The 56,301-nt window shown below is 51.9% G+C and carries 56 protein-coding genes, 4 tRNA genes, 1 pseudogene and 1 riboswitch (2 of these 62 only partly in view); of the genes and pseudogenes, 49 read left to right on the forward strand and 12 right to left on the reverse strand.

Annotation, left to right across the window (positions count from 1 at the left end):
• Both PUR_RS09680 and PUR_RS09685 read right to left on the reverse strand, forming a co-directional pair.
• A protein-coding gene (locus PUR_RS09680; protein ID WP_179035062.1) for a sporulation membrane protein YtrI crosses the window boundary here: on the reverse strand, positions 1–63 show its beginning. Its footprint begins 441 nt before the window's first position; the window shows 63 of its 504 coding nt (coding positions 1–63); its start codon is at positions 61–63; its stop codon lies off the left edge, out of view.
• Positions 64–67: 4 nt separating this feature from the next.
• Positions 68–391: a YtrH family sporulation protein gene (locus PUR_RS09685; RefSeq protein ID WP_124694640.1), complete on the reverse strand. Its 324-nt coding sequence runs from the start codon at positions 389–391 to the stop codon at positions 68–70.
• Positions 392–527: 136 nt separating this feature from the next.
• On the opposite strand from PUR_RS09685, the gene PUR_RS09690 reads away from it, so the two are divergent.
• The 9 genes from PUR_RS09690 (at position 528) to PUR_RS09730 (ending at position 11,102) form a co-directional block, all read left to right on the forward strand.
• On the forward strand, positions 528–4,181 hold the full coding sequence (locus PUR_RS09690) for a DNA polymerase III subunit alpha (RefSeq protein ID WP_179035063.1): 3,654 nt from the start codon (positions 528–530) through the stop codon (positions 4,179–4,181).
• Positions 4,182–4,249: 68 nt separating this feature from the next.
• Positions 4,250–4,738: a phosphatidylglycerophosphatase A family protein gene (locus PUR_RS09695; RefSeq protein ID WP_179035064.1), complete on the forward strand. Its 489-nt coding sequence runs from the start codon at positions 4,250–4,252 to the stop codon at positions 4,736–4,738.
• A 147-nt stretch (positions 4,739–4,885) separates the two neighbouring features.
• Positions 4,886–5,074 carry a hypothetical protein gene (locus PUR_RS09700; protein WP_025693333.1) on the forward strand — a complete coding sequence of 63 codons (189 nt, stop codon included), beginning with the start codon at positions 4,886–4,888 and terminating at the stop codon, positions 5,072–5,074.
• A gap of 75 nt (positions 5,075–5,149) precedes the next feature.
• Positions 5,150–6,043 carry an acetyl-CoA carboxylase, carboxyltransferase subunit beta gene (gene accD, locus PUR_RS09705; RefSeq protein WP_179035065.1) on the forward strand — a complete coding sequence of 298 codons (894 nt, stop codon included), beginning with the start codon at positions 5,150–5,152 and terminating at the stop codon, positions 6,041–6,043.
• A gap of 1 nt (position 6,044) precedes the next feature.
• Positions 6,045–7,049, forward strand: coding sequence for an acetyl-CoA carboxylase carboxyltransferase subunit alpha (locus PUR_RS09710; protein WP_179035066.1), 1,005 nt, complete (start codon positions 6,045–6,047; stop codon positions 7,047–7,049).
• A gap of 276 nt (positions 7,050–7,325) precedes the next feature.
• Positions 7,326–8,747 (forward strand): pyruvate kinase, encoded by a 1,422-nt coding sequence (gene pyk, locus PUR_RS09715; RefSeq protein WP_179035067.1) that lies wholly within the window; start codon positions 7,326–7,328, stop codon positions 8,745–8,747.
• Between the two features lie 200 nt (positions 8,748–8,947).
• Positions 8,948–10,135 carry an MFS transporter gene (locus PUR_RS09720; protein ID WP_179035068.1) on the forward strand — a complete coding sequence of 396 codons (1,188 nt, stop codon included), beginning with the start codon at positions 8,948–8,950 and terminating at the stop codon, positions 10,133–10,135.
• A gap of 38 nt (positions 10,136–10,173) precedes the next feature.
• Positions 10,174–10,707: an acyl-CoA thioesterase gene (locus PUR_RS09725; protein WP_179035069.1), complete on the forward strand. Its 534-nt coding sequence runs from the start codon at positions 10,174–10,176 to the stop codon at positions 10,705–10,707.
• A complete protein-coding gene (locus PUR_RS09730) occupies positions 10,704–11,102 on the forward strand; it encodes an FxsA family protein (protein ID WP_179035070.1) in 399 nt (132 codons plus the stop codon). Before PUR_RS09725 ends, PUR_RS09730 begins: the two co-directional genes overlap by 4 nt.
• Positions 11,103–11,196: 94 nt before the next feature.
• Here the strand turns inward: PUR_RS09730 and ytvI are convergent, their stop codons facing one another.
• Positions 11,197–12,312, reverse strand: coding sequence for a sporulation integral membrane protein YtvI (gene ytvI, locus PUR_RS09735; protein ID WP_179035071.1), 1,116 nt, complete (start codon positions 12,310–12,312; stop codon positions 11,197–11,199).
• A 461-nt stretch (positions 12,313–12,773) separates the two neighbouring features.
• Here ytvI and citZ point away from each other — a divergent pair, with 461 nt between their 5' ends.
• The 10 genes from citZ to thiH all read left to right on the forward strand — a co-directional run bounded on the left by citZ (position 12,774) and on the right by thiH (position 22,304).
• Positions 12,774–13,886, forward strand: a complete 1,113-nt coding sequence (citZ, locus tag PUR_RS09740) for a citrate synthase (RefSeq protein WP_179035072.1) — start codon at positions 12,774–12,776, stop codon at positions 13,884–13,886.
• Positions 13,887–14,039: 153 nt separating this feature from the next.
• Entirely contained in the window at positions 14,040–15,335 is a 1,296-nt protein-coding gene (gene icd, locus PUR_RS09745) for an NADP-dependent isocitrate dehydrogenase (RefSeq protein WP_179035073.1), read from the forward strand.
• A gap of 14 nt (positions 15,336–15,349) precedes the next feature.
• Positions 15,350–16,291 carry a malate dehydrogenase gene (mdh, locus tag PUR_RS09750; protein ID WP_124694628.1) on the forward strand — a complete coding sequence of 314 codons (942 nt, stop codon included), beginning with the start codon at positions 15,350–15,352 and terminating at the stop codon, positions 16,289–16,291.
• Between the two features lie 136 nt (positions 16,292–16,427).
• A complete protein-coding gene (locus tag PUR_RS09755) occupies positions 16,428–16,856 on the forward strand; it encodes a hypothetical protein (protein ID WP_179035074.1) in 429 nt (142 codons plus the stop codon).
• A gap of 354 nt (positions 16,857–17,210) precedes the next feature.
• Positions 17,211–18,083, forward strand: coding sequence for an SDR family oxidoreductase (locus PUR_RS09760; protein WP_179035075.1), 873 nt, complete (start codon positions 17,211–17,213; stop codon positions 18,081–18,083).
• A gap of 144 nt (positions 18,084–18,227) precedes the next feature.
• Positions 18,228–18,330: riboswitch (TPP riboswitch) on the forward strand.
• Positions 18,331–18,434: 104 nt separating this feature from the next.
• Positions 18,435–19,118 carry a thiamine phosphate synthase gene (locus PUR_RS09765; protein WP_179035076.1) on the forward strand — a complete coding sequence of 228 codons (684 nt, stop codon included), beginning with the start codon at positions 18,435–18,437 and terminating at the stop codon, positions 19,116–19,118.
• 5 nt (positions 19,119–19,123) lie between these two features.
• Positions 19,124–19,327 carry a sulfur carrier protein ThiS gene (gene thiS / locus PUR_RS09770; protein WP_179035077.1) on the forward strand — a complete coding sequence of 68 codons (204 nt, stop codon included), beginning with the start codon at positions 19,124–19,126 and terminating at the stop codon, positions 19,325–19,327.
• An 8-nt stretch (positions 19,328–19,335) separates the two neighbouring features.
• Positions 19,336–20,364, forward strand: a complete 1,029-nt coding sequence (locus PUR_RS09775) for a ThiF family adenylyltransferase (RefSeq protein WP_179035078.1) — start codon at positions 19,336–19,338, stop codon at positions 20,362–20,364.
• Positions 20,365–20,399: 35 nt separating this feature from the next.
• Positions 20,400–21,170 (forward strand): thiazole synthase, encoded by a 771-nt coding sequence (locus PUR_RS09780; protein ID WP_179035079.1) that lies wholly within the window; start codon positions 20,400–20,402, stop codon positions 21,168–21,170.
• 15 nt (positions 21,171–21,185) lie between these two features.
• Complete coding sequence (gene thiH, locus PUR_RS09785; RefSeq protein ID WP_179035080.1) at positions 21,186–22,304, forward strand: 2-iminoacetate synthase ThiH; 1,119 nt, start codon at positions 21,186–21,188, stop codon at positions 22,302–22,304.
• Positions 22,305–22,458: 154 nt separating this feature from the next.
• On the opposite strand, the gene PUR_RS09790 is transcribed toward thiH, so the two are convergent.
• A complete protein-coding gene (locus PUR_RS09790; RefSeq protein WP_179035081.1) occupies positions 22,459–23,448 on the reverse strand; it encodes a MerR family transcriptional regulator in 990 nt (329 codons plus the stop codon).
• Positions 23,449–23,578: 130 nt separating this feature from the next.
• Here PUR_RS09790 and PUR_RS09795 point away from each other — a divergent pair, with 130 nt between their 5' ends.
• From PUR_RS09795 to PUR_RS09850, 12 genes are all read left to right on the forward strand, one after another.
• A complete protein-coding gene (locus PUR_RS09795) occupies positions 23,579–24,865 on the forward strand; it encodes an amidohydrolase (RefSeq protein WP_179035082.1) in 1,287 nt (428 codons plus the stop codon).
• A 115-nt stretch (positions 24,866–24,980) separates the two neighbouring features.
• Complete coding sequence (locus PUR_RS09800) at positions 24,981–26,582, forward strand: fumarate hydratase (RefSeq protein WP_179037837.1); 1,602 nt, start codon at positions 24,981–24,983, stop codon at positions 26,580–26,582.
• 192 nt (positions 26,583–26,774) lie between these two features.
• Positions 26,775–28,571: a two-component system histidine kinase PnpS gene (pnpS, locus tag PUR_RS09805; RefSeq protein ID WP_179035083.1), complete on the forward strand. Its 1,797-nt coding sequence runs from the start codon at positions 26,775–26,777 to the stop codon at positions 28,569–28,571.
• A 145-nt stretch (positions 28,572–28,716) separates the two neighbouring features.
• Positions 28,717–29,445: a response regulator transcription factor gene (locus PUR_RS09810; RefSeq protein ID WP_179035084.1), complete on the forward strand. Its 729-nt coding sequence runs from the start codon at positions 28,717–28,719 to the stop codon at positions 29,443–29,445.
• A gap of 139 nt (positions 29,446–29,584) precedes the next feature.
• The gene (locus PUR_RS09815) at positions 29,585–30,865 is read left to right on the forward strand and encodes a methyl-accepting chemotaxis protein (protein ID WP_179035085.1); all 1,281 of its coding nucleotides are present in this window, start codon (positions 29,585–29,587) and stop codon (positions 30,863–30,865) included.
• 77 nt (positions 30,866–30,942) lie between these two features.
• Positions 30,943–31,722: a phosphate ABC transporter ATP-binding protein PstB gene (pstB, locus tag PUR_RS09820; protein ID WP_232101793.1), complete on the forward strand. Its 780-nt coding sequence runs from the start codon at positions 30,943–30,945 to the stop codon at positions 31,720–31,722.
• A gap of 76 nt (positions 31,723–31,798) precedes the next feature.
• The gene (gene phoU, locus PUR_RS09825; RefSeq protein WP_179035087.1) at positions 31,799–32,458 is read left to right on the forward strand and encodes a phosphate signaling complex protein PhoU; all 660 of its coding nucleotides are present in this window, start codon (positions 31,799–31,801) and stop codon (positions 32,456–32,458) included.
• 284 nt (positions 32,459–32,742) lie between these two features.
• Positions 32,743–35,400, forward strand: a complete 2,658-nt coding sequence (gene polA, locus PUR_RS09830; RefSeq protein ID WP_179035088.1) for a DNA polymerase I — start codon at positions 32,743–32,745, stop codon at positions 35,398–35,400.
• A gap of 52 nt (positions 35,401–35,452) precedes the next feature.
• Positions 35,453–36,289, forward strand: a complete 837-nt coding sequence (mutM, locus tag PUR_RS09835; RefSeq protein ID WP_179035089.1) for a DNA-formamidopyrimidine glycosylase — start codon at positions 35,453–35,455, stop codon at positions 36,287–36,289.
• A gap of 178 nt (positions 36,290–36,467) precedes the next feature.
• The gene (locus tag PUR_RS09840; protein ID WP_232101794.1) at positions 36,468–37,187 is read left to right on the forward strand and encodes a manganese efflux pump; all 720 of its coding nucleotides are present in this window, start codon (positions 36,468–36,470) and stop codon (positions 37,185–37,187) included.
• A gap of 9 nt (positions 37,188–37,196) precedes the next feature.
• A complete protein-coding gene (coaE, locus tag PUR_RS09845; RefSeq protein ID WP_179035091.1) occupies positions 37,197–37,796 on the forward strand; it encodes a dephospho-CoA kinase in 600 nt (199 codons plus the stop codon).
• On the forward strand, positions 37,793–38,359 hold the full coding sequence (locus PUR_RS09850) for a lytic transglycosylase domain-containing protein (protein ID WP_179037838.1): 567 nt from the start codon (positions 37,793–37,795) through the stop codon (positions 38,357–38,359). Before coaE ends, PUR_RS09850 begins: the two co-directional genes overlap by 4 nt.
• Before the next feature lie 83 nt (positions 38,360–38,442).
• Here PUR_RS09850 and PUR_RS09855 read toward each other — a convergent pair whose 3' ends face one another.
• On the reverse strand, positions 38,443–38,673 hold the full coding sequence (locus PUR_RS09855) for an alpha/beta-type small acid-soluble spore protein (protein WP_179035092.1): 231 nt from the start codon (positions 38,671–38,673) through the stop codon (positions 38,443–38,445).
• A 126-nt stretch (positions 38,674–38,799) separates the two neighbouring features.
• Between PUR_RS09855 and nrdR the strand changes: the two genes are divergently transcribed.
• The 6 genes and pseudogenes from nrdR to tnpA form a co-directional block, all read left to right on the forward strand.
• A complete protein-coding gene (gene nrdR / locus PUR_RS09860; protein ID WP_179035093.1) occupies positions 38,800–39,276 on the forward strand; it encodes a transcriptional regulator NrdR in 477 nt (158 codons plus the stop codon).
• Positions 39,277–39,475: 199 nt separating this feature from the next.
• Positions 39,476–39,551 (forward strand) — tRNA-Ala (locus tag PUR_RS09865).
• A 14-nt stretch (positions 39,552–39,565) separates the two neighbouring features.
• Positions 39,566–39,638, forward strand: a tRNA-Lys gene (locus PUR_RS09870).
• A gap of 186 nt (positions 39,639–39,824) precedes the next feature.
• Entirely contained in the window at positions 39,825–39,980 is a 156-nt protein-coding gene (locus tag PUR_RS09875) for a hypothetical protein (RefSeq protein ID WP_179035094.1), read from the forward strand.
• A complete protein-coding gene (locus tag PUR_RS09880) occupies positions 39,980–40,603 on the forward strand; it encodes a hypothetical protein (protein ID WP_179035095.1) in 624 nt (207 codons plus the stop codon). Before PUR_RS09875 ends, PUR_RS09880 begins: the two co-directional genes overlap by 1 nt.
• A 122-nt stretch (positions 40,604–40,725) precedes the next feature.
• Positions 40,726–40,896 (forward strand): annotated as a pseudogene (tnpA, locus tag PUR_RS09885) (IS200/IS605 family transposase); the annotation flags it as partial.
• Positions 40,897–41,922: 1,026 nt separating this feature from the next.
• Here tnpA and PUR_RS09890 read toward each other — a convergent pair.
• Genes PUR_RS09890 through PUR_RS09900 form a run of 3 tightly spaced genes read right to left on the reverse strand, consistent with a single transcriptional unit; the run spans position 41,923 to position 45,709 of the window.
• The gene (locus PUR_RS09890) at positions 41,923–43,194 is read right to left on the reverse strand and encodes a J domain-containing protein (protein ID WP_179035096.1); all 1,272 of its coding nucleotides are present in this window, start codon (positions 43,192–43,194) and stop codon (positions 41,923–41,925) included.
• Between the two features lie 14 nt (positions 43,195–43,208).
• On the reverse strand, positions 43,209–45,092 hold the full coding sequence (locus tag PUR_RS09895) for an Hsp70 family protein (protein WP_179035097.1): 1,884 nt from the start codon (positions 45,090–45,092) through the stop codon (positions 43,209–43,211).
• The gene (locus tag PUR_RS09900; RefSeq protein WP_179035098.1) at positions 45,089–45,709 is read right to left on the reverse strand and encodes a nucleotide exchange factor GrpE; all 621 of its coding nucleotides are present in this window, start codon (positions 45,707–45,709) and stop codon (positions 45,089–45,091) included. Before PUR_RS09900 ends, PUR_RS09895 begins: the two co-directional genes overlap by 4 nt.
• A gap of 263 nt (positions 45,710–45,972) precedes the next feature.
• Between PUR_RS09900 and PUR_RS09905 the strand changes: the two genes are divergently transcribed.
• From PUR_RS09905 to PUR_RS09940, 8 genes are all read left to right on the forward strand, one after another.
• Positions 45,973–46,314 (forward strand): hypothetical protein, encoded by a 342-nt coding sequence (locus tag PUR_RS09905; protein WP_179035099.1) that lies wholly within the window; start codon positions 45,973–45,975, stop codon positions 46,312–46,314.
• A 48-nt stretch (positions 46,315–46,362) separates the two neighbouring features.
• Positions 46,363–46,551, forward strand: a complete 189-nt coding sequence (locus tag PUR_RS26520; RefSeq protein WP_179037839.1) for a calcium-binding protein — start codon at positions 46,363–46,365, stop codon at positions 46,549–46,551.
• A 148-nt stretch (positions 46,552–46,699) separates the two neighbouring features.
• A tRNA-Lys gene (locus tag PUR_RS09915) sits at positions 46,700–46,772 on the forward strand.
• Between the two features lie 136 nt (positions 46,773–46,908).
• Positions 46,909–47,922: an SbcC/MukB-like Walker B domain-containing protein gene (locus PUR_RS09920; protein ID WP_179035100.1), complete on the forward strand. Its 1,014-nt coding sequence runs from the start codon at positions 46,909–46,911 to the stop codon at positions 47,920–47,922.
• 14 nt (positions 47,923–47,936) lie between these two features.
• Positions 47,937–49,367 (forward strand): TIGR02679 domain-containing protein, encoded by a 1,431-nt coding sequence (locus tag PUR_RS09925; protein ID WP_179035101.1) that lies wholly within the window; start codon positions 47,937–47,939, stop codon positions 49,365–49,367.
• A gap of 18 nt (positions 49,368–49,385) precedes the next feature.
• The gene (locus PUR_RS09930; RefSeq protein ID WP_179035102.1) at positions 49,386–49,922 is read left to right on the forward strand and encodes a hypothetical protein; all 537 of its coding nucleotides are present in this window, start codon (positions 49,386–49,388) and stop codon (positions 49,920–49,922) included.
• Positions 49,923–50,291: 369 nt separating this feature from the next.
• Positions 50,292–50,525 (forward strand): hypothetical protein, encoded by a 234-nt coding sequence (locus PUR_RS09935; protein WP_179035103.1) that lies wholly within the window; start codon positions 50,292–50,294, stop codon positions 50,523–50,525.
• 143 nt (positions 50,526–50,668) lie between these two features.
• Positions 50,669–50,741: transfer RNA gene (locus tag PUR_RS09940), tRNA-Lys, on the forward strand.
• Positions 50,742–50,800: 59 nt separating this feature from the next.
• Here the strand turns inward: PUR_RS09940 and PUR_RS09945 are convergent.
• From PUR_RS09945 to PUR_RS09955, 3 genes are all read right to left on the reverse strand, one after another.
• Positions 50,801–51,478, reverse strand: coding sequence for a DUF998 domain-containing protein (locus tag PUR_RS09945; protein WP_179035104.1), 678 nt, complete (start codon positions 51,476–51,478; stop codon positions 50,801–50,803).
• A 34-nt stretch (positions 51,479–51,512) separates the two neighbouring features.
• On the reverse strand, positions 51,513–51,854 hold the full coding sequence (locus tag PUR_RS09950; RefSeq protein ID WP_179037840.1) for a DUF1801 domain-containing protein: 342 nt from the start codon (positions 51,852–51,854) through the stop codon (positions 51,513–51,515).
• Positions 51,855–51,959: 105 nt separating this feature from the next.
• Positions 51,960–52,622: a DUF998 domain-containing protein gene (locus PUR_RS09955; RefSeq protein ID WP_179035105.1), complete on the reverse strand. Its 663-nt coding sequence runs from the start codon at positions 52,620–52,622 to the stop codon at positions 51,960–51,962.
• Between the two features lie 313 nt (positions 52,623–52,935).
• Here PUR_RS09955 and PUR_RS09960 point away from each other — a divergent pair, with 313 nt between their 5' ends.
• The 3 genes from PUR_RS09960 (at position 52,936) to PUR_RS09970 (ending at position 55,063) form a co-directional block, all read left to right on the forward strand.
• A complete protein-coding gene (locus PUR_RS09960; RefSeq protein ID WP_179035106.1) occupies positions 52,936–53,394 on the forward strand; it encodes a MarR family transcriptional regulator in 459 nt (152 codons plus the stop codon).
• A gap of 338 nt (positions 53,395–53,732) precedes the next feature.
• On the forward strand, positions 53,733–54,314 hold the full coding sequence (locus PUR_RS09965) for a TetR/AcrR family transcriptional regulator (RefSeq protein ID WP_179035107.1): 582 nt from the start codon (positions 53,733–53,735) through the stop codon (positions 54,312–54,314).
• Between the two features lie 155 nt (positions 54,315–54,469).
• Positions 54,470–55,063, forward strand: coding sequence for a hypothetical protein (locus PUR_RS09970; protein ID WP_179035108.1), 594 nt, complete (start codon positions 54,470–54,472; stop codon positions 55,061–55,063).
• 114 nt (positions 55,064–55,177) lie between these two features.
• Here PUR_RS09970 and PUR_RS09975 read toward each other — a convergent pair whose 3' ends face one another.
• On the reverse strand, positions 55,178–55,357 hold the full coding sequence (locus PUR_RS09975) for a small acid-soluble spore protein H (protein ID WP_124694603.1): 180 nt from the start codon (positions 55,355–55,357) through the stop codon (positions 55,178–55,180).
• A gap of 159 nt (positions 55,358–55,516) precedes the next feature.
• On the opposite strand from PUR_RS09975, the gene PUR_RS09980 reads away from it, so the two are divergent.
• Positions 55,517–56,301 carry the 5' portion of an S-layer homology domain-containing protein gene (locus PUR_RS09980; RefSeq protein ID WP_179035109.1) on the forward strand. 271 nt of this gene lie beyond the right edge of the window, so 785 of the gene's 1,056 nt are visible here — the first part of the coding sequence; its start codon is at positions 55,517–55,519; its stop codon lies beyond the right edge, outside the window.

The following is a 56,301-nucleotide window of genomic DNA, read 5'->3' on the forward strand; positions in this document are numbered from 1 at the left end:
CAGCACAAAAATGGCCGACACCTTGGAGAACCGGCGAAACTGCTGAAAGGGCGGAACCCTCATGGCGTTACCCCCTGCTGCATACCCATTTGACGAGCTCGCTGCCCATATGCGCCCCCAGAAAAGCAAAGACCAGATATAGTATCTGCTTGATGGCCGGGGACAGATTGCCGCCCAGCATATTGCTTTCAATGACCCGCATCGGGTCGATCGTCCCGCCTACGGCGGCGGCCAGCGCCCAGATTTTGATCCGGCCTGCGACATCCAGCATCGTCTGTGTCGGCTGCTGGAGCGACAGGACGGCTCCGATGCCCCCGAGCATGGCGCCCCCCAGCACGATGCCGAAGGCAATAAAGAAATCGAGGACGGCTTTGCCTAAAAAAACGTTCATAAAGTCCCCCTTGTCCGGACGCGGCTTCTGTCAAGCGCTTTGCCTGTCCTTGTGCTCTCCCTTCATTCTATGGGCCAATCCCCCTGCAATATGATAAAATAAGCGGTATACCGAAAAACCGGAAGGAAGTGGGATCATGAGCCCTTTCGTGCATCTGCATGTGCACAGCGAATACAGTTTATTGGACGGGGCGGCGCGCATTGCCGATCTGGTGCGCCGGGCCGGCGAACACGGCATGAAGTCGCTGGCGCTGACCGATCACGGAGTGATGTACGGGGCGATCCCTTTTTATAAAGCGTGCAAGGAAAGGGGCATCAAGCCGATCATCGGCTGCGAGACGTACCTGACGGCGGGGTCGCGCCGCGAGCGGGGCAGTCGCAAGGACCAACCGATCTACCACCTTATCCTGCTCGCCAAGAACGAAGAAGGCTACCGCAATCTGATGAGGCTCGTCTCCATTGGCCATCTGGAAGGTCATCACTATAAGCCGAGAATCGACTTGGAAGCCCTTGCCGCGCACGCGGAGGGCCTTATTTGTTTAAGCGCCTGCCTCGGGGGAGAGGTGCCCCAGCATTTGCTCCACGGACGGGACGGGGAGGCGAAGAAGGCGGCGCTGCGGTACAAGGAGATTTTTGGCGGCGACTTCTACCTGGAGCTTCAGGATCACGGAATGTCCGAGCAAAAAAGAGTGAATCCAAAGCTGATCGCTCTGGCCGAAGAGACCGGCATCCCCCTGGTTGCCACCAACGATGTGCATTATCTGTCCCGAGAAGATTCCGAGGTTCAGGATGTGCTGATCTGCATCGGCACGGGCAAAACGGTCGATGACGAGGAGCGGCTCAAAATTGGAACGGACCAGCTTTATTTAAAAAGCGGCGAGGAAATGGCCGCGCTGTTTCCGCATGTTCCCCAGGCGATCATCAACACGGCCGACATCGCCGAGCAATGCAATCTGGAACTGGAATTTGGCAAGCACATCTTACCCGCCTACTCTCCGCTGCCTGAAGGACTGGATTCTGCTGCCTATTTGCGCCGGCTGTGCGAAGCCGGCCTGGAGGAGCGCTATAAAGACACTCCCCGCTGGGAATCGGAGGAGGGCCGGAAGCTTGCCGAAGAGCGGCTGTCCTATGAGCTGGGCGTCATCGAGACGATGGGCTTTTCCGATTATTTTCTGATCGTCTGGGATTTTATCGCTTTCTGCCACAAGCAGGGCATCGCGACAGGACCGGGGAGGGGCTCGTCCGCCGGAAGCCTCACCGCCTACTGCCTGCGCATTACCGATGTCGATCCGCTGAAGTACAATCTGCTGTTTGAACGCTTCCTGAACCCGGAGCGGATTACGATGCCCGATATCGACATCGATTTCAGCGACGAGCGGCGGGACGAGGTCATATCGTATGTCGCCGGCAAGTACGGCGAAGAGCATGTCGCGCAGATCATTACGTTCGGCACCCTGGCGGCACGGGCGGCGGTCCGCGATGTGGGAAGGGCGCTGAACCTTCCCTACGGCGAAGTGGACAAGGCAGCGAAGCTGATCCCGGGGACGCTCGGCATCAGCATCTCGCGGGCGCTGGAGAGCAGCCCGGATCTTAAAGCGCTGTACCAGGACAGCCCGAAGACCCGGGATTTGCTCGACATGGCGATGAAGGTGGAGGGCATGCCGAGGCATGCCTCGACGCATGCCGCCGGGGTCGTCATTTCCCGGGGGCCGCTCACGGACGCGGTACCGCTGCAGGAGGGAAATGAAGGCACCGCTTTAACCCAGTATTCGATGGAGCATTTGGAGAGCGTCGGACTGCTGAAGATGGACTTTCTGGGTCTGCGGACGCTGTCGATCATCGAGCGGTGCATGAACTGGATCGGACAAATGACCGGGAGCCAGCCGGATTTCCGGAAGATACCCGACAGCGACGAATCGACGTACGCGATGCTGGGCCACGGCGAGACGACGGGCGTATTCCAGCTGGAGTCCGCAGGAATGCGCCGAGTGCTCAAGGAACTGAAGCCTACCGTATTTGAGGATATTATCTCGGTCCTGGCGCTGTACCGCCCGGGTCCGATGGAATTCATACCGAAATATATTCAGGGCAAGCACGGGCTTGCCGAAGTGGAATACCCCCATTCCGATCTCATTCCGATTCTGTCCGATACCTATGGCATCATCGTCTATCAGGAACAGATCATGCAGATCGCATCGGCGATGGCAGGCTTCTCGCTTGGCGAAGCGGATCTGCTGCGCAGAGCCGTATCCAAGAAGAAGCGCGAGACGCTGGACCGGGAGCGCGGCCATTTCGTAAAAGGTAGCCTGAAGCAGGGCTATGTGGAAGCCGACGCCAACGCGGTCTACGACATGATCGTGCGCTTTGCCGATTACGGCTTCCCGCGCGCCCATGCCGCGGCTTACGGCGTGCTGGCCTTCCAGACGGCATACCTCAAGGCGCATTTCCCTGTGCCGTTCATGGCCTCCATGCTGACGGCAGTGATGGGCGTCCACCGCAAGGTGGCGGAGTATGTGCTGGAATGCCGGCGCATGGAGATCGGCGTGCTGCCTCCGGATGTGAACGAGAGCGGCGTTCTGTTCACTCCGGTGGACGGATTAAGCGGCGCGGGCGGACATATCCGTTTCGGGCTGGCGGCGATCAAGAACGTCGGCACGCTGGCCGTCGAGAGCATACTGGAAGCTCGTAAGGAGCGGCCCTTCGACAGCCTGCTCGATTTCTGCCGCCGCGTCGATCTGCGGGTCTGCAACAAGCGCGTCGTGGAATCGCTGATCCAGGCAGGGGCCTTTGACAGCCTGCCGGGACACCGGGCGCAGCTGCTGGCCATGCTGGACGAGACGACGGACGCGGCGGCCAAATGGCGCAAGGAACGCGAGGAGCTGCAAATCCAGCTCTTTGACGACCTCGTCGAAATGCCGAACTGGGATATCCGGTATCCCGATATTCCGAAATTTACGGCGGGCCAGCAGCTGGAGCTGGAGCGCGAGCTGCTCGGCCTGTATTTATCGGGCCATCCGCTGGACGACTACGCGGAGCTGCTGGAAGAATCCGGCGTGCAGCGCCTGATGGATCTTGGCGAGGCGCCCGATGAAAGCGCGGCGGTTACGGCAGGGATGGTCGTATCCGTCAAGGAAATTATGACAAAATCCGGCAAAGCGATGGCCTTTGTCGAATGGGAGGACCAGATTGAGCGCTGCGAGGTTGTGCTGTTCCCCGAGGTGTGGAAGCGAAGCCGCGCGCTTGTCGCCAAGGGCGCGCTGCTTGCCCTGCGTGCCAAGGTGCAGCAGCAGGACGAAGGCTTCAAGCTGCTGGCCGACGAGGTCGCGCAGCTGTCGCCGGACACGCTGCGCGGCCTGCTGCAGCGCCGCGCGGCCGCGGCTGCGCGCCCGCAGCGCCGGACCGCGCCGGCAGGCTCCGGCGCGCCGAGAGCGGCCGCTGCGCCTGCTGCGGCCGCAAGACCTGCCGCCGGCGGCAGCGGCCCCACCGGGCCGCCGGGCGGCCTGCAGGCTGCCGCGCGGGCTCCGCGGCAGGCAACGGCTGCACAGCCGGCGAATGGCTCCGCCGGCCAGCGCGCCTACATCAAAATCACGGCCGCCTCGGAGGACGGCGGCCTGCTGCCGCAGCTGAAGGAGCTGCTGCAGAGCCATCCCGGGGCCGTCCCGACGCTGCTGTTCTACGAGCGGGAGCAGAAGCTCATCGCGCTCAGCGACAGTTTTCGGGTCAAACCGTCACCGGAACTGTTCGGGCTTGTCGAAACGCTGCTGGGTCCTGGAACAATAAGAATAAAATAAGAACGTTTCGCCGCCTTTTCGCATACATTAGGGAACCACTGGCTTCACTTGCGGAAAGGGGAAGATTTATGTCCTATCAACTGGCGGTGAATTTATTGGAACGCAGAGGCGTTTCCGTCGATTCGATCGCCGAGATTGTATACACGCTGCAATCGGCTTATTATCCGGATTTAAGCGGGGAGGAGTGCATCGCGAGCGTCAAGGCCGTTTTAGGCAAAAGAGAGGTGCAATACACGCTGATGACGGGCATCGCCCTGGATGAGCTGGCGGAGAAGAAGCTGCTGCCGCAGCCGTTTCAGGCCATCATGGAGGCTGATGAATCGCTTTATGGGGCGGACGAGACTTTGGCTTTGGGGATTACCGGCGTTTATGGAATGATCGGTCTGACCGGCTTCGGCTATCTGGACAAAATCAAGCTGGGCGTCATCGGTGAACTGAACGACAGGAAGGACGCAATTAACGTCTTTCTCGACGACCTGGTCGCCGGCATAGCCGCCGCGGCTTCGGCCAGAATTGCGCACCGCCACGATGGAGCGAGGGTGTATCCCCTAGCGTAAATCCGGCCTGGAACCATGAATCCGGCGCGGTCTCTCCCGCGTTGCCTCCCTCCCTCTTTTGTTGCAGGGAAAAAGAAAACTGTGTTATCATGGTCCCATAATACGGGATACGGCTTAGGAATCGAGATGGGGAGGCCTCGTCAGGACATGTGGACGGTCATTTATATTGCGCCTACCGCCAAAGTGGCGGATATGATTAAGAGCAAGTTGACGGAAGAGGGATTTCTGGTAAAATGCCGTCCCGTCAATATGTCCAAGCAGCAGTTTGAGATTCTGGTTCCTTCCGGCGAACTGGATGAAGTGCAGGAAGTGCTTAACCTGATTCTGCATCCCTAGAACGACATCATTGAAAGCAAACATGACAGCGAGAATGCTGCATAATGCAAATAAACGGCTGAAGAGGTGCGGATCTTGTTTAAAGATTTGTTTCAGAAAAAAAGGAAATACGCGACAGTTCCTTCCCAGCGTCTGGAGCAGACCAAGGAACCGGCGGAAGGGGAGCGGCCCAAACGGGAGATTCCCGAAGGTCTCATGAGCAAGTGTCCGAAATGCGGTTCGATCCAGTACAGCAAGGAACTGGAGAAGAATCTCAAGGTCTGTTCGGAATGCGGCCATCATCTGCGTCTGAACGCTCCGGAGAGGATCGCCGTCACACTGGACCCGGGAAGCTTTATCGAGTTCGACGCCGGAATGAAGTCGGTGGACCCGCTCGGATTTCCGGGCTACAGCACGAAGCTGGAGCAGCAACAATTGAAGTCGGGGCAGCTTGACGCCGTCATTACGGGGCAGGGGAGCATCGGCGGCCATCCGATGATTGCGGCGGTCATGAATTTTGAATTTTTCACGGGCAGCATGGGCTCGGTGGTGGGGGAGAAAATCACCCGCGCCATCGAGGAGGCAACCGAAAGAAAGCTGCCGCTGATCATTTTTTCGACTTCCGGCGGAGCCCGGATGCAGGAAAGCATCCTGAGTTTGATGCAAATGGCGAAGACCAGCGCGGCGCTGGCCCGTTTCGGCGAGTCCGGCGGATTGTACATATCCCTGATAACGGACCCGACGACGGGCGGTGTGTCCGCAAGCTTCGCGACGCTGGGCGATATTAATATCGCCGAGCCCGGAGCCGTATTCGGCTTTGCCGGACGCATCGTCATCGAGCAGACGATCCGGCAGAAGCTGCCGGATGATTTCCAGACGGCGGAGTTCAATTTGCAGCACGGCCAGCTCGACCTGGTGGTGCACCGCAAGGAAATGCGCTCCACACTAAGCAAAATTCTGGAGCTGCATAACGTGAAAGGGGGATTTTAGAATGGCGGGGGACTTGCCTTTTGAAAAACCTCTCGTTGAAATGCGCAAAAAAATTGCGGAACTGAAGCAATTCGGGGTGGAAAAGGATATTGACTTCAGCGACGAAATCGCCCGGCTTGAGGAGCGTTACCGGCTGCTGGAGGAGGAAATCTATTCCAATATTTCCCCATCGCAGAAAATGCATCTGGCGCGCCACCATGGCCGGCCGACCTCGCTCGACCTGATCGGGCTCATCTTCACCGATTTTATCGAACTGCACGGCGACCGGCTGTTCGGCGACGATCTTGCGGTCGTCGGCGGCATCGGCAAGCTGGAGGGAATACCGGTCACCGTGATCGGCCATCAGCGGGGCAAAGATACCAAAGACAACATCGCCAGATTTTTTGGCAGTCCGCATCCCGAAGGCTTCCGCAAGGCGCTTCGGCTTATGCAGCAGGCGGACAAGTTCCGCCGTCCGATCATTACGTTTATCGATACGAAGGGCGCCTATCCGGGCAACACCGCGGAGGAAAGGGGCCAATCGGAGGCGATTGCCCGCAATCTCCGTGAAATGTCCGGACTTGGCGTGCCCGTCGTCTGCGTCGTCATCGGTGAAGGCGGAAGCGGCGGGGCGCTGGCAATGGCCGTGGGGAACCGCGTGCTGATGCTGGAGCACGCCATTTACTCCGTCATTTCACCGAACGGCGCCGCTTCGATCCTGTGGAAGGACGCCTCGAAGGCCGATCAGGCGGCGGAAGCGATGAAGATCACTGCGGACGATTTGCTGGCCATGGAAGTTATCGAGGAAGTAATCCCCGAGCCCAAAGGCGGCGCGCACCGGGATTACGAGAGCGCGGCTTCGGCCATCAAGGACGCCATCGTCCGGCATCTGCATGATCTGGCCGGTCTGGACGCCGATGAGCTTAAGGAAGACCGTTACCGAAAGTTCCGGAAGATCGGGGAGTTCGCGGAATCGCAGGCAGCGGAAGAAGTTTTTTCCGAAGAACCCGCGCTCAGTCCGGAGTAGGCGGAAATGTCCCGTTTTGACATGATAAGACTCTAAATAACTGGCAATCCGTAACCCCGAACCGGCTTCGGGGTTATTTTTATGGAACTCCGGTTATGCTGATTTATATGAAAAAAGCCGTGAAAACATTGATTTTGTAATCCAGTTGAAGTAATATTCATAAGGGCGCAGTTCATACTGCATATGACATAGTTCCTATCCAAATGGACAACTTTGTAGTAGATTTTGTAGTTGGAAAAAGAGTAGACAGAGAAACGAAAAAACGGAGGAAAACTAATGCGGAAAAGTAAAATTGTATGTACGATTGGTCCTGCAAGTGAATCGTTGGAGAACCTCAAGAAATTGATTCTGGCCGGAATGAATGTGGCACGCCTGAACTTCTCCCACGGTGACTTTGAAGAGCATGGAGCACGGATTAAGAACATCCGTGTGGCATCGAAGGAACTGAACAAGACCGTTGCCATCCTGCTCGATACGAAAGGACCTGAGATTCGTACCGGCAAGCTGGAAGTAGAACCGATTGAACTGGTGCAGGACGAGTACCTGACCCTGACTACGGAAGAGATTCTTGGCGACAAAAATCGCATTTCCGTCACTTACTCTGACCTTCCGAAAGACGTTCAAGTAGGCTCCACCATTCTGATTGACGACGGCCTCATCGGACTTACAGTTGTCGACATTCAAGGCACAGAAATCAAGACTCGCATTGTCAACGGCGGCACGATCAAGAGCAAGAAGGGCGTTAACGTCCCTGGAGTTGCCATTTCCCTGCCGGGCATTACCGAAAAGGACACCAACGACATCATTTTCGGGATCGAACAGGACATCGATTTTATCGCCGCTTCCTTCGTCCGCAAAGCCAGCGACGTTCTGGAAATTCGCGATTTGCTCGAGAAACATGGTGCAAGCCATATCCAAATCATCTCCAAAATTGAAAACCAGCAAGGTGTCGACAACCTTGATGAAATTCTGGCGGTATCCGACGGCCTGATGGTTGCCCGCGGCGACCTTGGCGTGGAAATTCCGGCTGAAGATGTGCCGTTGGCGCAAAAACTGATGATTCAAAAATGCAACATTGCAGGCAAGCCGGTTATCACAGCTACTCAAATGCTGGATTCCATGCAGCGCAACCCGCGTCCTACCCGCGCCGAAGCGAGTGACGTGGCCAACGCGATTTTTGACGGAACCGACGCGATCATGCTGTCCGGCGAAACGGCTGCAGGGAAATATCCGGTTGAATCGGTACTGACGATGTCCCGCATTGCAGAAAAAGCGGAATCCGCACTGAATTACCGTGAGATCTTCCTGAAACAGCAAATTGCCCAAGAAACGACAGTAACGGAAGCAATCAGCCAATCCGTGTCCATTTCGGCGCTGGATCTGAATGCCAAAGCGATCATTTCCTCCACGGTCAGCGGTCATACCGCACGCGTGGTTTCGAAGTATCGTCCGAAGTCTCCAATTATCGCAGTAACGACCCAAGAAAGAACGATGCGTCAACTGGCGCTTGTATGGGGCATAACTCCGGTACACGGCTCCCCGGCTTCTTCCACGGATGAGCTTCTGGAAACGGCTGTTAAGAGCGGCAAAGATTCTGGTCTTGTAAAAGCCGGCGATCTCGTTGTAATTACGGCTGGTATTCCGCTTGGACATTCCGGTTCTACGAACCTGGTAAAAGTGGAACAAATCGCAGACTAATTTGCGATAACGGTTTTTTAAGATCACGCTATAAGGTTTGAAATAAAAGCAATGGCATTTTCGCCATTGCTTTTTGCGTGGAAATAATACAGGTGCTGGATTTGTGATCGGCCTCTTTTTTTTTGTAAGATATATAATATGCGGCGGAGGCGGCAGGGAATTGGCATATCGTTAATGGATGGAGAGGACATAAGAACAACATGGAAAAATTGCTGAAGCTGCGTGTCTTTTATTTGTTTTTGGGCCTTGGCGGGGGCTTGTTTACGCCTTATCTCACTTTGCTGCTCGTTGACAACGGTTTGAACAGCGGGCAGGTGGGGGCGCTGATGGCAACAGGAACGCTTGTCGCCATCCTTTTTCAGCCGGTATGGGGCATTGTTTCCGACCGGTATCACCAGACCCGTCTGGTGCTTATCCTGAGCGTCGCCGTTCCGGCGGGGCTCGCCGTTTTTTACCGGTCGGAGTATTTTATCGTCCTGTTTGCGGTCTATATGGTATCCACCGTTTTTTCCTCCACTCAGGCTCCCATAGCCGATTCCTACGCGATCGCCGCGGCGAAAAGAGCGGGCTCCACCTATGGCAGCATCCGGCTGATGCTCAGCTTTGGCGCGGCTGCCGGAGGCTACATCGGCGGGGTGTATGTGTCTTCCTTTTCCGTTTCGACTATTTGGGTGCCCTTCCTATTATTCAACCTGCTTGCTGTACTCGTCGCGGTTACACTGCCGAAGGAAGCGGAAGGGAATGCTATCATGGCCCAGTCTTTCGCTCAAGGGATGAGACAACTGCTTGGGAACCGCATTTTCCTCGCTTTTTTGGGAGGTAGCTTTCTCGTAAACCAGACGATGACGGCGTTTGGCACTTACTTTGTGCTGGCGTTCCAGTCGGTGGGAGGCTCGACACAGTATGCCGGAATCGCGCTGATGCTCGCTTCCATCACCAATGTGCCCTCCATGCTGGTGGCTTCGCGGGTTATTGGCAAAATCGGGAGAGAGAGGACGCTGCTGCTGGCCGCTCTGATTTATGTGTTTCGCTGGGCGATCCAGGTCATCTTTCCGTATCCTGCGGCCATGATCAGCGTTCAGGCGCTGCACGGGTTGTCCTTCGGGTTCTTTTTGGTCGCGGCGGTGGAATACGTCTCTCAGACGACTTCGTCGGATATGCAGGCAACCGGACAAAGTGTGTTTAACATGGTGTTTTCCGGCCTTTCCGGCATTGTCGGAAATTTGCTTAACGGTATTCTGCTAAGCCAGGGGGGCGTACAGCTCATGAACGTCTCCTGTATGCTCAGTTCCGCCGCCGGAGCGGTGCTGCTGATTTATGTGGCCAGAAGCTCCCGCAGGCAGCTGTCTGCGGCGGCTGAAGGCTTAAGTGCTCAAACGGAAATATAAGACTGCATAGGCCATGCTTATTTAAGGGGGGATCACGCATGGAAACTCAAGATTTTCTGTCAGGACACTGGCATGCCGCATCGTTTCGGGTCCGCTATCAGGAGAGCGACCAGATGGGCGTGGTATACCATTCCAATTATTTGATCTGGTTTGAAATCGGACGGACCGAAATGCTGCGCGGACTCGGCTTCACTTATCTTGACCTGGAGAACAGCGGGCTGCTGCTTCCCGTTCTTTCGGCGGAGCTGAAGTTCAAACGATCCGCGAAGTACGACGATACCGTTGCCGTCTATACCCGCATGACGTCGTTTACTCCGCTTCGGTTGGTTTTTGAATACGAGGTGCGCCGTGTGGCAGGGCCGGGGGCAGCCGGAAGCGGCTTAAACGGACCAGAATCGGACTCCTTCCCCCAAGGCTTCAAATCCTCTGCAGACGGTGAATTGCTGGTATCCGGCTTCACCGGACATGCCTGGGTAAACCGGGAGTTTAAACCCGTGCGGCTGGACAGGGCGCTGCCTGAAATTTACGGCGGAATATTGAACGCTCTGAAGGAAGATAGGGGGACGATATGATTAAAAGAAATGGGCTGTGGGCCGCGTTATTTATTATTCCTGCCATAGAACTGTTCGGCTTTATTCTGGTGTCGTCCTGGTTCGGAGTGTCCAAGACGCTGCTGCTGCTGATCTCGACTTCGCTTATTGGCTTTTTGATGATGCGGTTCGAGGGCGGAAAGGTGCTGCAGGACAGCAGGCGGCAGATGCAGGAAGGCCGGATTCCCGGCCGGACGATGCTGGACGGATTATGCATTTTTTTTGGAGGACTGATGCTGATTATTCCGGGCTTTATCACGGACATTATCGGCTTCACCCTTGTTTTTCCCTTAACCCGGCCGCTGTACCGGGGAGTTCTGCTGAAGTGGATCGAGAAAAAGATGAAGAACGGCACGTTTACCTATTACAAGAGGTAATTGTCCGGTTATCAAGCCTCTGGCTAAAAAGAGCGACAGCCGTGTGATTATCACGCGGCCGTCGCTCTTTTTACCGTTGTCTCCGCCCGTTATCTTAATGCAGCCTGCCGCTGAGGATATAAGACTGCAGGCTGCGGAAGACGCCCGCCCGCCAAAAGGCGCTGAACACGACGAGAGCGACCGGGCCGAGAATGAGGCCGGCCGCGCCGAGCAGCTTCAGGCCGGCGAACATGCCGATCAGCATGGCGAGAGGGTCGAGGCCGATGCTGCTGGCCAGCACCTTTGGCTCCAGCACCTGGCGGGTTATGAGAATGACCGCATACAGCACGGACAGGCCGATGCCGAGGGACATATCACCCGTCATGTAGGAATACAGCGCCCAGGGAATCATCACAATGCCGACGCCGAGATAGGGCAGCAGATCGACAAGGCCGATCATCAAACCTAGAACGAACGCCGACTTGACCCCCAGAACAAGCAGGCCGAGGATGACGATAGCCCCCGTAATCGAGATCAGGACAAGCTGCGCAAGCAGATAACCGAAGAGCGCCCTCCGCAAATCGCTCCAGATCTCCGCCGCGGCACTGCGGATTCCGCCCGGCAGCCAATCCGACAGCATACGCCCCCGCTTCTCCCATCCGGTAGCAAGAAAAAAGGCGGCAAGAACGACGACAATCAGCACCGTACCGAGCGAAGGCAGAGAAGCGATCATTTTCAGAATCAGGTTGAAGACGCCGGTAACGAGTTGGGTTACGGCCAGCCCGATCGTTTCTGTCGTTTTGCTGATATGGCTGTCGATTGTGGAATGATAATCCGGATTGCTGTTGTAAAATTGATTGATTTGGTTAATTATATATTGAAGCCTGTCATTGCGGCTCCAGGACAAGAGCAATTCATGCCACTGGGCTGAGTGAAGGTTGAAGGCTTGGGCAAGAACGGCAAGTTCTTTGACCAGCCGGGTAACGAGAGCGGTAAGCACAAGGCCGGCGGAGCCGATATAAAGCACAAGCGAGAGAATTACCGCAAGCCATGACGGCAGCCGAAATCCCTTCAGAAGCTCTACGACCGGACGTATGCTGTAAGCGAGCAGCCAAGCGAGGCACAATGGGTAAAGCAGCGGAACCAGTACATAGAGACAGAACAGAACAAGAAAGACAGCCAGAACGACCCACAGGCCCCGCAGCACTCTTTTTAACATCAGCCGGTCCATGCCGATTCTCCTTTCTACACAAGTTTCCAGCAGAATATACTTTTTTTATTTAGGCATTATGCAAAAGGGGCGTCTCGGCGGAGAGCTCGTCTGATGTTGCAATGCTCGTCTAATCCTGCATTGCTCGTCTAATCCTGCACTAATGTATATTCCTCTAACAGAGAAAACATCCCATTTTTCATCCCCCTAAACGGAAAACGTAATGATGAAACGCCCGGCAAAGAAGTATTTTTCTATATCTCCGATAAAATCATTTGATGCGCTGTAAAGCTTTCACTTAGTTCACGTAACCGACAATTTCCGGTATGATAAATAGAGGTTCACCTTTGCGTTCCTAAAATCTTCACCGGATACAGTAATCGGTGGGATGCATAATTATTCATTTTTTGAATACTTCAAATTGTAAATGTTTTCACGGAACCCACTTCTAAAAACCCTGTTGGCAAAAGGAGAGATTATATATGACAGTTATCAAAGGACTGGAAGGCATCGTTGCGACCACTTCCTCGATCAGTTCGATTGTGGACGGCGTGCTCACCTATCGCGGCTATGATATCGACGATCTTGCGGAACATGCCAGCTTCGAAGAGACTGCCTTTTTGCTCTGGTTCGGCAATTTGCCGACCACGGCTGAACTGGAGAAGCTCAAGCGCGATCTGAGCGATTTCGCCGCGATTCCGGAGCCGCTGATCGCGCAGATGAAGCTGTATCCGAAGGATGCCAATACAATGGCGGCCCTGAGATCCGCCGTATCGGGTCTGGCGCTGTACGACGAGGCTGCCGACGATATGAGCCGCAGCGCCAACGAGATCAAAGCGGTGAAGCTGCAGGCGCAGATTCCGACGATTGTGGCGGCACTGGCGCGCATCCGCCAAGGGCTTGAGCCGATCGCTCCAAAGCCGGGCTTCTCCATCGCCGAGAACTTTTTATACATGCTCCGGGGCGAGCAACCCGATATGGTTTCGGTCAAGGCGCTGGACACGGGGCTCGTGCTGCATGCCGACCATGAGCTTAACGCTTCGACCTTTGCCGGAAGGGTAACGGTTGCAACCCTGTCCGACATTTACTCCGGCGTCACCTCGGCGATTGGCGCGCTTAAAGGCCCGCTGCATGGCGGGGCGAATGAAGCCGTGATGAGAATGCTGGAGGAAATCGGCAGCTTCGAGAATGTTGAGCCTTATATCCGCGGCAAGCTGGCGCGCAGGGAGAAGATTATGGGCTTCGGGCACCGCGTGTACAAGAACGGCGATCCGCGCGCGAAGCATCTGATGAAAATGTCGCGCGAGCTTGGCGCGATGAAGGGCGATACGAAGCTGTACGACATGTCCGTGAAGATCGAAGAACTGATCACCGGACAGAAAGGACTCAAGCCGAATGTCGATTTTTACTCCGCCTCCGTGTATACTCAATTAGGCATAGACCGCGAGCTGTTTACGCCGATCTTCGCCATCAGCCGGGTATCGGGATGGACCGCTCACATTCTTGAGCAGTATGAAGACAACCGCATTATCCGTCCGCGCGCGGAATACACGGGTCTTGTGGAGCAAAAATACGTTCCGGTTACCGAAAGATAAGCAGTCTTTTTGGCGCGCCTGTATGCGGGAAGAAGGGCGTCGTCAGCAAAAGATTAACCACTGAAAGGCGTACGCTTCTTAAAGCCGGTTCGCAGCAGCAGACTGGCGGAAGCGTATGCCGCACACCAACTTTTAAGGAGGAATTACACACTAATGCTGAAACTCGAAAAGTATGATCTGCCGACAGAGGGCGAACAAATTACAATTGACAACGGAAAGCTGCAGGTCCCGGATCATCCGATTATCCCTTTTATCGAAGGTGACGGAACAGGACGCGACATTTGGAAAGCCTCCAAACGGGTGTTGGACGCGGCGGTAGACAAGGCTTACGGCGGTTCCAAGCGCATTGCCTGGTACGAGGTGTTTGCCGGAGAGAAAGCATTCAATACATATGGGGAGTGGCTTCCGAACGATACGCTCGAAGCGATCCGCGAATACATCGTGGCGATCAAAGGACCGCTCACGACTCCGATCGGCGGAGGCATCCGTTCACTTAACGTAGCGCTGCGTCAGGAGCTGGATCTGTACGTATGTTTGCGTCCGGTGCGGTATTTTGACGGCGTGCCTTCCCCGGTAAAGCGGCCGGAGCTGGTCGATATGGTCATTTTCCGGGAGAACACGGAAGATATTTACGCCGGCATTGAATATCAAGAGGGCTCGGAGCAGGTCAAGAAAGTGATTGAGTTCCTGCAAAAAGAGATGGGAGTAAGCAAAATCCGCTTCCCGGAAACGTCGGGCATCGGCATCAAGCCGGTATCGTCCGAAGGCTCGAAGCGTCTTGTTCGCGCTGCTGTGGAATACGCAGTAAAGCATGGCCGCAAGAGCGTTACGCTTGTGCATAAAGGCAACATCATGAAATTCACCGAGGGCGCGTTCAAGAACTGGGGATATGAAGTCGCTGAGCAGGAATTCGGCGATAAAGTGTTCACCTGGAGCCAGTACGACGCCATCAAGGAGGCCGAAGGCGCCGATGCGGCAAACGCGGCCCAGAAGAAGGCTGAGCAGGAAGGCAAGATCATTATAAAGGACGCCATTGCTGACATCGCGCTGCAGCAGGTGCTGACGCGTCCGACAGACTTTGACGTTATTGCCACGCTGAACCTGAACGGCGACTATCTGTCCGACGCCCTGGCTGCGCAAATCGGCGGCATCGGCATCGCTCCGGGAGCGAACATCAACTACGTGACCGGACATGCCATTTTTGAAGCGACGCATGGTACGGCGCCGAAATACGCGGACAAGGATGTTGTGAATCCGGGTTCCGTCGTTCTGTCCGGGGTAATGATGCTCGAGCATTTGGGCTGGCAAGAAGCCGCCGATCTGATCTATAAGGGCATGAGTACCGCAATCAACAACAAAACCGTTACTTACGATTTCGCTCGTCTGATGGAAGGAGCAACCGAACTGAAGTGTTCTGAGTTCGCTGATGAAGTGATCAAACACATGTAGGGAGGACAATCACATTGGCCATCAAACGTTACAAGATTACAGTCGTGGGCGCCGGCATGACCGGCGCCAACACGGCGCTAATGCTTGCTCAGAATGAATTGGGTAATGTGGTTCTGCTTGATATTCCCCAGCTTGAAAATCCGACCAAAGGCAAGGCGCTTGATATGCTGGAAGCGGGTCCGGTCATCAGATTTGACAGTCAGATTCTCGGCACAGCGAATTATGATGACGCCGCAGATTCGGATATCGTCATTATTACGGCCGGTGTGGCCCGCAAGCCGGGCATGAGCCGTGACGATCTAGTCAATACCAATGCCGGCATCATCAAATCGGTATGCGAAAATATCAAACGCGTTGCTCCGGAGTCCATCGTCATCATCCTCAGCAATCCGGTTGACGCCATGACTTATGTGGCCTACCATGCGCTTGGCTTTCCGAAGAACCGCGTAATCGGCCAATCCGGCGTGCTGGATACGGCAAGGTACTGCACCTTCATCGCCCAGGAACTCAATGTCTCGTTTGAAGATGTGCGCGGCGTCGTACTCGGAGGACACGGCGACGACATGGTTCCGCTCGTACGTTATTCCAGCGTCGGCGGGATTCCGATTGAAACGTTGATTCCGGCGGACCGAATCAAAGCGATTGTGGAGCGTACCCGCCACGGCGGCGGAGAGATTGTTGAACTCCTTGGAAACGGCAGCGCTTATTATGCGCCGGCGGCTTCTCTGGTTCAGATGACCGAAGCTATTCTGAAGGACAAGAAACGGATTCTGCCCGTCATTGCCTATTTGGAAGGCGAATACGGCTACAGCAATGTGTTCATGGGTGTTCCGACGCTGCTCGGCGCCGGGGGAATTGAGAAAGTGTTTGAACTGGACCTGACAAGCGAGGAAAAAGCGGCTCTGGATAAATCGGCGGAGTCTGTAAGAAATGTAACGGCGGTAGTGAATGTGTGATTAATTGACAAAAGTATGAACGGTATCCCCATTTTATTTTCGATAAAATGGGGATTTTCTTTTGAGAAGCGGCGGCAATTGGTTATAATATTTACGAATGTAACTTATATCATAGATTTATCGGGAGGAATGCGCTATGGATTGGCATGTTTTGATGTTTTTACATATGATCGGCATGCTGGCATTGGGGTTCTATCTGGTGCTGCCTTTCATTCTCGGTCGGATGGAGAAGCTTTCTCCCGCAGCCAAGGAGGGAACGCTGAGCGCAATCAGCGGATTTAACCGTTTCGCCCAGTATGGACTTGTGATCCAACTGCTCACCGGCGGTTACATGATGACTAAAGACGAATATTCGGTGCCGTGGATGATTATCGTTGCGCTGCTGCTGCTCGCGATGTTTGCCTTGGGCGGCATTATGAGCAAGCCGCTGCGTTTGGCGGCAGCAGGCATGAAGCAGAGCCGCGACGTCTCCAGTGAAATCGGCAAAATCCGCACACTGAGCGCGCTGCTGGCAGTATGCTTGCTGGCTACACTATTCTTTATGGTATTTAATGAGATTATTTAAGCCGTACACACGGCTGTCCCATCTTCAACCGCCTCCGCCGGAGGCGGGTTTTTTGTAAATATAAGCATGTATAAGCCGGGGGCTTAACATTTTGACATATATTTCTACGAGAAACGTACTTGCGTCTTATAAAGACGCCGTCAGGCGTTTCTTCTTGCTTGCGGCATTCAGCATCGGGGTTCTCCGCAGAACATCTGAGCAAAAAGCTGACCGCTCTTTGCTATCCTTGCTCCTGTTTGAGCTTCCGGCAATTGGTTAATTTAAATATCGTAAGAGGGAACGAATAATTGCACATCCCTAAGACATCCTAAGGAAAGTCTGAGCTTTTACAAACTTTCGAGAGGAGAATGAAAGATGAGCGATAGCAGTCAACAAACCCAGAAGACATTGCCACCGCAGCATCAGGATCGTCAACCCGGATTGGAATCGGAAATGACACCGCGGCCTAAATATGAACCGGCGACATACAAAGCGGCAGGCAAGCTGCTTGGCAAAGCGGCCTTGATTACAGGCGGAGACAGCGGTATCGGCCGCGCGGTTGCGGTGGCTTTTGCCAAGGAAGGGGCCGATGTGGTCATTTCCTATCTGAACGAGCACACCGACGCGGAGGAAACGAAGCGCCAGGTCGAGCAGGAAGGACGCAAATGCGTTCTCGTCTCCGGCGATATTGGTGTTGAAGTCTTCTGCCAGGACCTCATCAACAAATCGGTGGAGGGTCTGGGCAAGCTGGACATCCTGATCAACAATGCGGCGGAGCAGCATCCGCAGGAGAAGATCGAGAATATCACTTCCGAGCAGCTTGAGCGGACGTTCCGCACGAATATTTTCTCTATGTTTTATTTGACGAAAGCGGCAATGCCTCATTTGAAAAAAGGCTCTACCATCGTCAATACGACTTCGATTACGGCGTACAGAGGAAACCCTCAGCTGCTGGACTATTCGTCCACCAAAGGGGCTATTCTCGCCTTCACCCGTTCGCTGGCCATGAATCTGGCCGAACAAGGCATTCGCGTCAACGCGGTCGCGCCGGGTCCGATCTGGACGCCACTCATTCCGTCCACCTTTGACGAGAAAAAGGTCAGTGAGTTCGGAGCCACCCAGCCGATGAAGCGACCGGGCCAACCGGAAGAGCTGGCTCCGGCTTATGTCTATCTGGCTTCCGACGATTCGACGTATGTGACCGGCCAGGTTATGCATGTCAATGGCGGCGAAATCGTGAACGGTTAACCGTTTACGCCTTGAAATCAACCGCGTCAGCGGTATAGTACAAAGCCTCCGGTTCGCTAGTGCGACCGGGGGCTTTTTTTCACGCAAGGGGTATGATGAGAAGGAAGAATATGCTATGCTGTAGAAGATTCATAACCGCATAGAGATTGACACTAGGGGTGCCGCAAGGCTGAGACGAACGTGATTGTTCGGACCCTTTGAACCTGATCTGGTTTGTACCAGCGTAGGGAAGTGGAGAGTGAATATCTGCATCCGGACCTCATCAAGGTTCGATCCTATCTGCAGTTTCCGGCCGCCTTCCTTCGAGAGGGCGGCTTTTTTGGTGTGATCAAAGAAACACAGGAGGAGAGCATGGCAATTCACCCAACAAAAGATTCCGTTTCACGGTGGTCCACAGCTGTGGACGTCAGGGAAACCGATCCCGAGATACATCTCATTTCCGGCGGCGGGACGCTGTTAGACAACTTTGTGACCATCGCCGAGGCTGTCCATTCATTGGTGAATTATATCCATTTGCGCGAGAAATCGTGTACCGCGAATGAGCTGTTCGAAACAGTGAAGGAGATGTCCCGCCGTGGTGTACCGCTTGGCAAAATAGTCGTGAACGACCGTCTGGATGTCGCGCTGGCTTCCGGCGCCGGCGGCGTCCAGCTTGCGGGGCACAGCCTTCCTCCCGCCATCGCCCGGCCAATCGCCCCGGAGCTGCGCATTGGCCGCTCCGTCCATTCCGCGGCGGAAGCGGCCGCAGCCGCGGATGAAGGGGCGGACTACTGCCTCTATGGGCATGTGTACGCCTCGGCCAGCAAACCGGGTCTGCCCGGCCGGGGCCTAAGCGGACTCGCTGATACCGTCCGGGCTTGCCCGGTTCCGGTCATCGCGATCGGCGGCATTGAGCCGGGAAACGCGGGGCAGGTCATCCGCAGCGGCGCTGCAGGTATTGCCGTGTTGTCGGGCATCTGCGGCGCAGCCGATCCGGTGGCTGCGGCAATGGCTTACCGCTCCGCGGTCCGAGCGGCCCGGCTTGAAAGGAGGTGAAGGCAATGAATCTGTATATCAACGGAAACGAGACCAGGCTTGATGAAGCTTGCGGTACGCTTGCGGATCTGCTGAGCCGCCCCGAATGGAAGGAACGGCGGATGATCGTTGAACTGAACGGCGTGATCGTGGGCAAGGAAGATTACGGGCATGTCACGCTTGCCGAAGGGGACCGTGTCGAGCTTGTGCATTTTGTGGGAGGAGGCTGAGGCGAAAGATGAATTCCGCCGGGCAGGACAGATACAGCAGGCAGGAGCGATTTTATGGAATCGGATCCGAAGGCCAGAAGAAGCTTGCGGAAGCGAAGGTGCTGATCATAGGCGCAGGCGCGCTTGGCTCCGCATGCGCGGAGACGATGGTGCGGTCGGGCGTCGGCAGGGTGACCCTTATCGACCGGGATTATGTGGAATGGAGCAACCTGCAGCGTCAAAATCTCTACAGTGAGCAGGATGCGGCCGAGAGGATGCCCAAGGCGGTAGCGGCTGCGCGCAGGCTTCGCAGCGTCAACTCTTCTGTAGAGGTGGAAGGGATCGTTGCGGATATTACAGCCGATGAAATCGGCCTCTATACCCGGGACGTAGACCTTATTCTGGATGCGGCGGACAATTTCGAGGTAAGGATGATTGTGAACGATATTGCCGTGAGGAATGGCATTCCCTGGATCTATGGAGCCTGTACCGGTAGCTACGGGATTTCAATGACGATTGTGCCCGGACAGAGCGCCTGCCTTCACTGTCTGCTGGATGGGCTTCCAACTGGAGGGGATACCTGCGATACGACGGGCATTATCGGTCCCGCCGTACAAATGACAGCCGCCTATCAGACAGCCGAGGCGCTGAAATGGCTGTCGGGGAACGTGAGCGCGCTGCGCGGAACGCTGGTCTCCTTCGATCTGTGGACCAACCGCCACTCGTCGATGGATACGTCCAGGCTGAAGCGCGCGGATTGTCCATCCTGCGGCTCCAACCGCACCTATCCGTATTTATCGCCGGGGAGCCATTCCAGAACGACAGTGCTCTGCGGGCGGGATACGGTGCAGATTCGCCCGGCAAGTCCGGCAAGACTGGACTTGGAGGAGTGGGAGCGGCGGCTTTCCGCTCACGGCCGGGCGGAGCGTAATCCCTATATGCTGTCTTTGACGCTGGAGAAGCACCGCCTGGCGGTCTTTCCCGATGGACGGGTGCTCATTCACGGAACGGGAGATCCCGCCGAAGCCCGTTCGCTCTATCACCGTTATTTTGGCTGACCGCTCAATATTATGAATAGGGAGGATTAAAGATTATGAAGGATGCTTTACATATCGGGGGCAAGGCCCTGTCCAGCCGGCTGTTCATCGGAACCGGCAAATACAGCCGCAATACGCTTATTCCGGAGGTGGTCGAAGCTTCCGGCTCCGAAGTAATCACGGTAGCTCTTCGGAGAGTCGATCCCTCGTCGCGGGAGGAGAATGTTCTGAATCATATTCCGCCGCACATGACTCTGCTGCCCAATACTTCCGGCGCGCGGACCGCGGAAGAAGCCGTGCGCATCGCCCGGCTGGCCAGAGCGGCGGGAATGGGGAACTGGGTCAAGATTGAAGTCATTAACGATCAGCGGTATTTGCTTCCGGACAACCTGGAGACGATCCGCGCCACGGAAATTCTGGCTGCCGAAGGCTTTGTCGTCCTTCCCTACATGAGCCCGGACCTGTCTGCTGCGCTCCGTCTGAGAGACGCAGGGGCGGCGGCGGTGATGCCGCTGGGAGCGCCCATCGGAAGCAACCGGGGCCTCCGGACGAAAGAACTGATCGGCATCCTGATTGAAGAGACCGGCTTGCCGATTATTGTGGATGCCGGGATCGGGCGGCCGTCGGAGGCGGCAGAAGCGATGGAGATGGGCGCGGCAGCCGTGCTGCTGAATACGGCGATTGCCACCGCCCGCGATCCGCTGGGCATGGCAGAAGCCTTCCGCGGGGCGGTTGCCGCCGGACGGCAGGCCTATCTGGCCGGGCTGGGAGCGGTTCGGCAGGAGGCGGAGGCCTCTTCGCCTTTGACCGGTTTTTTGAGCGTATAGAAAGGGGACAGATCAATGAGTTTCTATGAATCGCTGATGACCCTGGAGCGTTTACCCTTTAAGGAGTTGTGGAAGGGGTATGGGGCGGAGGATGTAAGGCGGGCGCTGGCCAAGGAGAAGCTGGACGAGGAAGATCTGCTTGCCCTGCTGTCACCTGCCGCTGGACCGCATTTGGAGGAAATGGCTCAGAAGGCGCAGCGTATCACCCGTTCTCATTTCGGCCATGTCGTGCAGCTGTTTACGCCGATGTATGTAGCCGATTATTGCGTCAATCACTGTACGTACTGCAGCTTCAGCTCCATCTACGACTTTCCGCGCAAAAAACTGACGCTCGAAGAAGTCGAAAAGGAAGCGGCGGCGATTGCCTCTACCGGTCTTCGCCATATCCTGCTGCTGACGGGAGAATCGCGCCGGGATTCGCCGGTCGGTTACGTTAAAGATTGCGTGAAGGTTCTCCGCAAGTATTTCTCCTCCATTAGCATCGAGGTCAATCCGCTATCCGCGGAGGAATACCAAGAGCTGGCCCATGCGGGTGTGGACGGATTGACCCTGTTCCAGGAGGTATACGACCGGGAGACATACGCCAAGCTTCACGTCAAAGGACCGAAGCGGAACTTCCGCGCCCGTCTTGACGCTCCGGAGCGCGGCTGCCAGGCGGGCTTCCGCTCAGTCAACATTGGCGCCCTGCTCGGCTTGCACGACTGGCGGCAGGAAGCCTTCATGGCCGCGATGCATGCGCGGTATCTTCAGGACCGTTATCCCAGCTGCGAAATCAGCCTGTCTCCCCCGAGGTTCCGCCCTTATCTGGGCAGCTTCAACCCCGAATCGGACGTAACCGACCGGGCGCTGGTGCAAATCATCCTGGCGTATCGGCTGTTCCTGCCCCGTTCCGGCATTACCTTGTCCACAAGAGAACCCGCCGAGTTCCGCGACCGTCTTGTCCATTTGGGGGTCACCAAAATGTCGGCAGGCGTTTCTACCGAGGTAGGCGGGCACACGGGAGACGGCGGAACGCCGCAGTTTGAAATTTCGGACAGCCGCAGCGTGCCGGAAATTAGGGACATGCTATACCGAAGCGGGCTTCAGCCGGTATTCAAGGATTGGGACATCCTTGCCGAAAGCTCCATTCGTTGACGGTCGGAATCCGCGATTTCAAGTCAACCTTCTCCTTAGGGCAAGGTTGGCTTGCTTCAATTCTAGCTGCAATTTAAAGCGGGATTCCCCCGCAAGAAACACGGGCTCGCCTTCGGATACCGGAGACAGAGCCCGCTTGTTTTTTTGAAGAGCTTCAGCGGATCGGCACCGCAAATACGAGATGCAGCCGCCCTTTGATGCGCCGATGTTTCGTAATATAGCCGTTGTCTTCGAACCAGGCCAGCAGGCCGGAAAGAGACGGATAGCCGTCTTCTTCCGGCATCGGGGCATGGTCCCCTTCGGCGAGCATCAGGTCGGCAATGCAGATTCGTCCGTGCGGCTTCAGCACCCGGCGCATTTCCTTGACGGCAAGTGTCTGCTGCTCCCCGGCAAGATGATGAAAGGCGAAGCTGGATACGGCAAAGTCGAATTTCTCATCGATAAACGGCAGTGCCAGAAAATTGCCGAGCTTAGTCTTCAGCTGCGGATATTTCAGCCCGCACTGCTTCAGCATTTCCTTCGACTGGTCGACTCCCGTCATGTCTGCGCTGCGCTCCATCAATTTTCCGGCCAGATTGCCGGTTCCCGTGCCGATATCGAGTCCTTTTTCCCCGGGTGCCGGCGCCAGCCACTCCACAGCCAGTTCCAGAGCCTCTTCATAGCCTTCATACTCGGCGGCGCTGCGGACATTCCGGTCATGGAGGACGGCCCTGCGGTCATAGTTCCATTTATCTTCCCAATTGCGGCTCCCCCGCAGTTTGCGTGAAGCTTCGGCCAGCGCGTACAGATCGTCCAGCTGAAGCGAGCGCTCTTTTTTAACCATTTCAATCATTGAATCGGCCGTCTCGATCATGCTCTTGATTTCCAGCCATTTGGCGAACAGCGCGGACCTTTGAAGCTCCAGGTAGTACTGAAGCCGCTCGTGATCCCGACCTTCCCACTCCTGCAGCGCCCTGCGGATATCCTCGACACTCATGCCCGCCTCTCGTAAAGCGATTACGGTCTGGAGCCGCCACACCTCCTGCTCGCTGAACTCGCGGTATTGATTGTCTCCTTTCGAGGGAGCGATCAGCCCTTTTTCTTCATAAAAGCGAATGGCTCTGGCCGACAGACCCAGCCTCTCCGCAACTTCTTTGATCTTCATAGGTTATCCTTTCGTCAACTGAACTTTCTTTATCATATCAAAAAAAGAACAGCCGCTCTTGACCTTCTCCTTGCGGAAAGGTTTATCCTTCGGTCGTGAGTCATTCATACGAAGAGGGAGGCGCAGGGAAATGAGTATTTTGATCAAAAATGTATGGATTATGGACATGGTGCAGGAAGAGCCGGATAGAGGGGATATTTTGATCGAAGGGGAGAATATCGCTGCAATCGGGACAGAACTGACCGCAGAACACGGTGAGAAAATAGAGGGAGGCGGCATGCTGGCGATGCCCGGCCTGATTAATGCGCACCAGCATACGCCGATGAGCCTGCTCAGAGGCTTCTCGGACGATTTGAAGCTGATGGACTGGCTGGAGCGGAAAATGCTGCCCGCCGAGGCGCGGATGACGCCGGAAGATATCTACTGGGGCGCGCAGCTGTCCATGGCCGAAATGATCCGCTCGGGGACGACGGCTTTTGCTGATATGTACATTCATATGGACGAGATTGCGCGGGCGGTGCAGGAGACGGGGATGCGGGCCGCTTTGACCCGGGGACTGGTGTTTAACGAAGACGATGGAGGAAAAAGGATGAACGAGGCGCTGGATTTGATCCGGCGGTGGGACGGTGCGGCCGACGGCAGAATTACGGCGATGCTCGGCCCGCATTCTCCGTATTTGTGTCCGCCGGAGCCGCTCAGGGAAATTATCGCCCTTGCGGAAGCAGAAGATATTCCGGTGCATATCCACTTGGCCGAAACGAAGGAAGAGGTGGCGATGATCCGGGAGAGATACGGGATGACTCCCGCGCAGTACCTTTACCATAACGGCCTGTTTGAAAAATGTCATGTTCTGCTGGCTCACGCCGTTCATCTGAACCGCAGGGACGTGGGGCTTCTGCGAGGCATGCGCGGCGGCGTCTCCCACAACCCGGTGAGCAATCTGAAGCTCGGCTGCGGCATTGCGCCAGTGACGGAGATGAGAGAGGCGGGCATCACAGTCGGGCTTGGCACGGACGGAGCGGGCAGTGCGACGACGCTTGATATGTTTCAGGAGATCAGGGCGGCGGCTTGGCTGCAAAAGGCGGATTACGGGGATCCGGCTCTCCTGCCTGCGATAGAAGCGCTTCGGATGGCGACGGAGGAGAGCGCGAAGCTGCTGAACCTGCAGGGGAAGACGGGAATTCTGAAGACCGGTGCCAAAGCCGACCTGATTCTCATTGATTTGGGCAAGCCGCATTTGCAGCCCCTCCATCAACCGGCTTCTCTTCTTGCATACGGCGCAGTCGGCGCAGACGTAGATACGACTATCGTAAACGGAAAAATTTTAATGCGGAATCGCTGCCTGCTTACGATTGACGAGGAACGGCTGCTGCATGAAGCCGCCGGGCGTGCCAAGCGGATTGCCCAGGGGATCTGACCGGATAAAGCTTTGAATTTAAAGTAATCCCTTTCAGGTGGGCTCCGATATGATATGATAGGTAACGAATGAAAGTAACCAGGAGAACACCGGAACGGGAAGGGGCTTGATGAAGATGCAGCGCTTTGAGGACAGCATCTATGATCTGATTGTGGAAACTTCCACCAATTTGCCGGGCGACGTCCGGCGGGCGGTCGCCGCGGGGCGGAGCCTCGAAGACAAGGCTACCCGCTCGGGGCTGGCGCTGACGACGATCGCGCACAATATCGGCATGGCCGAGCGGCAGATTTCACCTATCTGCCAGGATACGGGCATGCCGACGTTTTTCATACATACGCCAGTAGGCGTGAACCAGCTCCAAATCAAGCGGGATATCTTCGGGGCCATTGCAAGGGCGACCCGGGGCGGCAAGCTGCGGCCAAATTCCGTCGATTCGCTGACCGGAGGGAATAGCGGCAACAATCTCGGCGAAGGTACGCCGGTGATTCATTTCGAGCAATGGGAAGAAGAACATGTCGAGGTGCGGCTCATTCTTAAAGGAGGCGGCTGCGAGAACAAGAACATCCAGTACAGTCTTCCCGCCGAGCTTGAAGGGTTGGGCAAAGCGGGGCGCGACCTTGACGGCATCCGCAAGTGCATTCTTCATGCCGTCTATCAGGCTCAGGGGCAGGGATGCAGCGCGGGCTTTATCGGGGTGGGGATCGGCGGCGACCGGGCATCCGGATACGAGCTTGCCAAGAAACAGCTTTTCCGCAAGGTGGATGACATTAATCCAATCGAGGAACTGCGGGAATTGGAAGATTATACTATGGAGAATGCCAATAAGCTCGGAATCGGCACCATGGGCTTCGGGGGAGAAGTGACCCTGCTCGGCTGCAAGGTCGGTGTGATGAACCGGCTTCCGGCAAGCTTTTTCGTCTCGGTGGCCTATAACTGCTGGGCGTTCCGCCGCCAAGGCGTGCTGATCGACGCTGGCAGCGGCGCGATCCGGGAATGGTTGTATGAGCGGGGCTCCGGCATTTCCGTAGGAGAGGATGAAGCCGATGCTCCCGCAGCTGCGAATGTGGACCACGTTGGCGGCTCCGGCGCGGCGGCTGGAACTTTGGCTGACGAAGAAGCGGCACCCGAGAGCGGGCCGCGCGAAATCCGGCTGACGGTGCCGATCAGCGAGGAGGACATCCGGGCCTTGCGTGTCGGCGATGTGGTTATCTTGTCGGGCGAAATGCACACCGGGCGCGACGCCCTCCATAAGTATCTAATCGACCATGAGTCTCCGGTCGATCTGAACGGGGCGGTCATTTACCACTGCGGTCCCGTTATGCTAAAGGACGAGGAAGGCTGGCATGTGAAGGCGGCCGGCCCGACGACGAGCATTCGCGAGGAGCCGTACCAAGGCGACATCATCAAGAAATTCGGCATCCGGGCCGTCATTGGCAAGGGCGGAATGGGAGCGAAGACGCTTCAGGCGCTTCATGAACACGGCGGCGTCTATCTGAATGCCATTGGCGGAGCGGCCCAGTATTACGCGGAATGCATCAAGAAAGTGAACGGCGTCGACTTTATGGAGTTTGGCATTCCCGAGGCGATGTGGCATCTGACGGTGGACGGCTTTGCGGCGATTGTGACGATGGATTCACACGGCAACAGCCTGCATGCCGATGTTGAGAAGGAATCCGCCGGGAAGCTTGCTCAGTTCCGCGAGGCGGTATTTAAATGAGTCAGTAACGTTGCTCATTCAGCCCCAAAAATCGGTTTCATCCCTATAATGCTATTACGGAGTGCAGACGTATACCGTCTTGCGCTTCTTTTTTTACATTCCCTTTACATTCATGCGCTGGTATTTTTAATAGAATCGGGCTACGATAAGAAGATATCTATCCAATTCAATGAAGAAAGAGGAAAATGCCGTATGAGACCGTTTCGAGTCCGTCTAACGTTTATACTAATGGCTTTAATCGGCATTTCCATGATCGGAGCGGGCTTTACAATGGCGCATCTGTTCAAGGGATCCCATATCGCCGCGCTTGAGGATAACATGTCCCGGGAAATAAATCTTCTGACGGGCACGATGGAATTCCGCGATATGAACGGCAGCGACGCGTATAAATACTACACCGGGCAGGCTCACAGTATCGCAAAGCTTACGAATTCCAGGATAACTTTTATTACAAAAGACGGCAAAGTCATCGGTGATTCGGAGAAAAATCCGCAGCTGATGGACAACCATCTGGGGCGCGAGGAAGAAATTATGGCGGCTAAGAACGGCATCGGCCGGGCGGTCCGCTACAGCGATACGCTTGACAGGAATATGCTGTATGTTGCCAAGAAGGTATTGTCCGGGAACGGCGGATTCGACGGATATATCCGTCTGTCCATGGGCCTCGACGCGGTTGAAGAAGGACTGAACCGTGCCTGGATCATTATGGCCGGCGGACTTGTGCTGCTGTTCATCGCGGCCGCTTTTGTCAGCTATCGCGTCGCTTTCAGTCTGACTTCTCCGCTGGAACAGATTACCCGAGTCGCCCGCAGGATTACGGATCTCGATTACGACGCTCGGGTTCCACTGAAGAGAAAGGATGAAATCGGGCAACTGGCGAATGCGATCAACTTAATGGCCGACAGCCTCCAGACCCAGCTTAGAACGATACGCGATAATGAGAACCTGCTGCAGAGCGTGCTGGACAACATAACTGGCGGCATTTTGCTGGTGGATGCGGAAGGGAGAATCGCCCTGCTCAACAAGGCGGCGGAGAAGATGCTGGATGTAAGGGCGGACGATATGGTCGGCCGTTCCTTCCGGGAACTGAAGCGCCACTACGAGCTGACGCGGATTCTGGAGGAAGGATTGTCCCGCAGGGAGCCTGTTCATGAAGAACGGAACTTCTACAACTCCGGTGAACGTATTGTGCGACTCGACGGCGTTCCGATGACGCAAGATGGAACCTACCAGGGAATGCTGTTCCTGCTTCAGGAAGTGACGGAAATCCGGAGGCTGGAAAGAATGCGCAGTGAATTCGTCGCCAATGTCTCGCATGAACTCAAGACGCCGGTCGCGGCGGTCAAGGGGTTCGCGGAAACCTTGCTTGGAGGCGGAGTGAAGGACGAGAAGACGGCGAACTCTTTTTTACAAATCATATATGATGAGAACGAGCGGCTGAACCGCCTGATCGGCGACATTCTGGAGTTGTCCAAAATCGAGTCCAAACGGGTTCAGCTCGAATGCTCACCGGTTCATTTGTCCTCCTTCTTCGATTCGCTGCTGGAAACGCTGAGCAAGGTGGCCGAGAAAAAGAGCATCAGCTTGAGTGCAGATGTGCCGGAGGAGCTCTTTATAGAAGGTGACGAAGACAAGCTTCGGCAAATTTTCCTCAATCTGCTCTCCAATGCGATCAATTATACGCATGAAGGCGGCAATGTAAAGGTAAGGGCTGTGAACCGGCAGGAAAAAGACGGAGAGGAAACGGTCATATTCACCGTTACCGATACCGGCATGGGCATTCCGCGCAAGGATTTGCCGCGCATATTCGAACGGTTTTACCGGGTGGACAAGGCGAGATCGCGAAGCTCGGGCGGCACCGGTCTCGGGCTGTCGATCGTCAAGCATCTGGTGGAGCTGCACCGCGGCGCCATTTCTGTGGAAAGTGATCTTGGCATCGGAAGCACGTTTATTCTGGAGCTGCCGCTTTTGCAGGACAATACAATTTGATTTAAAATGAGATTATTCGCCTTGTTTTGCGAAGCGTGAAGGTAAGCCAGAAGTGAATTTGAGAGCTTTACGTAAATATTTTACACTGGGTTAACATTCTGGTGATACGATAGGCTTGTCAAAAACTACGAGTACGGGGGAACATATGGCACAACGATTGCTTGTCATCGAAGACGAACCGACACTAGCCCGGCTGCTGTCGTACAATCTGGCGCAGGAAGGCTACGAGGTGGCGCATGAGGATCATGGAACGGCGGGATATGACCGGGCGGTCAAGGAGCAGTTTGACCTGATTGTGTTGGATCTCATGCTGCCGGGAATGAACGGAATAGACATATTGGACAAACTGCGCGGCCAGGGTATACGGACGCCCATCATCGTCCTGACGGCCAAGAACACAGAAGAAGATGTGGTCCGCGGTCTGAAATCTGGAGCCGATGATTACATGACGAAGCCTTTCGGTGTATCCGAACTGCTCGCCAGAGTCAGCGCCGTGCTCCGGCGGGTCTCCGGTGCAACGGAAGAAGCCCCGGTTAGCACGGGGACGGCAGGTTCCACCATTATTTTGGGGCAGCTTGAAATTTACCCTGAACGATACGAGGTTACCTTGGGGGGCCAGAGTATCAATCTGCGTCCCAAAGAATTCGAAGTGCTGCTATATTTGGCCCGCAAGCCTGGCGTCGTGCTGACAAGAGACGATTTGATGAACGCCGTGTGGGGATTCGATTACATCGGCGGACAGCGTACGGTCGATGTGCATGTCAGTTCGCTGCGCAAGAAGCTGGAACTGGACCCCGAATCGGTCCATATCGACTCCATCCGTGGTGTCGGCTACAAGTTGGTCGTCAACAAACAGAGAACTCCGGTCGCTTAACCAGGACCCGGGGTTCTTTTTTTTTGCCTTAACTATAGTTCCGGCGACCTACATTCACATTTCCTTCACGGCAAGCAAATATTCTCATGACAATCGGTTGATACGCTATGAGCATTAAGGTAATGCGGGAGGAATGTGCGTGCAGTTACTCATTTCGGTTGAGGAGAACTTGGACAGGATCGGCGGTTCGGAAGCAGATGGAGAAACCGGTCAGGCGGCAAAAGACAACATTTTGCTAAGACAAAAGGAAATCGGGCAAAATGATCAAGTGTCGCGGAAAAAAAGAGAGGTGGCACAGACGGAAACCGTGTCATTCAGCGAAAAGGATGTACCGTCAGGCCAATCCTCGGTCATATCGCTTACGGATTACTGCCTCTCCGTTCCGGAAATTGAACAGCAACTCGGCTGCTTTGAGGCGCTTGCGGTATTTCGCGATAACCCGACTGCTCCATGTCTTGTCGTCAAGGACGGGGAGGGAAGTCCTGCCGGCCTTCTGATGCGTGACGCTTTTCACCGCCAATTATCGGGCAGGTTCGCGGCCGAATTGTTTTATGCTCATCCGGCATCCCGTTTTGCGGATAAGGAAGCTCTTATGGTGGACTGCAAAGCCTCGCCTTCTGAACTGATCGGACGGGCTTTGCGGCGAACGGAAGAGCGATTCTACGATTGCGTTATCGTAACGGAGGATGGAAGACTCAAAGGGGTTCTGACCGTAAGGGATCTAATGGTGCTTTCCGGCCGTCTTCAGGATCGGGCGGAGCAGGAGCGCCGGCTTGCCGTGGAAGGAAGCTGTGTTCATGTTGGCGAAATGGAATCGGTGCTGCAGGAAGCGGCATCCGCTGCCGAAACGGCCCGCGCAGAATGCAGCCGGATGGAGCAGTGGATCACTGCTGGCTCAGGAAAACTGGAACATGTACATAACTCGTATCTGCGGGTGGAAGATCGGATGGCTGAGCAGCGGAGCCAGGTTGAGGAGCTGCTCCAAAATGTATCAGGGATCGCTTCCCTTACGGAAGAGATCGGCGGGATTGCCGGGACCAGCGAGCTGCTTGCGCTGAACGCCTCCATTGAAGCCGCGCATGCCGGTGTACACGGACAGGGGTTTCAAGTCGTCGCGGGCGAGGTCCGCTCGCTGGCCCATCATACCCGTCGCCTGACGGCAAGCATTTCTTCGCTGCTTGGAAGAATCGGCGATTTGGCCGCCCGCACGGCGGAGCTGACCGGAGCCGCTACCGGCGATATTAGCGGCAGTGCGGAGGAAGTAGCGGCTGCTAAGAAACTCTTCTCAAGCCTTCAATCCGCGGTTTCCACCGTGGAGCAGGCAGATGAGACAGCCTGCCGGTTGGCGAAGCAGAGTGTGGACCGGGCCTTGGAGGTCAAGAGCAGACTGAAAGCGATGAGTGATTTTACAGAGCGTTAACATTTCTCTGGACCGGCATTTACAATCAGAGCTTATGATTGTACCGAAGAGTGATGAGAAGGAGACAAACACATATAATGAAGTCCACCGTTGACATAGAAAAGAAGACCATCATTGACATAGAAAAGCTGGATCTCTACTACGAATCCTTTCATGCGCTCAAAAGCATGGATTTGCAGATCCCGGAGAAGGCGGTTACCGCGTTCATCGGGCCATCCGGCTGTGGGAAATCAACGCTGCTGCGCACCTTGAACCGTATGAACGATATGATTCCCGGAACCCGGATCGAAGGCAAGGTCCTGATTGGCGGCACGGATATCTACGGAGGCGGCATCGAGGTGGAAAGCCTGCGCAAGCGGGTAGGAATGGTTTTTCAGCAGCCGAATCCTTTTCCAAAATCAATTTACGATAATGTAGCTTACGGCCCCCGTCTGCACGGCAGCCCTCCAAAAGCGGAACTCGATGAACTGGTGGAGCAAAGTCTGCGGCAGTCGGCTTTGTGGGACGAAGTCAAGGACTTCCTCAAGAAATCCGCGCTGAGCCTGTCCGGCGGACAGCAGCAGCGGCTCTGCATTGCCAGAGCGCTTGCCGTACAACCCGACATCCTGCTGATGGATGAAGCGACTTCCGCGCTTGACCCTGTTTCAACGCAGAAGATCGAAGAGCTTGTCCAAGAACTGCGGGACCGGTATACGATCGTCATGGTGACGCACAATATGCACCAGGCGGCGAGAGTATCGAACTTGACGGTGTTCTTCCTGAACGGCGTAATTGTCGAGTCGGAGGACACGGAACAGTTATTCTCGAATCCGAAAGATTCGCGCACCGAAGATTATATTTCCGGCAGATTCGGCTAACAGGCTGCTTCCCTCAAGGGATACGGTTGTTAGTCTATGCGGAGGACCTATAGATTCGAGGAGGAACCCATTACTTATGATTCGAAGACTGGAATTTGACAAAAACCTTGAAGAACTGCGCAGCTTGCTGCGTGAAATGGGCGAGCATGTAATCGGCGCGCTGGAAGGCGCCGTGCTTTCTCTGCAGCAGCACGATACGACCCGGGCGCAGGAAATCGTAGCGGCTGACGTCCACCTCAATGCAATGGAAGAAAAGATTATGGACATCGGCTCGCGTCTCATCATTACACAGCAGCCGGTAGCCAAGGATTTGCGCAGAATAATCGTCGCATTCAAAATATCGAGCGATCTTGAGCGGATGGGAGATCTGGCGCTGGACGTGGCGAAGGTGACTCTGCGAATTCAGGGTCAGGAGCTGATCAAGCCGCTGGTGGACATTCCGCGGATGGCGGAAATCGTAAAGCTCATGACAACAGAAGCGATTACCGCCTATCTGGACGAGAACACGGATCTGGCGCATAAAATGGCGCTGGATGACGATCAGGTCGATCATTTGTATAGCGCTATGATCAACGAGCTGTACTCCTACATGATTAAGAAGCCTGACGCGGTCTCTCAGGCGATGCTGTTGACGCTTGTGGGCCGGTACATTGAGCGGATCGCCGACCATGCGACCAATATTGGTGAAAGCGTAGTCTATCTGGTGACGGGCAAGCGTCCTGATTTGAACCGGTAGGAAGCGGAATGTAAGCAGCCCAGGAAGGCACTGAACTATATCTTACAAGAAAGCGCACTACTGCCGTCAGACGGCGGGGGCGCTTTCTTCTTTTTAAAATATCAGAAAGTATAAGCTTCGCGCTTATGCCTTAACCTGATATTTCTACGAGAAACGTACTTGCGTCTTATAAAGGCGCCGTCAGGCGTTTCTTCTTGTATCTCTTTGAAGCGGATGCTGCACTTTGTGGGACTATTGCCATGTGGTAAGATGTAAAGGATAAGCAATTGAAGACGAGGTGCATAATGGACAAGCTGATTCTTATAGATGGAAATAATGTCATTTACCGCGCATTCTTCGCCATGCCTCCGCTGACCAATACGGCGGGGCAGCAGACGAACGCCGTATACGGCTTCACTACGATGCTGCTGCGTCTCATCGAGGAGCACAAGCCGAGTCATCTGATCGTCGCGTTCGACGCGGGGAAGATTACCTTCAGGCATGAGGGATACCAGGAGTACAAAGGCGGACGGCAGAAGACCCCGCCCGAGCTTTCGGAGCAGTTCCCTCTGCTGAAAGACCTGCTGCGGGATCTCGGCGTGCCGCAGTTTGAGATCGAGAACTATGAAGCGGACGACATCATTGGCAGCATCTCCCGTCAGGCGGACGAGGCGGGGCGTCAGGTGATGATCGTATCGGGGGACAAGGACATGCTGCAGCTGGCGTCCGAGCATACGACCATTGCGCTGATCCGCAAGGGCGTCACCGATATCGAGTTGTACGGACCGGAGCAAATTCGTGAAAAATACGATTTGACGCCGCAGCAGATTATTGACCTCAAGGGACTGATGGGCGATGCGAGTGACAACATTCCCGGCGTACCGGGTGTCGGCGAGAAGACCGCGCTCAAGCTGCTGCACCAGTTCGGATCGGTGGAAAGCGTGATTGCGGGAACGGGCGAGCTGAAGGGCAAAATGAAGGAAAAGCTGGAGGCGCATGCCAACGACGCCGTCATGAGCAAGAAGCTGGCAACCATTTACCGCGAGGTTCCGCTGACTCATTCGTGGGAGGACATGGCTTTTCACGGCCTGAAGAGCGACACGGCCGGCCCTGCGCTGGCGAAGCTGGAGTTCAAGTCGCTGCTGGAGCGGCTGTCCTTAAGCGGAAGCGCTCCTGTGAGCGAAGAGTCCTCCTCTGAAGCGGTGGACCTTGACATCGTCATTGCAGGCGAAGCGGACCTTGAAGAGGTTGCAGCCGCGCTTCCTGAGGTTAAAGCGCTGCATGTCGAGACGAACGGCGAGAACCCGCACCGCACCGAGGTGATCGGCCTTGCTCTCTCCACGCCGGCGCGGCATTATTTCGTGCCCTTTGAGCTGCTGAAGAGCGGCGGCGCGGAGGGCTTGCGCGGCTGGCTGGCCGACGAGCATGCTCCGAAGAACGGCTACGACCTGCACCGCGCCGATTTGGCGCTGCACTGGCAGGGCATCTCATTCGCCGGAGCAGCGCATGATGTGCAGCTGGCCGCTTACCTGCTCGACCCGACCGAGGCCAACCAGAACCTCAGCGACCTTGTCGCCAAATACGGCCTGCCGCGCCTTGCACCGGACGAAGAGGTATTTGGCAAGGGGGCCAAATACAAAGTGCCGGAGTTGGATATTCTGGGTGCGCATGTCGCTGCCAAGAGCGCAGCCGTGCTTGATCTGGTGCCGAAGCAGGAGCGGGATTTGAGCGATACAGCGATGTCTGGGCTGTTTCATGATCTGGAAATGCCGCTTTCGCGCATTTTGGCCGATATGGAGAAGCAGGGCATCTGCGTAAATACGGATGGCCTCAGGGAACTGGGCCGGGAATTCGAAAGCACGATCTCAGGTCTGGTAGAACAGATCTACGAAATCGCGGGCACGGAGTTCAATCTGAACTCCACGAAGCAGCTAGGGGAGATTTTGTTCGATAAGCTGGGCCTGCCAGTCATCAAGAAGACAAAGACCGGCTATTCCACCGATGCCGAGGTGCTGGAGAAGCTGGAACCTTACCATGAAATTGTGCAAAATATTTTGCAGTACCGCACGCTCGCAAAGCTGCAGTCCACCTACGTGGAAGGGCTTCTGAAGGAAATTGCCCCGTCTACGGGCAAAGTGCACACCTTCTACCGTCAGACGATCGCGGCGACCGGACGGCTGAGCAGCCAGTTCCCGAATCTGCAGAATATTCCGATCCGGCTGGAGGAGGGCCGCAAAATCCGCAAAGTATTCGTGCCCTCCGAGCCGGGCTGGTCGATCCTGGCAGCCGACTACTCGCAGATCGAGCTGCGGGTGCTCGCGCATATTTCGAACGACACGAGGCTGAAGGAAGCCTTTTTGCATGATATGGATATTCATACCAAGACAGCCATGGACGTATTCGGCGTGCCTGCCGAAGCGGTCGACGGCAACATGCGGCGCTCCGCCAAAGCGGTTAATTTCGGTATTGTATACGGCATCAGCGATTACGGCCTTTCCCAGAACCTGAATATTACGCGGAAGGAAGCCGGAAGGTTCATCGAGCAGTATTTCGAGGTGTTCCAGGGCGTACGCCGCTATATGGATGAAATTGTCCGGGAAGCGCGCAAAGCGGGTTATGTCACCACGCTGCTTGAACGCCGCCGTTATCTGCCGGAGATCAATGCGAGCAACTTCAATCTGCGTTCCTTCGCGGAACGGACAGCGATGAATACGCCGATTCAGGGAACCGCGGCCGACATTATCAAGTTGGCGATGATCCATATGGACCGGGCCCTGTTCGAACGGAAGCTGAAGAGCCGCATGCTGCTTCAGGTGCATGACGAATTGGTATTCGAGGTGCCGGAGGATGAGCTGGAGACGATGAAAAAGCTCGTGCCCGAAGTCATGGAAGGCGCGCTGAAGCTGTCTGTTCCGCTCAAGGCTGAGGTAAGTTACGGAAGCAACTGGTATGAAGCGAAATAAAGGTCCCGCGTGCCTTGCTTATCCGGTATAATGGAGTAGAGGTGAAGACATCATGCCGGAATTACCGGAAGTAGAGACCGTCAAGAGAACACTGAACACCTTGGTACAAGGGAAAAAGATACAAAAAGTCACCGTTCGTCTGCCGCGCATTATCCGGCGTCCGGACGATATTCGAATATTTGAAACCATGCTGGAAGGCCATACGATTGAGCGTGTGGAGCGCCGCGGCAAATTTTTGCGCTTCCTGCTCGACGGTCTGGTGCTTGTCTCCCATCTGCGGATGGAAGGACGGTACGGATTGCATGCGGCAGGAGAGCCTTTAGATAAGCATACGCATGTTATTTTTCATTTTGACGATGGGAGCGAACTGCGCTACACGGATGTAAGGCAGTTTGGCACTATGGATCTTTTTCTGCCCGGAGAAGATCTCAATCTACCCCCGCTGAACAAGCTGGGACTGGAACCGCTGAGCAAGGGATTTACGCCCGAAGCGTTTAAGGATCTGGTTGCCGGGAAAAATACAAAAATCAAGCCTTTGCTCCTCAATCAGGCATATGTGGTCGGCATCGGCAATATTTATGTGGATGAGTCCCTGCATCAAGCTGGCATTCATCCGGAGAGAAACGCCAAATCACTCACCGGAGATGAGCTGGACCGTCTTCATCAGGCGATTGTCGCCACGCTATCGGAAGCGGTGAATGCCGGAGGTTCCTCCGTCAAATCGTACGTGAACGGCCAGGGTGAGAGCGGTTCGTATCAGCACCGGCTGCGGATATACGGCCGCAAAGACGAGACCTGCTACACCTGCGGTACGAAGGTGGAGAAGAGCGTAGTGGGGGGACGCGGCACGCATTTTTGCCCAAGCTGCCAGCCGTCTCTTTTAAACTAAAGCCAGCTTTTTTATCGCAGATTTGATTTGCGCCGTTTTTCTTCAAGTTTCACAATTTTTCATGAAGGTTGACACCCTGAGCCCATCCCGCCCATATACTGGGTGAAGAATGCTACATTGCGAACGACGGTTTCCATTGGTTACGGAAGCGTGGGTTCTTCAACGGGAGGGATTGTGGGTGATCAGCCCCATTTTTTCATTGCTGCTGCTGGCTTTTGCCCTGAGTCTGGACGGTTTCGGTGTTGGTATTACATACGGATTGCGCAAACTGAAAATACCCCTGCTTTCCGTTCTCATTATCTCAATCTGTTCCGGTGTTGTGATGTGTGTCTCGATGCAGGTTGGCGCGCTGCTGGCCAAAGTCGTTTCGCCTCATATCGCTTCCCTGTTCGGGGCGGTCATCATACTTCTGATGGGCTGCTGGTCATTGGTACAGTTGGTGATGCAGAAGGATGAAGAGACGCCGTTCGAGGAGGCCGGTTCGGGACCTGGCGCAGAAGAGAGTGAAAGATACCCGGCATTGACGGATGAACAACCGGAAGCGGAGCCGGAGAAATCGGCGGTATTTTCCCTTGAGTTTCGCAGGCTGGGGATTGTCGTTCAAATTTTGCGAACTCCGTCTTCGGCTGATATGGATAAATCGGGCAGTATCTCATCAATAGAAGCGTTCTTGTTGGGCATTGCTCTTTCCCTTGACGCTTTCGGAGCGGGCCTTGGGGCCGCGCTCCTTGGATTTAATCCGCTCTGGACGTCGCTTGTGATCGCCCTGTTCAGCGGCAGTATCCTGGTTCTTGGACTCAACACAGGACTGCGATATGCCGGAAGCGTCTGGATGAAGCGCGCCTCGGTGCTGCCTGCTCTGCTCTTGATTGCCATAGGAATATTGAAGCTGTTATGAGGTGAAAACATGATTATGGGCTTGACCGGAGGAATTGCCTCCGGAAAAAGCACCGTGTCCGCCATTCTCGCTGAGAAAGGGGCAAAGGTCGTTGACGCCGACGCCATTGCACGGGAGGTCATGCTCCCCGGACACGAGGTGCTGGCCGCCGTTGCGAAGCATTTTGGCGAGGGGATACTGCTCCCCGACGAGACGCTCAACCGCTCCAAGCTGGGAGACATTGTATTCCGCGATCCTGAGGCCTTGAAGGCTCTGAATGAACTGACCCATCCGGCAATCCGCCGGATCACCCGGGAACGGATGCAGGCACTGGAGAAGGAAGCGCCCGAACGCCTGGTTATAGCTGATATCCCCCTGCTCTTCGAATCGGGGCAGGAGGATATGTTTGAGCGAATTTTGGTCGTCTATGCGCCGCGTGAAATACAGCTTGAGCGTCTGATGAAACGAAACGGAATGACACGGGAGCAAGCAGAAGCCCGGCTTGACTCCCAAATGGATATTGAGCTGAAGCGCACCAAAGCCGATTATATCATCAATAACAGCGGGGATGTGGCCGACACCGAGCGGCAGATCGCCGTTTTGTGGGACAGGCTGGGTCTGCCATGCTGAAATGGCTTCGTAAAAAAAGAGTTCTGCTGCTGCTATTTCTCGGCTTCACCGCCATTCTGTTCCTTAGCACCAACTGGATGTCCTGGTTCTATCCGATTTATTATAAGGAAGAAATCCGCAAGCACAGCTCCACGTATACGGTTGACCCTTATCTTATTGCGGCAATCATTCGGGTGGAGACGAACTACAAGACCGGACGCGAGTCGAGAAAGGGAGCAATAGGACTCATGCAGCTGATGCCGGATACGGCCAAATGGGCTCTGGAACAGGCCAAGCTCCCTGACGTCTCGATGAAACGGCTCAAGAATGAGCCTTCCGCTAATATCGAGCTGGGGGCCTGGTACCTGCATACCTTGTCTGGGGAGTTTGACGGGAACCGTACGGCGGTCATTGCGGCCTATAATGCCGGACCCGGCAAGGTGCAGCGCTGGCTTAAGGAAGGCTCATGGAACGGAAGCGAAGACGATATCAAAAATATTCCGTTTGGTGAAACCCGCCACTATGTACAGCGTGTCATTTATTATTACAATCAGTACACGGAGATCTACGGGGACGTTTTTTAGCGGCTGCCGTGCACGAGAAAAGAAGTGCCGACAGGCCGCTTCGGACCGTTCAGCACTTCTTCGGCAAGCTTAATGTGGGCAGATTATTGGAATTGACCTGCCAGTTGTTGTTCAGCCAGAGTTACAAGACGTTTCGTGATGTAACCTCCGATCGAACCGTTTTCGTAAGAAGTTTTATTGCCTTGATATCCATCAGGAGAAAGAGTGATACCAAGTTCTTGGGCAACTTCATATTTCAGTTGCTCCAATGCAGCATTGGCTCTTGGTACGATAAGGTTATTGGAGCTGGAGCTACCATTGCTTGATTGGGCCATTTCTGTTCACCTCCTATCGGTTGGTAACTGTATTATGTGCCGGACTTGCCACATTCATTACTCATAATTAAAGGTGTTTTCTGGAAAAATAATAACCAAAACCTTTGCAAAGGAAGTGATCAGATCATGAAATGCCCATACTGCGATCATACCAACACCAAAGTGCTCGATTCACGTCCAGCCAATGAAAATAAATCGATCCGCCGCAGGCGCGAGTGCGAGCGGTGCAGCCGGCGCTTCACCACATTTGAGATGGTGGAGGAGACTCCGCTGATCGTCATTAAAAAGGACGGCAGCCGCGAAGAGTTCAGCCGCGACAAAATACTGCGCGGCCTGATCCGCGCCTGCGAAAAACGCCCGGTATCCGTCGAACGGCTTGAAGTGATCGTCTCCGAGGTCGAGAAATCGCTGCGCGGCATTGCTGTAGCCGAGGTAGATAGCCAGCAGATCGGCGAACTTGTAATGGAGCAGCTCTATCCGGTGGATGAGGTCGCCTACGTCCGCTTCGCGTCCGTGTACCGCCAGTTCAAAGACATCAATATGTTTATGAAGGAACTGAAGGCGCTCCTGTCCAAAAATCCTTCGGAGACGGACGGACTGTAAGCCCAGGCTCTACAGTTTGTCCGCTCCGTATTCTCCTTACTCCACAGGATTACAATCCGGTACTTTCCGACTGAATGTTATTTTAAAATAACTGTTGACACACGTCCGATAATTTTATATGATATAGAAGTCGGCTGCGAGACATGATTAAGCGGAAGACACTAAGAAGCCGATTCATACATATCGGAATTCGATACATGGGGCCTTAGCTCAGCTGGGAGAGCGCATCGCTGGCAGCGATGAGGTCAGGGGTTCGATCCCCCTAGGCTCCACCATATATTTTATACATGGACTCTTAGCTCAGTTGGTAGAGCAGTAGACTCTTAATCTATTTGTCCAGGGTTCGAGCCCCTGAGAGTCCATACAGAAAGAACGGCAGAGATGCCGTTCTTTTGCTGTTTTTAATTGCTCAACCTTTAAAGGATATCGTGTATAATAAAGTGTAAAATAAGAATGACCTTATAGGATTGAGGATTGCCTATGTGAAGCAGCTTTTCTTCATGGTATAATTAATAATTATAAATATAACTGCGGGTGGGGTGGAGAACATGATTGCGACTGAGTTCAAAAAATATCTTACCGGTATGGACGAATACATTAAAAAGTTGCGTGAAGAACCTAAGGAGAAGTCGTTGAAATTTCTAATGGAGGCAGGTATCGTGGATAAGGAAGGTAAACTGATGCCACAGTATAAGGAGCAATAATGTATTCTAACTTGCCGAATTTTATTTTAGGGTTTCATGGATGTGATAATACCGTAGCAGAGAGAATACTACTGCATAACGACCAGATGCGGCCGAGCGACAACGACTACGATTGGCTAGGTCCAGGGATTTATTTTTGGGAGAACAACCCACAACGGGCATTAGCGTATGCCCAAATGTTAAAGGATAAGCCACATCGAGTAAAAAATCCTATTCATGAACCGGCTTCAATTGGGGCCATTTTGGATTTAGGACATTGTTTGAATTTATTAGAGCAAAACTCTTTAGATGTGCTAAAACGGGGATATGAAATTTTACAATTAAAAATGAATAATTTAGGGACAACTTTACCTGTAAACAAATTTGGACAAGGAAATGAGAGTGAAGACTTACTTCTGCGCTTTCTTGACTGTGCGGTCATTCAGGCTGTTCACGAGTACAATAAGGAAAATAATCAAAGACCTTACGATACAGTCAGAGGTGTCTTTTTCGAAGGGAAAGATCTTTACCCCGGAGCTGGTTTTAGAGAAAGAAACCATATTCAAGTCTGTGTGATTAATCCTAATTGTATTAAAGGCTATTTTAAACCTATGAATCCTTCAAATGGATATGAAATACCATAGTTGTTCCTGCAAAGCCACTTCCTTCTGGATGGCTTTTTATTTAGGCTTTAGCCAGTTGAGTGCGTGAAACGCGCGAAACAAAAAACCACCCGCTATGCGGGTGGAGGGATCAAGGGTTTGACCAACAAGAGGGAGTAGAAATTTTAGAAGGTCATATGATGCCAGATGACGTACACATGCTGGTAGCCATTCCGCCAAAGATATCAGTGTCATCATTCATGGGATATCTAAAAGGGGAAAGTTCGCTAATGATCTTTGAGAAGCATGCCCAATTAAAGTATAAATATGGGAATTGAAAATTTTGGGCAGAAGGATATTATGTGAGTACAGTGGGTTTGAATGAAGCAACCGTAATTACACTGCCTGAACAGATTTGTGGTCAGGCTAGCGTCTTTAGGCGCAGTTTGGCAACAGGGGGTTATACCCCAAGAGCAAACCACCCGCCCAACGGGTGGTTTTGATTTTGGTTTCATTCGTGGTATGTTGTGGGTAGAAATGACGTACAATGCTCCGGGAGCCGTGCGCTAACACAGCTCTCGGAGCATTAGCCGCTTTTAAGGGCGGCGGCTTTGGGGGGGGTCCACCAGTATAGCTTATTATGGTAAGACGGAAAAATGTTCCCCGAGTATTAAATAGTGCATATACTGAAAAAAGTGATCAGCTCTAGGACTATTTCCAGGGCTCTTTTTGATTCGAGTGGATGAGAGTAAGAAGGGGAAGACTAAGATTGTTAGTAGTGGAAGAACGATTCATTCCCCTATCCGCTTGGAAGGGGTAATGCTGGAAGAGTTTAATACCTACTTGGATCAACTGGAGACGGTAGATTTGAAGAGCAAGTCGAACAAATAATAAGCTGAAACTCAGGTGAGGAGGAAAAGGTTTACGGAAACAGCAGAAGTTAGAGAATAAAGTGACTTCGGAAATTAAAGCTCTTAAGGCAGAGGTCGACTTGCGGAACAAGGACTTCGCTCCTAGAAAATAAAGCAGGTTGAAACTCAGGCGCTCCAGACTTATATCCCTGTTTGGCGAGAAGTATTCAAGAAAGCTTCTATAGCCAAGAAAAAAAGAGGCTGCAAACGATTACGACGAGTGATGTATTTAGGGTAATATGCAGACTACGAGGAGTAACGAACCCTCGGCTCAGGCCATGGAGGCAACCTGATTACTGGCAGCCGTATTGTTTCATTCTTGATATCTGCAGCAATGTTCAAGACATTAGGTTCCTCACAAGAGAAAAAATATAAAGAAGAACAAGCGGCTAATCCGTAACGATAGCTTCTTGTTCTTCATGCATTGTGCCTGTTTTGGAGTTTTTTTAATTACATCAACTTGTTCCAATGCTCCTGATAAGCCTTGTACACATGCGGATATTTGCGTTTCAACAGACGGATATCTTCCCTCATAAAGGCGTCTGTTGTCTCCAGGCCGCTTGCCTGATCGATGAAATCCGGAGGGAATATATCGGCCATCTCCCCTTCCTCCTCGTCAAACGCCATACGGAGTTTTTCACTGAAGAATTGAATAGTCTTTATCTGAATGCCCGGAAACATATTCTTATCCTTGACCAGACGGTCGATCTCCAGAATCAGTTTGTTTCCTTCCTGGGCTTGGCTGCGCTGCTTCAGCACTTCCGGATTTTTGGGATCAACATAATAAGCAAGATCAGCAAAAATCAAAGCTTCCTTATAGGCGTTGCTTTCCGAAAGGTTCATGGATTGCTCCAGCAGCTTGTCCACAGCCAGTTCTTTATCTTCGTCGGCGGGCAGGGAACGCAGGAAGGTGCGAAAGCGCTGCTTGACCTTATTCCAGAACTGCATTTTATTAAGTTCAAACATAATTATGATCCAATGGATATAGAAGGAGAATGAATCCTCAACCTGTTCTGTATCCATGAGTTCACTCATGCCGTCATTCATTTCCTCTGCCGTTTCTTCGAAAAGCTTCCAGGCTTCCGTATCAAGATTGTTGTAAATCAGTGCATCGGCGTAGTCGATAATATACATTTTGCGCCAGGCTCTGTGTTTTTTGTCCAACGCACGCATAACGCTCAGAGCCTTCTCATATTTATCATAATCCAGCAGGATGCGGCTTTTAATCGTGGCGGCAATAATTTTTTCCGTGGGATTGGTAATGGATGATTCCAGCTGTTTCCATAGCTTGCTAAAAGAGCTGAGCTTGTTCTCGGCAAGATACAATGCGGACAGACTGATGCTTGCCCCCGAATGGCCTGGAGTGATTTCCAGCGCCTTATTGTACAATTCCTCCGCCAGCCGATAGTCTCCTGTAGCGAAGGCGTCAGCAGCGTTGCTAATTATGGTATCCAGCGAATCACCGTATTTGCGGGTGAAATCATATTCGGCGCGTCTGGCGGGATCGCGCAAAGTATCATATGCCATACGAATGTTCTGGAATTCCTCCGGATAACGTTCCGGGGGGAATTCCTTCACCTTGGCGAAATACCCTTCCTTGATCGATTTAGGCGTAGCATTAACCCTTACGCCCAATACCTTGTAGTGATTTATGGGGGCGGGAGCACCTTGTTTGCGGCTTCGCCCGGCTCCTGTTCTTTGCGCCGATGATGTTTTGTCCATAGTTCCAGCCTCCTTTAAAACTCCGCATCAATGAGTAGATCGGTTACACGTTCCATAACATGTTTTAGCTTGTCCACATCTTCTTCCTGCAAAGCCTGTTCCAGCTCTTGAATGGTGTCAATCAGCTTTGCTTGTTGTCCTGACTCCATACCGGCCAACGTTTTGCGCGCCTGCTGCATCAGCAGTTTGCCATCCTCGTGCAGCATCGTTGGCGCTTCATCGTCTTCGGACACATCCCAATTTTCATCCAACTCGTCCAGATCGCCGGGAATATCCGACAGCAAGTCCCAGTCTTCCGGATCAAATAAAGAGGCATCCTCAAGGTTCTCATCATCTTCCGAGGCCTGAGGAACATTCTCCCACAGCTCCTGCAGCCGCTGGACGCTTTCCTCAAACTCCCGGCGGTTATTGCGGTTCAGAGCATCCTGCAGTGTAATGGACATCTCCTCTCCGGAGCTAACGCTGCGCGCCGTTACCTCCAGAATTCCGTTCAGATTGTAGCGGAAGGTGACTTCGACCGCTTCCTGACCTTTCCAATTTTCCGGAATACCCTCCATCATAAATTCGCCTAGCCTGTGATTATACTTAACCCATTCATGCTCGCCCTGGTAAACTTCGATTGCGACTGCGGTTTGGCCCAAAGCCGAAGTATAAAATTTCTGTGAACGTGTTACCGGAATCACAGTATTTCTACCAATAATTGGCGAAAATTCTCCGGGACGCGTCCTTCCCCCGGACTTTTCGGCAAGAACGGCAATGCCCATGGAGAAGGGAGCCACATCGGTGGCAATCAGCCCGCTTTCTGAGAGCAAGCCGGATTTCAAGCCCGCCTGCACGGCGGCGCCTAGCGCTACAGCTTCATCCGGATGGACATCGGAACGGGGGACGATGCCGAGCAAGGCGGAAATTGTGTCTCTGACCAATGGAATACGGGTCGAGCCGCCGACCAGCAGCACCTCGTCGATATCCTTGACGGACAGTTCCGCATCCTTGATGACCTCGCTCATCCGTTCCATCGTCTGGGCAATTAGATCTTCAATCAGTGCGACGAACTGTGAACGGGTTACTTCCACCGCCAATCCTACCGGATGATTGTCTTTTACGGTAACGAGAGGCAACGAAACAGAGACGGTATTTTCGGTACTGAGGGCAATTTTAACCCGCTCTGCCTCTTCCTTCAACATCGCCTTGCCCCGTATATCGAGACGTGGGTCAATGCCATGCTCGGCAAGGATCTGCTCCGCGAACCAGTTCACCAGCCGCCAATCGAAGTCTTCCCCGCCTAACATGCGGTCGCCTGAAGAGGCCTTTACTTCCAGCACGCCGCTGAACATCTCCACGATAGAAACATCAAAGGTACCGCCGCCCAGATCGTATACTAGAAAATTGCCGTCCTCCTGCAGATGATCCAGACCAAAGGAGAGTGCCGCGGCCGTGGGCTCGTTGATAATGCGCTCGACCATAAAGCCGGCCAGTTCACCGGCCCGCTTTGTTGCCCTGCGCTGCTCATCGGTGAAATAGGCCGGTACGGTAATGACAGCTTCTATTTCCCCTTCTCCGTACAACTCATCGGCCCGTCGTTTCATCTCCTTGAGAATAAAAGCCGATATTTCCTCTGGGGTGAACGTTTGACCCGCCAGGACGATCTCCTCATTAGAACCCATTTTTCTTTTGACCGCTGCAATGGAGCGGTCCGGCATGGCCACCAGCGCGTCTTTGGCATTCTGCCCCACGATGACTGTTCCTTTCGGATCAATCAGCACAACAGAAGGCAGCAGAGATTGTCCGTTTGTCGCCGCGATAAGCTTCGGCTTGCCGCCGCGTATGTAACCTATGGCCGAATTGGTTGTCCCTAGGTCGATACCTACGACAGGGCGGCTGGTATGTTCCTGGTTCATTTCATACCCTCCTTGGATATCGTAATTACTTGCGCTTTGCGAAACAGGCTACCATCGTCCAACCGATAACCTCTTCTTAAGACGGACTTAATCTGGTAGGGAAAGATGGAAGGGGAATCCGGCGAGTAGGGAACCGTGCCAACCGCCTCACATAAGGTGGGATCGAACATGCTGCCCAGCACCTGAATTTCCTTGTAGCCCAACAGGGACAATTGGCCGAGCATCTGCTCCTGCCAGTGCCGTGTCAACTGCTCCCAGCCATCAGTATGGGCGGTTTCCTGCCTGCTCCGCCCGGCTATGATGGCGTCCAGATCATCAAGCCAGCCGATCATGGCTCCAGCCGCAGATTGCAGCGCTGCAGCGTTCTGCTCCCGCAGTTCTTGCTCCTGCTCGAAAGCGACTTTCCATCCTGACTCCTGCCGCTCCAGCAGAATGCTCAGGCGTTCCAACTTGTCGGTTGTATCTTTTCCATTCTTATAAGTAAGCCGGGCCAGTTTGCTGCCCTGCTCGCCAATGCCCTTCAATTGTCCATCCGCTTCTGCGGCCGAGCGCTCTAAAGAACTTCGAAAATCCTGCAGATCTGCCCGCACAGCATCAAAACGTTTGCCGAACCACATAGTATGCCTCCCCTGAGGTTTAGTGAAGTATAAAATACCGCAGCGATATCCTCCTTGATTTAAGTCAGTCCATTAATAAATTATACTTATTTCAGGAGCTTAAAACGAGCTTTGATTTATAAAAAGAGAAAATAACATGAGAGGGCATCAACAAGGCCGCTATGGTGTTTAATCAAACTTCATTACTGGTATGTTTTACTCATGAACCTGAATTCTGATGGTCAGTTCTGTTGCAAATATAAGGTGTATTCGGAGGCAAGGTTATGGCGACTGTTCAAGGAAAATTATTTAAAGTTACATACAGCAATTGGTATGGAGCGGTTCGAGGGCAGCCTTTCCGTAAAATTGCAATCGAGGCGAATGCTCCTCTCTATGATCTGGCTGTCGCAACGATTGATCCTTTTGATTTCGATTTGCAAAAGATGTTGTTGCTGTATGATTATGGGGACGAATGGCGTATTATTGTGCAGTATCTTGGAGATACCGAGGTCCATACAGTGCAGAGATTGCCTTTAATTGTGGTTACTAAAGGTGAAGCTCTTGATCAGTATAAAGGCTTTGAGCACGAAGAGAGTGAGGAAGAATGGGCAGCGGACGAAAGATAATGGGCGCTAGAAACGGATTTCTATGGAAATTGTCGTAGATGCGTATTAATTGAGAAAAAAAGCAATGGCTGGTATTATTTAAAGGACCATGTCCAGTTTCCTTTTAAGGCGAATTGCAATCAAGCAATGCTCAAATCTCCGCTTAAGAGCGGGAAGCAGGTCAACGTTCTGCGGATGGCTCCTGAAAGTGAATCGGCCCAAGAGGAAACCGAAGACGGACTTATTGGGTGGAGCTAGGTTATCTTGTTTGAAAAGTAAACGCTTGAAAACCAATCATTGTCATGCGAGGTGAAGATTCAGGGCAGTGCCCTTGACTACCTCGCCAGAGCGCATCGCTGGCAGCGATGAGGTCAGGGGTTCGATCCACCTAGCTCCACCATAATATGGACTCTTAGTTCAGTTGGTAGAGCAGTTGACTCTTAACCAATTGGTCCAGGGTTCGAGTCCCTGAGAGTCCATCACAGAAAGAACGGCAGAGATGCCGTTCTTTTGCTATTTCGGGGAGCGGGTGTTTATGTAGGAATTGGATTGGGGGGATTACAGACCTGATCAGATAAGGCGGAAATCAAGAGGATTTGCAGGCAGATTAAGAAGATGTATGAGTTTGTTAATATTAACAAAGATAGATTAGGAAACGAAGTTCAGCAAATATTAAATGTAGTCGAGAGTAATTTGCGCGAATATGTGTTGCAACTGGAGTATTTGTCATCTGGTCGCATACATATTACTTCAAACCGAGATCGGTTAAATCCCTTACCTCCATCTGCATTGTTGGAGGAGTTAATTCAACAAAGAGATGAGCAACGTATATTATTAACACAAAAAGACAGGGAGCTTTATGAAGAAATAATTATTGGAAGTGTAGGTAAAGCAATCCAAAAAAGAATTCATCGTGCGAAAGATTGGGTTCTTCAAATGGATAGTTTAATGAACCTCCGTGATACTTCGAGTGGCTTAAAGTTATCGCTCAGTTGGGAGCCTAAAAAAGCAGAAACTGAAACGGAGATCCCTACAGATGCTCTAGTTGAATTACTATTAAGGGATGCTCATCAAATGGATGATGACGAGATTGATCAGGTTGTAGAGCATTTCCGCACTCGTATATTAAAAGCAAAAGTCAATGCTGAGGAAGAGCAAGGGATGTTAAGATATTATCTGAATGAAATACTGGACTACCGTTCTTGGTTCGAATTCAGATTATACTTCCGTAAAGGAGAACAAACCGGCTATAAGGAGCTTACGGATTCTAAGTTTAATGTGTTAAGCGGAGGGGAGAAAGCTATGGCTATGTATATTCCACTGTTCGCCGCCACATTTTCCAGATATAGTGATGCTCGTGATGAGGCTCCCAAAATTATATCATTAGACGAAGCTTTTGCCGGTGTAGATGATGCAAACATGCGCGATATGTTTCAGTTGTTAACAGAGATGGGCTTTGATTATATTATGACGTCTCAAGTATTGTGGGGCTGCTATGACACAGTACCACGATTGGCTATTTATGAAATATATCGTCCCAAGGATATTCGTGTAGTGACATTATTTCATTATCGCTGGAACGGTAAAAGTAAGGTTCTAGTTGAACCAGAACTTTCGTTGAGTAAATAGACGAGGTATTGCATATGGAGATTGGATTTCGTAAAACAGCCAAGCAGTATTACAGCGATCCGCATCTTGAGAAACTCCTTGCTGCTGTTTTCAAAAAATATCAGGGGCAAGGTGGGGTGCGCGGGAATGCCAAAATGGTAGTGGGTTCATTTGCAGAGGCTAGCCGCTTACAAAGGTTTTTCGGCAGTAAAGTAGAGAGAATAATCCGGCCTAATACTATCCTTGAAGTACCACTATCTTTGTTTACAGAAGATATTATGCGTGGGCATCAGCTTACCATCCCAGACTTGTATGAATTATTATACGATATCCCTCTTTTGACTAAAAAAGAGGATAAACAGCTTAAAGAACGTCAATGGATAGATTTGTTTGAGCGTATAGCAACACGATTTACTCAGGAAACCCAACTTGATTTATTTAACGGACAATTTAGTGCGGTGACATATGATTGGTTCGGCCGATTAAGAGAGGGTAAGGCGCTGGGATACCAAATAGCAAAAACTGTGATCCGTAATGGTGGAGATGCTGAAAATGATCTTTTCTACTGTGCAAAGGCTTTGTGGAGGTTACTCGTTGAGAAAAATAAATTAAAGAATGAGTTGAATACTGATGCGGAGTATATTTTCATTCCAATATTCGCTGATAAGATCACCAAAAATCCTCATTTCTTTGATGTGAAATTTCCAAGTGGAAGACTGTTTTTAGCTGCATTATGTGACATGTACAATATCAAAGTTGAATCTGGAGAAGTTGCCATCAACGAAAACTTGATCAATATGGATTTTATGAAAGATCGGCAAATCTACAGGCACTTTGGGCTTATGGATGATAGTCTCAGCTCCATTTCACATGTGTTTGCTTCAGGATTTGTTGATGGTGCTTCCCCGAGAACATTAAATCTGCACGAAATTGAGACAAGGAATTATTGGCCCGAATATACTGAAATATATCTTTTTGAAAATCCAGCAGTATTTTCTTACTTGGTGTTAGAAACAATTCAATTTTTTAAGAAGAATGGCTTTTCATATAATCATTTCTCTAATGTCTTTCCTCCTCTTATTTGTACATCTGGGCAGGCACGAAGTGCGACCAAGTTCTTTATTAGAAAATGTCTAGAGGTTAATCCTGATTGCAAAATCTATTACTCTGGTGATTTTGATCTTCATGGTATTCAGATGTTGCATAAAATGGAAGAACTAGTTCAAAAAAAAGTTGTTCAGCATTTTATGGATGTAGCAACGTACAGGAGATTCTTAGATCCTGATAGCTTGCCCATGTCTTTTCAAGATAGAAAGCTTCTTCGCAAGATGCGTGGAGATCAATTAGCTCAGGCAATGGCCGAGGCGGGGATTAAGGTGTATCAGGAATCTACTGTAGCTGATTTGAAAGAGGAATGGATAAATTCGATAGCCGGACTTGTGCAACAGCTTTCCGATTCATTTTAAAAAGGAGGCAGCAGCAGTATGTTAGCTGAATTCTATAAAACCCTTGATTCTCCTGAAGAGTTGGGGGCAAACATTTTAATTCCGGATCATGGCCCAGCATTGTACCTCTCTGAAAGAGGTGCTTTGTTTTGTTACATGGGAATAATTAGTAGGGAAGGGAATGGAACTTCTGTAGATGGGTGGCCATATTACCTCCGTGGTAAGTTAGCAGAAAAAAGTAAAAAACTGATAAAAGGTTTTTATAGATTGCAAGCAGGTTGTATATTAATGACCAATTTCTTGGATCATGAATTTTATAGTAAGACAAAGTTCAAACGGGTAAAAAACTATATTGTAAGTTTGCCGGTAGCGAGTTCTTGTGATTATGGTATCGTGCGGAGGATTAATTCTGAGCATTCATCCTATTTTGAAGAGAACGAAGCAATGTCCCGTGCATGTTTTGGTCTGACATACGGTGAGCTTAAACAAGCTGTGGAAATTTATGCTCGAAGATTAGGAGTTTTTAATGAGTATATACAATACCCAAGGATCACACGGTCAATGAAAAAAAGATAATTTTTGTGATATTACAGGATTGTGGATTCCGCCTAAATTTCCGTATATAACTTTTAATGGGGGCGATTATACTTATTCTCATGTTTCGTTATACGGTTTTTACCGTCATGTGGATATCATGCTTTCAATGGGAAGCGACACTCTAGCATCGAAAATTTTTACACATGAGGTACCAGACATTGAGGTGTTGAACGAGCTTCATCTAATTGAGGATTATTTTCCAATGGGGATAAAAGTAACTAAAGAACATGTTTTTCCTGATGCTTACATACGTTGATTCTGGGCGATTCATCACAACCAATCTTTTTTTTATTTAATGTTTACATGTTATATTATCCTTAAATTCCTCATAGGAGGCTAAATAAAGTCATGTCTGTACCTAAAAGAATGGATAAACAAACAGCTCGTGAACTACGTTCGATTTTTGAAAAAATGAATATCACCCAAAGTAAAGTCAAAATCGGCCTTGATAACGATACAATCGAAGTTGAAGATGACTATTCAATTGATGATATTCTTGAATCCGCCAGTATATTGACTCCTGATGAAGCAAAAGAACTGTACGATGAGGTTCGGAGAATGCGTGAGGATGAGTGGAATTGATGAGAGGTTATTTAATTGATACCAACATTGCTATCGCTTTTTTGGTAGGAGAACCTGACGCCATGTCTTTTGCGCGTCGCCAAAGAAGATAAAATGAATGCGATGAGGTCAGGGGTTCGACCCCCTAGGCTCCACCATAATATGGACTCTTAGCTCAGTTGGAAGAGCAGTTGACTCTTAATCAATTGGTCCAGGGTTCGAGTCCCTGAGAGTCCATACAAGAAAGAACGGCAGCGATGCCGTTCTTTTATTTTGGTTTCAATTTTTCTATTCAGTTAGGATCTTTGCTGCAACTTTAACGCGTGCCAAGCCACCGACATCAGCCATGCACAATATGCTGCCATTAGAAGCCGATTGGGCCATCCGATTAACACGTTCGGACCGAATTTACCTCCGCTTTGCAGAAGCGTAACGGCTAAAGTCAATAGCATCAACAGTAAGCATATCCAAATTAGGTTGGACATCCATAGAAGCGATCGCCGTGCCGGGGACCAAGATTGCTCGCGAATCAAACTCCGGCTAATAAGTATAGCAGCAATTGTAAGGCCGGGGTTGCCGACCATAGACGCTAAACCATGAAGATTGCCATGTGTTGTCAAGGCATCTTTGCTTGCCGTTATGGGATCAATGGTAAAGAATGCTGCACAGGCAATAGCGGCGGCACTAATCAACAGTAAAGTCAGACCGATATAACCGCCGGTAGTCCTTATTTGCGACCGGATCGCGATGAATAGGGCGGCACAGCTAATCGATAAGGAAAGAAACGCGATACTCATGACCCAGCCATTACTCCCAATCGCATACTCGCTAACCATACGCCACGAAGGATCAAACTCCGGTTTGATGACGTGCAGAGCGACAAGTAATATCAGGAACAAGACGGATGCCGCCCATGAAAAACGCGCAGCGGTTTGTGAGATCGGCGTTACAGGCTTAGTTGTAACAGTTTGCATGTATAAACCCCCTTATTTCGAAAAAAAGAATGGTTTACAAGGTACTGGATGCTTGCTTTAAAAGCTTTGTCAACAGTTCGAAATCAACCGTCTGGCCATCACGGATTTTGATTGTCTTTCTTTCGGAAGGGCCTTCAAACAAACCTTCTGGCAATTTGAGATTTGCGGCGTTAAAGATCGTAAAACTTACTGTTTCCTTTGCCGTCGAGATCACAGCTGCATACTTGCCGTTATTCAAAAAATGAGGTTTGCGGTATTGGATCCGCTCCTCTACATCGGGAATCGAATCGTGTACAATCTGTCGAAGCTGGTTGCCAACAATCGCTTGCCACGGTTGATTTACATTGTTAATAAAGTCGGTGACTTCTTGGTTCATAGAATCTCCTCTTTCATTGAAATTTGATTTAGCGAGTAAAGTACGTTTTAAAGTCGGTGCAAGGACTTTCATGGATACGTTGTTGCTCAGATCTTTAAGCATGAATTAGTTTGTCGATTCCTTGTTACCTAGTAGACGAAGTGTTAGGAGCACGATCCAGAGGCACCCTACAGCCATAGAAATCCGTTCAAAGAGACCGCTTGGCGCACTGGGCATCACATTGGAGAAGTCCAAGGCAACAAAAATGCTGCATAGGACAAAAGAAGCGAAAACGACGAGTGCCGAGAGAATGGAATAAACTCTCCATCTTATCCAATCAGAGCTTTCCTTGAATTTACTTGACAGGACAAGGCAAACGGCAATTAATGAACCAAATACCAGTGCTCCTCCAATATCGTGAATCTGGCCTGATACGCTGCGGCTAGCGGGTAAACCGGGAGGCCAATTCAGCCCAGGATCTATGGGGAACAAGGCAGCTATAAGCAATCCTAATCCGAACGTACCCATAAAAATGGAGCCCCACACCGCGCTTTTGCCTGACTCAAGAGTTAGTTTTAGCACGATGGAAAAAACTAGAATCAACGTTCCGGAGAGAAGCAAATTCCATGTCCCAAGCCAGCCTCGCTCGCCCAGACTCTGATGGCTGATCCAATGGCGTATTGGATTAAATTCTGATCTCGTTAATGCGTCAACGGTAGCAACACCATTCAGGGAAATCGGGACGATAATGCCTAACTTCAACAATCTTTTTTTCCACACGGTAGACATCTGGTCACATCTCCATTATTTGAAGTAAATATCGGCAACCCTGAAGCGGACATTAGGTGCTGAAAAGAGCATTCGCTTTTTTTGCTGCATGCCTCCTTTTGCAAATTGAAATTGACAATCTGGAAACGTCAGGAGCAATAATATAAACTTGATAGGTGAATATCCCTGAGGAAGCTCATTTACCAGATATTCATTGCGTGTACCAACACTCTCTTGCGTTTGGATTTTCTATTGGATTTGATGTATTATAATCGTATCATATATCTTATCTTATTAAACTAAGATAAATAAATCATATTCGGAGCTGGTATTTATGTCAAGCAAACTTTCTGCCCTAACCCCAATTCAAATGGAGCTTCTTGCAGCTTTACGCCAAAACAGCACAAATACCATACTGTTTCACACATCCATTGCGGAATCGTACGGTCTTAACGCTACAGATCATAAATGTTTGGATCACATTATCCGAAACGGCCCTCTCACGGCAGGACAAATTACAGAGTATACTGGGTTGACAACTGGTGCTGTGACCGGAATAATCAATCGGCTGGAGAAGGCTGGATATGTGAGGCGGGAGAAGGACCCGGAGGATAAAAGAAAAGTCCTTGTTCACAAAGTTCCATCAAAATTACAACATATTGACGCCAAATTTGAATCGGCCTTGGGCGATACAATTCAAATTTTATGCAAATATTCGGATGAAGAATTATCCATCATCTTGGATTTTATCAATCGGTGCAATACTATGGTACAATCCCATATGGCAAAGTAAAATCGTGGTGTATTTTGGGTAGAAATGAAGCACATTGCAGAGAGAGCCGTGCGTCGGGCACGACTCCTTAATGAATAGCCGCTTATAAGGGCGGGCTTTTAAGGTATTACTGGCAGGAATAGACCGATTCCTTTGGACGTGGACGAGGGCGGTCTATTTCTTTTTGAGGTATTTCTGTACCTCGAAGCCGTCGGGGTCCAGTATATAAAAGAAACTTAGGAATGAAAAAAAATGGAGTATAAAAGTGTTGTAAAAGCTAATGATATTAGTTAATATGATAATATAGTTAGTATTTGTGGGATGGGTTGGGACACCAACAAGAAAGGAGGTGAAGAGATATGCCTAGAATGGGGTTGGATATTTCGGTGATTCTGCTGAGAGCGGCCGAGTTTGTGAATGAGAAAGGACTCGACGGGATTTCGCTCGGCGAACTCGCCAAGCAGCTAAACATTCGAACGCCTTCGCTTTATAACCATATAGACAGCCTGGCAGCCTTGAAGCAGAAACTCGCGATTTACAGCCTGAACCGGCTGTATGAGCGAATGCTGCAGGCCGCGGTGGGCCGTACCGGCGATGAAGCCGTTTATGCCTTGAGCGAGGCATATGTGCAGTTTGTAAGAGTCAACCCGGGTTTATACGATGCGGCGCTGCGAGCCCCGGATCCGAAAGATCCCGAGCTTCATCTGGCCCAGAATCAAATCGTTGATTTGGTCGTGAAAATCTTAAGCTTTTATAATATGCAGGATGATAAAGTGCTGCATACCGTACGCGGTTTGCGGAGCATTCTCCACGGCTTTGCATCCATTGAAAGTGTGGGCGGGTTCGGACTGCCGCTGGATCTTGATGTAACGTTCAGAATGATGATCGATACGTTTCTGGCCGGCATTCATGCACAGATGAAGCAGGAATCGCATAAATAAGCGGTTTATATATAATCTGTACCTTGTCGCAATCGGCAGCAAAATGCTGCCGACGCGACAGGAGCAACGATTTTCGCACATGTAAAAACTAATATAATTAGTTTTTGTGATTATTTTAGTTTAATTGATTGCTTTTACTTAAAGGAGGAATATTCATGAACGTAACCATTCGTCAATTTGGAAGCTTTGCTTCAATCTTATCGGGACTGTTGCTGTTTGCCGCGCATTTAACCGAAGAGATTTCATCAAGCGATATCTTAATTGTATTTGCCAAGAACCTCGTATTGGTTGCTCATTTGACTATGGTATTTGCTTTGATATCTGTTTACGAAACCCATACCAGAACAAGACGACTCGGCATGCTCGGTCTGCTGTTCTCAACTTTTGGCACGATGTTCGTATCGGCGATTGTACTCGTTGAGATCGCAGGCGTTTCAAACACAAGCGCAGCGGCGATACAGAAGGCTTCCGAAATACAGTGGATTGTAACTTCTGGTCCGCTTCTGTTTGTCTTCGGTATACTGATTCTCGGCGTCCAGCTAATAAAATCGGGAACTCGCACCAAGCAGGCCGGTATATTGCTGATCCTTGGAACGATTGTATTTGCTGCTGCGGGTTACACGAGTGGCGCGGCCTCTATTTTCGTTATTGCGGGCTCCGGCCTTACCTCTGCCGGGTTTATTCTGTTAGGGAAACCTTTGAGACAAGGGAAACCAGCCGCAGGGAGGCAAATTACTCGGGTAATGTAGTGGTCAACCATCCGGAAAGGGGTTGCTTACTGCATAGTTTCTTTACCCGCAAGAAGGTCAACTTTTCAAATGCCCTTCTTGTGGGTAAAGTTTAAAACATAGGTGAGCAAGTTATTACTGTTCGATCAGGTTCCTGACGGGGACCGTTTGCTCTTTTTCCGGCTGATTCAATGGATAGATTCTGGCCATATCGGTGTTTTCATCCACATGCTGGATATAGATTTGCGTCCCTTCATAGGTCACATTTTCCATAATCGGCGAAGCGGCAATCTCTTGAGCTCTTTGTGTATTCATGCTTTACCCTCCTCCATATTTCGGATAACAATGATTAGTGTCACATTAGATGATAGGATTTATGCATAAAGCCCAGCTTGTATATTTTACCGTTAGAGATATTTTTATGATTCTGCTATTCTAAAGGACGGAATTTGAAATAGTAGGAGGACATCCCAGATGAGACCACAGTTACAACGCATTATTCTTTTTCTGTTTTTACCCTTTTTCTTGATTGCCCAGAGCTTTCCCGTATCGGCCCGTGCAGCAGAAACCGATCTGTTGGACAAATACTATCCTTCCGACATTGATGGGCATTGGGCATATGAGGCGATTGATAATTTCGTCAGTGCCAACTTGTTAAGTGGCTATGCCGATGTGGATGGTACGATCAGTATTAAGCCGAATAATGACATTACCCGCGCCGAATTCGTAACGATTCTTGTCAATGCGGCGGGCTTGACCAGCAGCCAGTCAGGTAAAACCTTCACGGACGTCAAGGCTGGAAAATGGTACGCTGATCCGATCCGGATTGCCAGTTCGCTCGGCATCGTCGGCGGCATCACCAATACGGAATTCGGTCCTGACCGGCCGATCACTCGTGGTGAGATCGCCGTTATGGTCGTGAATGCTTTTTCATCATCCGTACAGTTCGACGGACAACCCAAAGCCTTTACGGATGTTCCGCAATATTACGCGAAGCCTGCCATTCAAAAAGCCAGCCAGGCCGGCATCGTGACCGGGATGACCCAGACCGAATTCAAGCCGTTCAACCGCGCAACCCGCGCTCAGGCAGTTGTAATGCTCGAACGCTCCCTGAAGCTGCAGCAGGGGAACCTGCCGACAGATCAGGATTTGATTAATGTTGCTGCCAAAGCCGACAAAGAAGAAACACAGCTGATGGTCGACAAGAAGTATGCTGACCTCGAGCGGATTTTCCTTAAATATTACACAGGCTACCAGTT

The sequence above is a fragment of the Paenibacillus sp. URB8-2 genome (assembly GCF_013393385.1).
GTDB lineage: Bacteria > Bacillota > Bacilli > Paenibacillales > Paenibacillaceae > Paenibacillus_AQ.

What these genes read in the sequence shown, in the direction of transcription:
- pstB (WP_232101793.1), top strand. Translation starts at nt 30,943, where the DNA reads ATGAAGTCCACCGTTGACATAGAAAAGAAGACCATCATTGACATAGAA.
- PUR_RS09960 (WP_179035106.1), top strand. Translation starts at nt 52,936, where the DNA reads ATGTCAAGCAAACTTTCTGCCCTAACCCCAATTCAAATGGAGCTTCTT.
- PUR_RS09875 (WP_179035094.1), top strand. Translation starts at nt 39,825, where the DNA reads ATGATTGCGACTGAGTTCAAAAAATATCTTACCGGTATGGACGAATAC.
- PUR_RS09760 (WP_179035075.1), top strand. Translation starts at nt 17,211, where the DNA reads ATGAGCGATAGCAGTCAACAAACCCAGAAGACATTGCCACCGCAGCAT.
- PUR_RS09880 (WP_179035095.1), top strand. Translation starts at nt 39,980, where the DNA reads ATGTATTCTAACTTGCCGAATTTTATTTTAGGGTTTCATGGATGTGAT.
- PUR_RS09775 (WP_179035078.1), top strand. Translation starts at nt 19,336, where the DNA reads ATGAATTCCGCCGGGCAGGACAGATACAGCAGGCAGGAGCGATTTTAT.
- ytvI (WP_179035071.1), bottom strand. Translation starts at nt 12,312, where the DNA reads ATGGACCGGCTGATGTTAAAAAGAGTGCTGCGGGGCCTGTGGGTCGTT.
- PUR_RS09970 (WP_179035108.1), top strand. Translation starts at nt 54,470, where the DNA reads ATGAACGTAACCATTCGTCAATTTGGAAGCTTTGCTTCAATCTTATCG.
- PUR_RS09720 (WP_179035068.1), top strand. Translation starts at nt 8,948, where the DNA reads ATGGAAAAATTGCTGAAGCTGCGTGTCTTTTATTTGTTTTTGGGCCTT.
- PUR_RS09800 (WP_179037837.1), top strand. Translation starts at nt 24,981, where the DNA reads ATGCAGCGCTTTGAGGACAGCATCTATGATCTGATTGTGGAAACTTCC.
- nrdR (WP_179035093.1), top strand. Translation starts at nt 38,800, where the DNA reads ATGAAATGCCCATACTGCGATCATACCAACACCAAAGTGCTCGATTCA.
- pyk (WP_179035067.1), top strand. Translation starts at nt 7,326, where the DNA reads ATGCGGAAAAGTAAAATTGTATGTACGATTGGTCCTGCAAGTGAATCG.
- PUR_RS09730 (WP_179035070.1), top strand. Translation starts at nt 10,704, where the DNA reads ATGATTAAAAGAAATGGGCTGTGGGCCGCGTTATTTATTATTCCTGCC.
- PUR_RS09790 (WP_179035081.1), bottom strand. Translation starts at nt 23,448, where the DNA reads ATGAAGATCAAAGAAGTTGCGGAGAGGCTGGGTCTGTCGGCCAGAGCC.
- thiH (WP_179035080.1), top strand. Translation starts at nt 21,186, where the DNA reads ATGAGTTTCTATGAATCGCTGATGACCCTGGAGCGTTTACCCTTTAAG.
- PUR_RS09945 (WP_179035104.1), bottom strand. Translation starts at nt 51,478, where the DNA reads ATGCAAACTGTTACAACTAAGCCTGTAACGCCGATCTCACAAACCGCT.
- PUR_RS09795 (WP_179035082.1), top strand. Translation starts at nt 23,579, where the DNA reads ATGAGTATTTTGATCAAAAATGTATGGATTATGGACATGGTGCAGGAA.
- PUR_RS09900 (WP_179035098.1), bottom strand. Translation starts at nt 45,709, where the DNA reads ATGTGGTTCGGCAAACGTTTTGATGCTGTGCGGGCAGATCTGCAGGAT.
- PUR_RS09965 (WP_179035107.1), top strand. Translation starts at nt 53,733, where the DNA reads ATGCCTAGAATGGGGTTGGATATTTCGGTGATTCTGCTGAGAGCGGCC.
- mutM (WP_179035089.1), top strand. Translation starts at nt 35,453, where the DNA reads ATGCCGGAATTACCGGAAGTAGAGACCGTCAAGAGAACACTGAACACC.
- PUR_RS09780 (WP_179035079.1), top strand. Translation starts at nt 20,400, where the DNA reads ATGAAGGATGCTTTACATATCGGGGGCAAGGCCCTGTCCAGCCGGCTG.
- PUR_RS09755 (WP_179035074.1), top strand. Translation starts at nt 16,428, where the DNA reads ATGGATTGGCATGTTTTGATGTTTTTACATATGATCGGCATGCTGGCA.
- PUR_RS09905 (WP_179035099.1), top strand. Translation starts at nt 45,973, where the DNA reads ATGGCGACTGTTCAAGGAAAATTATTTAAAGTTACATACAGCAATTGG.
- PUR_RS09685 (WP_124694640.1), bottom strand. Translation starts at nt 391, where the DNA reads ATGAACGTTTTTTTAGGCAAAGCCGTCCTCGATTTCTTTATTGCCTTC.
- PUR_RS09810 (WP_179035084.1), top strand. Translation starts at nt 28,717, where the DNA reads ATGGCACAACGATTGCTTGTCATCGAAGACGAACCGACACTAGCCCGG.
- PUR_RS09950 (WP_179037840.1), bottom strand. Translation starts at nt 51,854, where the DNA reads ATGAACCAAGAAGTCACCGACTTTATTAACAATGTAAATCAACCGTGG.
- thiS (WP_179035077.1), top strand. Translation starts at nt 19,124, where the DNA reads ATGAATCTGTATATCAACGGAAACGAGACCAGGCTTGATGAAGCTTGC.
- phoU (WP_179035087.1), top strand. Translation starts at nt 31,799, where the DNA reads ATGATTCGAAGACTGGAATTTGACAAAAACCTTGAAGAACTGCGCAGC.
- polA (WP_179035088.1), top strand. Translation starts at nt 32,743, where the DNA reads ATGGACAAGCTGATTCTTATAGATGGAAATAATGTCATTTACCGCGCA.
- PUR_RS09930 (WP_179035102.1), top strand. Translation starts at nt 49,386, where the DNA reads ATGTTAGCTGAATTCTATAAAACCCTTGATTCTCCTGAAGAGTTGGGG.
- PUR_RS09935 (WP_179035103.1), top strand. Translation starts at nt 50,292, where the DNA reads ATGTCTGTACCTAAAAGAATGGATAAACAAACAGCTCGTGAACTACGT.
- PUR_RS09725 (WP_179035069.1), top strand. Translation starts at nt 10,174, where the DNA reads ATGGAAACTCAAGATTTTCTGTCAGGACACTGGCATGCCGCATCGTTT.
- PUR_RS09890 (WP_179035096.1), bottom strand. Translation starts at nt 43,194, where the DNA reads ATGGACAAAACATCATCGGCGCAAAGAACAGGAGCCGGGCGAAGCCGC.
- PUR_RS09690 (WP_179035063.1), top strand. Translation starts at nt 528, where the DNA reads ATGAGCCCTTTCGTGCATCTGCATGTGCACAGCGAATACAGTTTATTG.
- coaE (WP_179035091.1), top strand. Translation starts at nt 37,197, where the DNA reads ATGATTATGGGCTTGACCGGAGGAATTGCCTCCGGAAAAAGCACCGTG.
- PUR_RS09920 (WP_179035100.1), top strand. Translation starts at nt 46,909, where the DNA reads ATGTATGAGTTTGTTAATATTAACAAAGATAGATTAGGAAACGAAGTT.
- PUR_RS09855 (WP_179035092.1), bottom strand. Translation starts at nt 38,673, where the DNA reads ATGGCCCAATCAAGCAATGGTAGCTCCAGCTCCAATAACCTTATCGTA.
- PUR_RS09710 (WP_179035066.1), top strand. Translation starts at nt 6,045, where the DNA reads ATGGCGGGGGACTTGCCTTTTGAAAAACCTCTCGTTGAAATGCGCAAA.
- icd (WP_179035073.1), top strand. Translation starts at nt 14,040, where the DNA reads ATGCTGAAACTCGAAAAGTATGATCTGCCGACAGAGGGCGAACAAATT.
- pnpS (WP_179035083.1), top strand. Translation starts at nt 26,775, where the DNA reads ATGAGACCGTTTCGAGTCCGTCTAACGTTTATACTAATGGCTTTAATC.
- PUR_RS09765 (WP_179035076.1), top strand. Translation starts at nt 18,435, where the DNA reads ATGGCAATTCACCCAACAAAAGATTCCGTTTCACGGTGGTCCACAGCT.
- PUR_RS09955 (WP_179035105.1), bottom strand. Translation starts at nt 52,622, where the DNA reads ATGTCTACCGTGTGGAAAAAAAGATTGTTGAAGTTAGGCATTATCGTC.
- PUR_RS09895 (WP_179035097.1), bottom strand. Translation starts at nt 45,092, where the DNA reads ATGAACCAGGAACATACCAGCCGCCCTGTCGTAGGTATCGACCTAGGG.
- PUR_RS09975 (WP_124694603.1), bottom strand. Translation starts at nt 55,357, where the DNA reads ATGAATACACAAAGAGCTCAAGAGATTGCCGCTTCGCCGATTATGGAA.
- PUR_RS09695 (WP_179035064.1), top strand. Translation starts at nt 4,250, where the DNA reads ATGTCCTATCAACTGGCGGTGAATTTATTGGAACGCAGAGGCGTTTCC.
- PUR_RS09700 (WP_025693333.1), top strand. Translation starts at nt 4,886, where the DNA reads ATGTGGACGGTCATTTATATTGCGCCTACCGCCAAAGTGGCGGATATG.
- PUR_RS09925 (WP_179035101.1), top strand. Translation starts at nt 47,937, where the DNA reads ATGGAGATTGGATTTCGTAAAACAGCCAAGCAGTATTACAGCGATCCG.
- citZ (WP_179035072.1), top strand. Translation starts at nt 12,774, where the DNA reads ATGACAGTTATCAAAGGACTGGAAGGCATCGTTGCGACCACTTCCTCG.